This is a genomic window from Roseovarius amoyensis (assembly GCF_003260265.1).
Classification (GTDB): Bacteria; Pseudomonadota; Alphaproteobacteria; order Rhodobacterales; family Rhodobacteraceae; genus Roseovarius; species Roseovarius amoyensis.
This window is the reverse complement of record NZ_QITQ01000017.1, coordinates 1-55,540: the sequence shown is the minus strand read 5'-3', so window position 1 is coordinate 55,540 and position 55,540 is coordinate 1. Positions and strand designations below refer to the sequence as shown.

General features: G+C 65.1%; 58 protein-coding genes and 1 pseudogene (1 of these 59 cut by a window edge). 31 read left to right on the top strand and 28 right to left on the bottom strand.

What is annotated here, in order from left to right; all coding sequences use genetic code 11:
- Together DL899_RS13935 and preA are read left to right on the top strand one after the other, a co-directional pair.
- Positions 1–975 carry the 3' portion of an NAD(P)-dependent oxidoreductase gene (locus tag DL899_RS13935; protein WP_111734971.1) on the top strand. It extends 357 nt beyond the left edge of the window, so the window shows 975 of its 1,332 coding nt (coding positions 358–1,332); the start codon falls outside the window, past its left edge; its stop codon occupies positions 973–975.
- A 46-nt stretch (positions 976–1,021) separates the two neighbouring features.
- Positions 1,022–2,326, top strand: a complete 1,305-nt coding sequence (preA, locus tag DL899_RS13930; protein WP_111734970.1) for an NAD-dependent dihydropyrimidine dehydrogenase subunit PreA — start codon at positions 1,022–1,024, stop codon at positions 2,324–2,326.
- A gap of 150 nt (positions 2,327–2,476) precedes the next feature.
- Here the strand turns inward: preA and DL899_RS19900 are convergent.
- Together DL899_RS19900 and DL899_RS13920 are read right to left on the bottom strand one after the other, a co-directional pair.
- Positions 2,477–2,650 (bottom strand): annotated as a pseudogene (locus DL899_RS19900) (trimethylamine methyltransferase family protein); the annotation flags it as partial.
- A gap of 427 nt (positions 2,651–3,077) precedes the next feature.
- Positions 3,078–3,944, bottom strand: coding sequence for a carbon-nitrogen hydrolase family protein (locus tag DL899_RS13920; protein WP_111734969.1), 867 nt, complete (start codon positions 3,942–3,944; stop codon positions 3,078–3,080).
- Positions 3,945–4,064: 120 nt separating this feature from the next.
- On the opposite strand from DL899_RS13920, the gene DL899_RS13915 reads away from it, so the two are divergent.
- The 6 genes from DL899_RS13915 to DL899_RS13890 all read left to right on the top strand — a co-directional run bounded on the left by DL899_RS13915 (position 4,065) and on the right by DL899_RS13890 (position 10,419).
- Complete coding sequence (locus DL899_RS13915; protein ID WP_111734968.1) at positions 4,065–4,409, top strand: ArsR/SmtB family transcription factor; 345 nt, start codon at positions 4,065–4,067, stop codon at positions 4,407–4,409.
- Complete coding sequence (locus DL899_RS13910) at positions 4,402–5,427, top strand: permease (protein WP_111734987.1); 1,026 nt, start codon at positions 4,402–4,404, stop codon at positions 5,425–5,427. The genes DL899_RS13915 and DL899_RS13910 overlap by 8 nt, the downstream gene beginning before the upstream one ends.
- Positions 5,428–5,734: 307 nt before the next feature.
- A complete protein-coding gene (locus DL899_RS13905) occupies positions 5,735–6,394 on the top strand; it encodes an ABC transporter ATP-binding protein (RefSeq protein ID WP_111734967.1) in 660 nt (219 codons plus the stop codon).
- Entirely contained in the window at positions 6,372–8,069 is a 1,698-nt protein-coding gene (locus DL899_RS13900) for a KpsE/RkpR family capsule polysaccharide export protein (RefSeq protein ID WP_111734966.1), read from the top strand. The genes DL899_RS13905 and DL899_RS13900 overlap by 23 nt, the downstream gene beginning before the upstream one ends.
- Positions 8,070–8,072: 3 nt before the next feature.
- Positions 8,073–8,906, top strand: coding sequence for a 3-deoxy-8-phosphooctulonate synthase (kdsA, locus tag DL899_RS13895; protein WP_111734965.1), 834 nt, complete (start codon positions 8,073–8,075; stop codon positions 8,904–8,906).
- Positions 8,907–8,922: 16 nt separating this feature from the next.
- Positions 8,923–10,419 carry a phosphomannomutase/phosphoglucomutase gene (locus DL899_RS13890; protein WP_111734964.1) on the top strand — a complete coding sequence of 499 codons (1,497 nt, stop codon included), beginning with the start codon at positions 8,923–8,925 and terminating at the stop codon, positions 10,417–10,419.
- Between the two features lie 120 nt (positions 10,420–10,539).
- Here DL899_RS13890 and DL899_RS13885 read toward each other — a convergent pair whose 3' ends face one another.
- The 6 genes from DL899_RS13885 to DL899_RS13860 form a co-directional block, all read right to left on the bottom strand.
- On the bottom strand, positions 10,540–10,836 hold the full coding sequence (locus DL899_RS13885; RefSeq protein ID WP_111734963.1) for a 4a-hydroxytetrahydrobiopterin dehydratase: 297 nt from the start codon (positions 10,834–10,836) through the stop codon (positions 10,540–10,542).
- Complete coding sequence (locus DL899_RS13880; RefSeq protein ID WP_111734962.1) at positions 10,833–12,020, bottom strand: GNAT family N-acetyltransferase; 1,188 nt, start codon at positions 12,018–12,020, stop codon at positions 10,833–10,835. The genes DL899_RS13885 and DL899_RS13880 overlap by 4 nt, the downstream gene beginning before the upstream one ends.
- Positions 12,021–12,072: 52 nt before the next feature.
- The gene (locus DL899_RS13875) at positions 12,073–12,840 is read right to left on the bottom strand and encodes a glycerophosphodiester phosphodiesterase family protein (protein WP_111734961.1); all 768 of its coding nucleotides are present in this window, start codon (positions 12,838–12,840) and stop codon (positions 12,073–12,075) included.
- On the bottom strand, positions 12,837–13,298 hold the full coding sequence (locus DL899_RS13870; protein WP_111734960.1) for a RidA family protein: 462 nt from the start codon (positions 13,296–13,298) through the stop codon (positions 12,837–12,839). Before DL899_RS13870 ends, DL899_RS13875 begins: the two co-directional genes overlap by 4 nt.
- 88 nt (positions 13,299–13,386) lie before the next feature.
- Positions 13,387–14,691: an HlyD family type I secretion periplasmic adaptor subunit gene (locus DL899_RS13865; RefSeq protein ID WP_111734959.1), complete on the bottom strand. Its 1,305-nt coding sequence runs from the start codon at positions 14,689–14,691 to the stop codon at positions 13,387–13,389.
- Positions 14,688–16,427: a type I secretion system permease/ATPase gene (locus DL899_RS13860; protein ID WP_111734958.1), complete on the bottom strand. Its 1,740-nt coding sequence runs from the start codon at positions 16,425–16,427 to the stop codon at positions 14,688–14,690. The genes DL899_RS13865 and DL899_RS13860 overlap by 4 nt, the downstream gene beginning before the upstream one ends.
- A gap of 220 nt (positions 16,428–16,647) precedes the next feature.
- Here DL899_RS13860 and DL899_RS13855 point away from each other — a divergent pair, with 220 nt between their 5' ends.
- Positions 16,648–17,403 (top strand): MlaA family lipoprotein, encoded by a 756-nt coding sequence (locus DL899_RS13855; RefSeq protein ID WP_111734957.1) that lies wholly within the window; start codon positions 16,648–16,650, stop codon positions 17,401–17,403.
- Entirely contained in the window at positions 17,393–17,998 is a 606-nt protein-coding gene (locus DL899_RS13850) for an MlaC/ttg2D family ABC transporter substrate-binding protein (RefSeq protein ID WP_111734956.1), read from the top strand. The genes DL899_RS13855 and DL899_RS13850 overlap by 11 nt, the downstream gene beginning before the upstream one ends.
- Positions 17,999–18,003: 5 nt before the next feature.
- Here DL899_RS13850 and DL899_RS13845 read toward each other — a convergent pair whose 3' ends face one another.
- Complete coding sequence (locus DL899_RS13845) at positions 18,004–20,139, bottom strand: transglycosylase domain-containing protein (protein ID WP_111734955.1); 2,136 nt, start codon at positions 20,137–20,139, stop codon at positions 18,004–18,006.
- Between the two features lie 341 nt (positions 20,140–20,480).
- On the opposite strand from DL899_RS13845, the gene DL899_RS13840 reads away from it, so the two are divergent.
- Positions 20,481–21,809, top strand: coding sequence for an ammonium transporter (locus tag DL899_RS13840; protein ID WP_111734954.1), 1,329 nt, complete (start codon positions 20,481–20,483; stop codon positions 21,807–21,809).
- Positions 21,810–21,862: 53 nt separating this feature from the next.
- On the opposite strand, the gene DL899_RS13835 is transcribed toward DL899_RS13840, so the two are convergent.
- The gene (locus DL899_RS13835) at positions 21,863–22,240 is read right to left on the bottom strand and encodes a rhodanese-like domain-containing protein (RefSeq protein ID WP_111734953.1); all 378 of its coding nucleotides are present in this window, start codon (positions 22,238–22,240) and stop codon (positions 21,863–21,865) included.
- A 31-nt stretch (positions 22,241–22,271) separates the two neighbouring features.
- Entirely contained in the window at positions 22,272–23,171 is a 900-nt protein-coding gene (locus tag DL899_RS13830; RefSeq protein WP_111734952.1) for an MBL fold metallo-hydrolase, read from the bottom strand.
- A gap of 145 nt (positions 23,172–23,316) precedes the next feature.
- On the opposite strand from DL899_RS13830, the gene mutL reads away from it, so the two are divergent.
- The gene (mutL, locus tag DL899_RS13825) at positions 23,317–25,173 is read left to right on the top strand and encodes a DNA mismatch repair endonuclease MutL (RefSeq protein WP_111734951.1); all 1,857 of its coding nucleotides are present in this window, start codon (positions 23,317–23,319) and stop codon (positions 25,171–25,173) included.
- On the top strand, positions 25,170–26,342 hold the full coding sequence (locus DL899_RS13820; protein ID WP_111734950.1) for a DNA recombination protein RmuC: 1,173 nt from the start codon (positions 25,170–25,172) through the stop codon (positions 26,340–26,342). The genes mutL and DL899_RS13820 overlap by 4 nt, the downstream gene beginning before the upstream one ends.
- Positions 26,343–26,354: 12 nt before the next feature.
- Here DL899_RS13820 and DL899_RS13815 read toward each other — a convergent pair whose 3' ends face one another.
- From DL899_RS13815 to ilvD, 5 genes are all read right to left on the bottom strand, one after another.
- The gene (locus tag DL899_RS13815) at positions 26,355–26,843 is read right to left on the bottom strand and encodes a transglycosylase SLT domain-containing protein (RefSeq protein ID WP_420820985.1); all 489 of its coding nucleotides are present in this window, start codon (positions 26,841–26,843) and stop codon (positions 26,355–26,357) included.
- A 123-nt stretch (positions 26,844–26,966) separates the two neighbouring features.
- Complete coding sequence (locus DL899_RS13810; protein WP_111734949.1) at positions 26,967–27,344, bottom strand: hypothetical protein; 378 nt, start codon at positions 27,342–27,344, stop codon at positions 26,967–26,969.
- Positions 27,345–27,366: 22 nt separating this feature from the next.
- Positions 27,367–28,119, bottom strand: a complete 753-nt coding sequence (locus DL899_RS13805) for a DUF6478 family protein (protein WP_111734948.1) — start codon at positions 28,117–28,119, stop codon at positions 27,367–27,369.
- Positions 28,120–28,252: 133 nt separating this feature from the next.
- Positions 28,253–28,894 carry a hypothetical protein gene (locus tag DL899_RS13800; RefSeq protein WP_111734947.1) on the bottom strand — a complete coding sequence of 214 codons (642 nt, stop codon included), beginning with the start codon at positions 28,892–28,894 and terminating at the stop codon, positions 28,253–28,255.
- Position 28,895: 1 nt separating this feature from the next.
- On the bottom strand, positions 28,896–30,653 hold the full coding sequence (gene ilvD, locus DL899_RS13795; protein WP_111734946.1) for a dihydroxy-acid dehydratase: 1,758 nt from the start codon (positions 30,651–30,653) through the stop codon (positions 28,896–28,898).
- Between the two features lie 247 nt (positions 30,654–30,900).
- Between ilvD and DL899_RS13790 the strand changes: the two genes are divergently transcribed.
- The 3 genes from DL899_RS13790 to DL899_RS13780 are packed head-to-tail and all read left to right on the top strand — an operon-like array spanning position 30,901 to position 34,076.
- Complete coding sequence (locus DL899_RS13790; protein ID WP_111734945.1) at positions 30,901–31,773, top strand: CPBP family intramembrane glutamic endopeptidase; 873 nt, start codon at positions 30,901–30,903, stop codon at positions 31,771–31,773.
- A 60-nt stretch (positions 31,774–31,833) separates the two neighbouring features.
- Positions 31,834–32,805, top strand: a complete 972-nt coding sequence (accD, locus tag DL899_RS13785; RefSeq protein ID WP_111734944.1) for an acetyl-CoA carboxylase, carboxyltransferase subunit beta — start codon at positions 31,834–31,836, stop codon at positions 32,803–32,805.
- Positions 32,802–34,076, top strand: a complete 1,275-nt coding sequence (locus DL899_RS13780) for a bifunctional folylpolyglutamate synthase/dihydrofolate synthase (protein WP_111734943.1) — start codon at positions 32,802–32,804, stop codon at positions 34,074–34,076. Before accD ends, DL899_RS13780 begins: the two co-directional genes overlap by 4 nt.
- Here DL899_RS13780 and DL899_RS13775 read toward each other — a convergent pair.
- The 3 genes from DL899_RS13775 to DL899_RS13765 all read right to left on the bottom strand — a co-directional run bounded on the left by DL899_RS13775 (position 34,073) and on the right by DL899_RS13765 (position 36,095).
- The gene (locus DL899_RS13775) at positions 34,073–34,930 is read right to left on the bottom strand and encodes a DMT family transporter (RefSeq protein ID WP_111734942.1); all 858 of its coding nucleotides are present in this window, start codon (positions 34,928–34,930) and stop codon (positions 34,073–34,075) included. The genes DL899_RS13780 and DL899_RS13775 overlap by 4 nt on opposite strands.
- A gap of 111 nt (positions 34,931–35,041) precedes the next feature.
- Entirely contained in the window at positions 35,042–35,896 is an 855-nt protein-coding gene (locus DL899_RS13770; protein ID WP_111734941.1) for an SDR family oxidoreductase, read from the bottom strand.
- Between the two features lie 10 nt (positions 35,897–35,906).
- Entirely contained in the window at positions 35,907–36,095 is a 189-nt protein-coding gene (locus DL899_RS13765) for a hypothetical protein (RefSeq protein WP_111734940.1), read from the bottom strand.
- A 98-nt stretch (positions 36,096–36,193) separates the two neighbouring features.
- On the opposite strand from DL899_RS13765, the gene DL899_RS13760 reads away from it, so the two are divergent.
- The 3 genes from DL899_RS13760 (at position 36,194) to DL899_RS13745 (ending at position 40,227) form a co-directional block, all read left to right on the top strand.
- Positions 36,194–37,678, top strand: coding sequence for an AMP nucleosidase (locus tag DL899_RS13760; protein ID WP_111734985.1), 1,485 nt, complete (start codon positions 36,194–36,196; stop codon positions 37,676–37,678).
- A 1,292-nt stretch (positions 37,679–38,970) separates the two neighbouring features.
- Complete coding sequence (locus DL899_RS13750; protein ID WP_111734938.1) at positions 38,971–39,258, top strand: HU family DNA-binding protein; 288 nt, start codon at positions 38,971–38,973, stop codon at positions 39,256–39,258.
- Between the two features lie 81 nt (positions 39,259–39,339).
- Positions 39,340–40,227, top strand: a complete 888-nt coding sequence (locus DL899_RS13745) for a DMT family transporter (RefSeq protein ID WP_111734937.1) — start codon at positions 39,340–39,342, stop codon at positions 40,225–40,227.
- Between the two features lie 12 nt (positions 40,228–40,239).
- Here DL899_RS13745 and DL899_RS13740 read toward each other — a convergent pair whose 3' ends face one another.
- From DL899_RS13740 to DL899_RS13710, 7 genes are all read right to left on the bottom strand, one after another.
- Positions 40,240–41,223: a hypothetical protein gene (locus DL899_RS13740; protein ID WP_111734936.1), complete on the bottom strand. Its 984-nt coding sequence runs from the start codon at positions 41,221–41,223 to the stop codon at positions 40,240–40,242.
- An 82-nt stretch (positions 41,224–41,305) separates the two neighbouring features.
- The gene (gene aroC, locus DL899_RS13735) at positions 41,306–42,409 is read right to left on the bottom strand and encodes a chorismate synthase (protein WP_111734935.1); all 1,104 of its coding nucleotides are present in this window, start codon (positions 42,407–42,409) and stop codon (positions 41,306–41,308) included.
- A gap of 423 nt (positions 42,410–42,832) precedes the next feature.
- Positions 42,833–43,393 (bottom strand): F0F1 ATP synthase subunit B, encoded by a 561-nt coding sequence (locus DL899_RS13730; RefSeq protein WP_111734934.1) that lies wholly within the window; start codon positions 43,391–43,393, stop codon positions 42,833–42,835.
- Positions 43,394–43,397: 4 nt separating this feature from the next.
- The gene (locus DL899_RS13725) at positions 43,398–43,943 is read right to left on the bottom strand and encodes a F0F1 ATP synthase subunit B' (protein ID WP_111734933.1); all 546 of its coding nucleotides are present in this window, start codon (positions 43,941–43,943) and stop codon (positions 43,398–43,400) included.
- An 85-nt stretch (positions 43,944–44,028) separates the two neighbouring features.
- Positions 44,029–44,265: a F0F1 ATP synthase subunit C gene (locus DL899_RS13720; RefSeq protein WP_111734932.1), complete on the bottom strand. Its 237-nt coding sequence runs from the start codon at positions 44,263–44,265 to the stop codon at positions 44,029–44,031.
- Positions 44,266–44,311: 46 nt separating this feature from the next.
- Entirely contained in the window at positions 44,312–45,103 is a 792-nt protein-coding gene (locus tag DL899_RS13715) for a F0F1 ATP synthase subunit A (protein ID WP_111734931.1), read from the bottom strand.
- Positions 45,103–45,456: an AtpZ/AtpI family protein gene (locus tag DL899_RS13710; RefSeq protein WP_111734930.1), complete on the bottom strand. Its 354-nt coding sequence runs from the start codon at positions 45,454–45,456 to the stop codon at positions 45,103–45,105. Before DL899_RS13710 ends, DL899_RS13715 begins: the two co-directional genes overlap by 1 nt.
- Positions 45,457–45,716: 260 nt before the next feature.
- Between DL899_RS13710 and DL899_RS13705 the strand changes: the two genes are divergently transcribed.
- Complete coding sequence (locus DL899_RS13705; protein WP_111734984.1) at positions 45,717–46,046, top strand: ArsR/SmtB family transcription factor; 330 nt, start codon at positions 45,717–45,719, stop codon at positions 46,044–46,046.
- Entirely contained in the window at positions 46,036–47,034 is a 999-nt protein-coding gene (locus tag DL899_RS13700; RefSeq protein WP_162685582.1) for a glycosyltransferase family 61 protein, read from the top strand. The genes DL899_RS13705 and DL899_RS13700 overlap by 11 nt, the downstream gene beginning before the upstream one ends.
- 18 nt (positions 47,035–47,052) lie before the next feature.
- Here the strand turns inward: DL899_RS13700 and DL899_RS13695 are convergent, their stop codons facing one another.
- Positions 47,053–47,940 (bottom strand): DMT family transporter, encoded by an 888-nt coding sequence (locus DL899_RS13695; protein ID WP_111734928.1) that lies wholly within the window; start codon positions 47,938–47,940, stop codon positions 47,053–47,055.
- Complete coding sequence (locus tag DL899_RS13690) at positions 47,937–48,818, bottom strand: LysR family transcriptional regulator (RefSeq protein WP_111734927.1); 882 nt, start codon at positions 48,816–48,818, stop codon at positions 47,937–47,939. The genes DL899_RS13695 and DL899_RS13690 overlap by 4 nt, the downstream gene beginning before the upstream one ends.
- A 207-nt stretch (positions 48,819–49,025) precedes the next feature.
- Here DL899_RS13690 and DL899_RS13685 point away from each other — a divergent pair, with 207 nt between their 5' ends.
- The 10 genes from DL899_RS13685 to DL899_RS19680 all read left to right on the top strand — a co-directional run.
- Positions 49,026–49,382 carry a GFA family protein gene (locus DL899_RS13685; RefSeq protein ID WP_111734926.1) on the top strand — a complete coding sequence of 119 codons (357 nt, stop codon included), beginning with the start codon at positions 49,026–49,028 and terminating at the stop codon, positions 49,380–49,382.
- Positions 49,383–49,566: 184 nt separating this feature from the next.
- On the top strand, positions 49,567–51,057 hold the full coding sequence (ffh, locus tag DL899_RS13680) for a signal recognition particle protein (protein WP_111734983.1): 1,491 nt from the start codon (positions 49,567–49,569) through the stop codon (positions 51,055–51,057).
- 49 nt (positions 51,058–51,106) lie between these two features.
- Positions 51,107–51,679 (top strand): GNAT family N-acetyltransferase, encoded by a 573-nt coding sequence (locus DL899_RS13675; RefSeq protein WP_111734982.1) that lies wholly within the window; start codon positions 51,107–51,109, stop codon positions 51,677–51,679.
- Positions 51,676–52,230, top strand: coding sequence for a GNAT family N-acetyltransferase (locus tag DL899_RS13670; protein WP_111734925.1), 555 nt, complete (start codon positions 51,676–51,678; stop codon positions 52,228–52,230). The genes DL899_RS13675 and DL899_RS13670 overlap by 4 nt, the downstream gene beginning before the upstream one ends.
- A gap of 1 nt (position 52,231) precedes the next feature.
- Positions 52,232–52,843: a GNAT family N-acetyltransferase gene (locus tag DL899_RS13665; protein ID WP_111734924.1), complete on the top strand. Its 612-nt coding sequence runs from the start codon at positions 52,232–52,234 to the stop codon at positions 52,841–52,843.
- Positions 52,836–53,132: a chorismate mutase gene (locus DL899_RS13660; protein WP_111734923.1), complete on the top strand. Its 297-nt coding sequence runs from the start codon at positions 52,836–52,838 to the stop codon at positions 53,130–53,132. The genes DL899_RS13665 and DL899_RS13660 overlap by 8 nt, the downstream gene beginning before the upstream one ends.
- A gap of 49 nt (positions 53,133–53,181) precedes the next feature.
- Positions 53,182–53,595 carry a 30S ribosomal protein S16 gene (gene rpsP / locus DL899_RS13655; RefSeq protein WP_111734922.1) on the top strand — a complete coding sequence of 138 codons (414 nt, stop codon included), beginning with the start codon at positions 53,182–53,184 and terminating at the stop codon, positions 53,593–53,595.
- Positions 53,596–53,691: 96 nt separating this feature from the next.
- The gene (rimM, locus tag DL899_RS13650) at positions 53,692–54,195 is read left to right on the top strand and encodes a ribosome maturation factor RimM (protein ID WP_111734921.1); all 504 of its coding nucleotides are present in this window, start codon (positions 53,692–53,694) and stop codon (positions 54,193–54,195) included.
- Between the two features lie 49 nt (positions 54,196–54,244).
- Entirely contained in the window at positions 54,245–55,015 is a 771-nt protein-coding gene (trmD, locus tag DL899_RS13645; RefSeq protein WP_111734920.1) for a tRNA (guanosine(37)-N1)-methyltransferase TrmD, read from the top strand.
- 238 nt (positions 55,016–55,253) lie between these two features.
- The coding region (locus DL899_RS19680; RefSeq protein WP_204355316.1) for a hypothetical protein at positions 55,254–55,540 on the top strand (287 nt) is incomplete at its 3' end.

The following is a 55,540-nucleotide window of genomic DNA, read 5'->3' as shown; positions in this document are numbered from 1 at the left end:
CAACGCTATGCCACCGACACGGCGATGGCCGCCAATCATCACCCCTACAGCCGCGCCGAACCCACGGGCAAACGCGTGGCGGTGGTGGGTGCGGGGCCGGCGGGGCTGGCCTGCGCGCACCGGCTGGCCATGCATGGCCATGACGTGACGTTGTTCGACGCGCGCGACCGTATCGGCGGGCTCAACGAATACGGCATCGCCGCCTACAAGACCGTCGGCGGTTTCGCCCGGGCCGAGGTCGACTGGCTGCTGCAGATCGGCGGCATCGAGGTCAAGACCGGCCAGCGCCTTGGCGAACAAATCTCGCTCGAAGGGCTGCGGGGCGACTTCGACGCCGTGTTCCTGGGCGTGGGCCTTGGCGGCGTCAACGCGCTGGGGTTTGCGGGCGAGGATTCGAGCGGCATCGAAGACGCCGTCGATTTCATCGCCGACCTGCGCCAGGCCCACGACCTGGCGAAACTGCCCGTCGGCCGCGACGTGGTGGTGATCGGCGGCGGCATGACCGCGATTGACGCCGCCGTGCAGGCGCGGCTGCTGGGCGCGCTCAACGTCACGCTGGTCTATCGTCGAGGCCGCGAGCGGATGAACGCCAGCCCCTATGAACAGGATCTCGCGGCGTCGAAGGGCGTGCGCATCGTCACCAACGCCCGGCCGGTTGCGATCCACGGCAACGGCGCGGTGCGCGAGATCGAGTTGGAATACACCGACGACGAGCTGCGCCCGACCGGCCAGACCATCCGCCTTGCCGCCGATCAGGTGTTCAAGGCGATCGGCCAGACGCTGACAGGCGACGACCTGCCCGCGCGTGACGGCGGCAAGCTGGCCGTCACCGGCCCCGGCCGTACCAGCATCAAGGGCGTGTGGGCCGGGGGCGACTGTGCCGCCGGCGGAGACGACCTGACGGTGACGGCGGTAGCCCAGGGCCGCGACGTCGCCGAAGACATCCACGCCAGCCTGACGGGAAAGGCGGGCTGATCCAGGCCCCGCCATCCCCACGCCAACGTCAAAGGAGGTCACTTCGATGGCCAATCTCGCATCCAACTTCATCGGAATCAAATCCCCCAACCCGTTCTGGCTGGCCTCGGCGCCGCCGACGGACAAGGAATACAACGTCCGCCGCGCCTTTGAGGCCGGATGGGGCGGTGTCGTATGGAAAACGCTGGGCGAAGAGGGCCCGCCCGTCGTCAACGTCAACGGTCCGCGTTACGGCGCCATCTGGGGCGCCGACCGCCGGCTGCTGGGGCTCAACAACATCGAGCTGATCACCGACCGCCCGCTGCAGACCAACCTTGACGAGATGACCCGCGTCAAGAAGGACTGGCCCGACCGCGCGCTGGTTGCCTCGCTGATGGTGCCGGTGAACGAGGATGCCTGGAAGGCAATCCTCGACCGCGTGGCCGAAACCGGCTGCGACTGCGTCGAGCTGAATTTCGGCTGCCCCCACGGGATGAGCGAACGCGGCATGGGCTCCGCCGTGGGCCAGGTGCCCGAATACGTCCAGCAGGTCGCCGAATGGTGCAAGAAGCACACCGACCTGCCGGTGATCGTCAAGCTGACGCCCAATATCTCGGACATCCGCAAGCCTGCCCAGGCGGCCAAGGATGGCGGCGCCGACGCGGTCAGCCTGATCAACACCATCAACTCGATCACCTCGGTCGATCTCGACCTGTTTGCGCCCGAACCCACCATCGACGGCAAGGGCGCGCATGGTGGCTATTGCGGTCCGGCGGTCAAGCCCATCGCGCTGAACATGGTAGCCGAGATCGCGCGCACGCCATCGCTGGCGGGGCTGCCGATTTCCGGCATCGGCGGCGTCACCACCTGGCGCGACGCGGCCGAGTTCATGGCGCTGGGTGCCGGCAACGTGCAGGTCTGCACCGCGGCGATGACCTATGGCTTCAAGATCGTGCAAGAGATGATCTCGGGCCTGTCGCAGTTCATGGATGAAAAGGGCTTCACCAGCATCGACCAACTGGTCGGCCGGGCGGTGCCCAACCTCAGCGACTGGCAGCACCTCAACCTCAACTACGTCGCCAAGGCGCGGATCGACCAGGACGCCTGCATCAAGTGCGGGCGCTGCTATGCCGCCTGCGAGGATACCAGCCACCAGGCGATCACCATGTCCCCCGACCGGGTGTTCGAGGTCGACGACAGCGAATGCGTGGCCTGTAATCTGTGCGTCAATGTCTGCCCGGTAGAGGGCTGCATCACCATGGAACAGCTGGCCCCCGGCACGGTGGATCAGCGCACGGGCAAGGTGGTGCCGGCGGACTACGCCAACTGGACGACGCACCCCAACAACCCCGGCAGCTGCGCCGCGGAATAACGAACGTCCCTGCGCGCGTGGCCGTTTACTGCCAGGATGTCCTTGGGCGCGCTCACCGCCCCTTGGTATCTCGGCAGACCAGTTGCCATCGCGGGTCAGCTTCTCGACCGGCGAGTCCTCGAATATCCGGACGCCCTGCTCCGCCAGCGTCGGGTTGCACCGCCGGTCGTCGAGGTCCGGCAGATAGGGTGCGCCGGTCTTCGGCACGAATATCGCGTGTTCGCGTCCGAAGGGCAGGTTGCTGGCCGAGTTACGCGCGTGACAGGTGAATGTCTCGGCAATGGTGGCGATCAATTCGCGTACCAGCCAGCGGTCGACTTGCACGCGCTCGCTATCCGCGCGGTCGTGCGGGCGCCCCGGCCCCGGCGCGCCGCTCTTCTTCCGCCAGATCAGCCATGCTGCGTCCTTCCGTAGGGTGGGGTTTCACCCCACCGTTGCGCCGAGGTGGGGTGAAACCCCACCCTACACGACGTTGTCGCCATCCCCCGGATCACTGAGATCGACCCAGATCGTCTTGATCTCGGTGAACTGGTCGCGCGCCCCCGCCGGTCGGGCGTTTCCTTGTCCATTTTGACGCCCATGCGACCGGGGTAGATGTCGAGAAATCATCGTTGAACGGCGTGATGATCGGGGTCCAGACACCCTCAAAGCGCATGTTCGCGATCCTTCGGTGATGCGACGTCGAGGGGGAGCGGATCAGGGCTGACAAAGCACTCCAGCCGGTCGCGCAACAGCTCCCAGTGTTTAGAGGTCAGCCCGACAATTCGCCCAGGCTCTTGCTGCCGGTCGTGCCGTCATCAAGGACAAAGCATCGCTCGGCCCGCAGGCTGGGGATGCGCGCCTCCGCTTCTGCCACGGCGTCCAGGTCGATGCGGGCGCTCACCACGCCCGGCCCGGCGCCGCCATCGGCCAGCACCTCGCCCCACGGGCCAATGATCAGCGAATGACCATAGCATTCGCCGCCCCCCGGTACAGCGCCGGTTGCACCGGCCGAGACGACAAAGCGCGTGTTCTCGATCGCGCGGGCACGGTTGAGGACGTGCCAATGCGCCTCGCCGGTCTTGCGGGTGAACGCCGCCGGGCAGATCAGCACCTCGGCGCCGGCCTGCGCCAGCCGCCGGAACAGGCCCGGAAACCGCAGATCATAACAGATCGCGTGCCCGATCCGGGCATGGGCGGTGTCATGGATGACCAGCCGGTCGCCCGGACTGACCCGTGCGCTTTCGCGGTAGACCTCGGTCTCGGACAACTGGATGTCGAACATGTTGATCTTGTCATAGCGGCCGCAAATCGCGCCGCTGTCATCCAGCATGATGCCACGGTTCAGGATACGCCCGTCGGGCGCATCGACCGCGATCGAACCCAGGTTGACCCACACGCCGCGGGCACGGGCGAAGTCCCGCATCGCGGCCAAAAAGGGGTGCGTGTCCTCCGGTGCCGAAGGCGGGGCTACCGCCGCCCCCTCTGTCATCAGCCCGCCGCAGTATTCCGGCAGGAACAACATCTGCGCCCCGGCATCGACCGCCGCATTCGCCATCGGCAGCGCCTCGTCCAGCGCGGCGTCGAAATCCGGCCGGGGCCGGATCTGCAAACAGGCAATGTTCAGAGGTCGGGCCATGATGCCGTCAGGTTTTCACGCAAACGGACCGGGATGCAAGTGGCGTTCGGGTAGATGATATTTCGAAAACTGTCGAAATGACTCTTGCGCCCCGTTCTATATTTCGATATTTCTAGAATCATGAAACAAATACCGATCTCCGACCACGACCTGGCGCAGACCGCATCGACCTTTTCCGCGCTGGGCAGCGAACAGCGTCTGGCAGTGCTGCGCACCCTGGTGCGCGCCGGCCCCGAGGGGCTGAGCATTGGCGAGTTGGGCCAGCGTGCTGGCGTCACCGGCTCGACCCTGACCCATCACATGAAGATCCTCGCCCAGGCCGGCCTTGTCCGGCAGGAACGCCACGGGCGCAGCATCATCTGCGCCGCCGTCGCCTATGAAGAACTGCGCGCGCTGTCCGACTTCCTGCTGCGCGAATGCTGCGCCGACAGTATTCATCCTTATCCCGAGCATGGCCATGACTGACACCACCCTGCCCCGCACCCGCCGTCTCTGGCACAACATCGACAAGGCCTGGCTGACGCTGGCCGTCCTGCTGGCGCTGGTGGCAATCTTCGATCCGCCGCAACTGGCGCCCACTGTCACCTTTGCGGCCGGGGCCCTGTGGCACACCGCACCCTTCATCGCCTTCGCGGTAGTGGCGGTCGCCGGGATGAAGGCCACCGGGGCGGAAACCCTGATGGCCCGCGCATTCGAGGGGCGGCAGGCACGCATGATCGTGCTGGCGGCGCTGCTGGGCGGGCTGGCCCCCTTTTGCAGCTGCGAGGTGATCCCCTTCATCGCCGCGATGCTGGCGCTCGGGGCGCCGCTGGGGGCGGTGATGGCATTCTGGCTGGCTTCGCCACTGATGGATCCGGCGATGTTCCTGATCACCGCCGGCACGCTGGGCTGGGACTTTGCCATCGCCAAGACGGTTGCCGCCGTCGGGCTGGGGCTGTTCGGCGGCTTTGCGACCATGGCGGCGGCACGCACGCCTGTCTTTGCCGATCCGCTACGCGAGCGCCCGCAAACCGGCTGCTGCGGGGCGCGCAACAGCTTTGGCGGTGCGCCTGTCTGGCGCTTTTGGCAACATGCCGACCGGCGCGCGGCCTTTCGCGCCACCGCCCAGGACAACACCCTGTTCCTGCTGAAATGGCTGGCGCTGGCCTATGTCATCGAGGCACTGATGCTTCGCTACATTCCCGCCGACGCGGTGGCCAACCTGCTGGGCGGTGGCGGCATCGGCACCATCGTCCTGGGGGCGCTGGTCGGGGCACCGGCCTATCTGAACGGCTTTGCCGCCGTGCCGCTGATCGATGCACTGCTGGCGCAGGGCATGAGCCAGGGCGCCGCAATGAGCTTTGTCATCGCCGGCGGCGTCAGTTCCATCCCCGCCGCCATCGCCGTCTGGGCACTGGTTCGGCCGCGGGTCTTCGCCGCCTATCTGGGGCTTGCCGTCATAGGTTCGATCCTGGCGGGCCTCGCCTGGCAAGCAGTCGCCTGAGGGGCGCGGTATTCAGACACAACGCGTCGGAAGCCCTGTCTTTCAGCCGCACCACCGACGCGGGCGCCCGGGTGATCCCGGCGCCCGTTTCGGCTTGTTCATGCCAGCGTTCCACCCTGTTGGACACGATATATTGCGCTCACAACCCAACATGGCCCCAAGGCGGGAACAATTGGCTTAATATCGCCATGTTTGTTGAGTAATTTATCCAGAATAGGACATACTTCCTGCAAACTATGCACTATAAGGCTCAAACCACGCCCCACCGGTACAAGAAGGGCCGAAAGAGCAGCATCGGAGCGAGTGGATGCTCGAATTTGACAATGTGAGCAAATCGTTCTGGACCGGAACGCAGCGAAAGGTGATCCTCGACAGAGTGTCCTTTCGCGTCGAGCTGGGCCGGAGCCTCGGCATTCTTGCCCCGAACGGCACCGGCAAGACCACGCTGGTGCGGATGATGGCCGGGCTGGAAAAACCCGACGAGGGCGAAATCCGCCGCGGCTGCAGGATCAGCTTTCCGCTGGGCTTCATGGGCGGGGTGGTCACACGGCTGTCAGCGATGGAAAACGCGCGCTATATCGCGCGGCTCTACGGGCTTGACCCCGACTATGTCGAGGCATTCTGCCGCTGGCTGTGCGGGCTGGGGGAGTATTTCGACCAGCCGCTCGGCACCTATTCGTCGGGGATGCGCGCGCGCTTTACCTTCGCGCTGTTGCTGGCGCTCGATTTCGACATCTACCTGATCGACGAGGGCATGCCCAGTTCGACGGATGTGGAATTCAACCGAAAGGCCGGCGACATCCTCAGGGAGCGGCTGGCGAAGACCACGGTGATCATCGTTTCACACCAGCCCCAGACGCTGGAAAAATTCGCCAGTTCCGCGGCGGTACTGAGGGACGGCAAACTTCACATGTTCGACACCTTGGAAGAGGCCAGGCAGCTATATGACTACGAAAACCAAGGCTAGAAAATTCCGCATCCGCCGCACCTCGGGGGCGCATCCTCTCGATGCGCCCGTCGCGGGGGGCACGGGCGGCGGTACGGCCGGGGCACGGCCGTCGCAGGCCGCACCGGGCGCCGGTTCTGGTCATGATGGCGCCGCGCGTCCCAACGCCGCCCCGCGCTCGGCGCCGCAGGGCGGCGACAACAGCGACCACCAGCCCCCCCACAGCGGCGAGGTCGCCAGCGCCCGCGAGGTCAGCGTAGCCGACGACATCGACGCCATCCGCCAGGAGGGGCTGACCGGTCGCCAACTGCGCATGGCCCGGCGCATGGCCCAGAAACACGGGCTGGCACCGACATCCGATTTTGACGCCATTCGTCTGCTGCGAGCCAAGGGGATCGACCCGTTCCAGCGCACCCGAATGCTGGAACTGGTCAGTCCCAATGGCAATCGCTCTGGTGACGCGCAGGGCGGCGGCCAGCGCGTGCAACTGCCGCAAACAGTGCCGACGGCGCGCACGCAACTACCCTCGACCGAGGTCGGCTCTGCCGAGCGACGCGCCACCGAAATCATGGAGATTCAGCGCGACATCGGCCGCCGCCGCCGGCGCAAACTGGCGCTGCTGATGTCTCGGCTGGCGGTGTTCGTGTTCCTGCCGACTTTCGTGGCGGGGTATTATTTCTATGCCATCGCAACGCCGATGTACACGACCAAGACTGAATTCCTGATCCTGACCGCCGACGGGATGGGCACGGGCATGGGCGCCGGGCTGCTGCGCGGCACCTCGTTCGCCACCAGCCAGGATTCGATTGCCACCCAGTCATACCTGGAATCGAAAGACGCTATGTTGCGGCTCGATGCCGACATGGGTTTTCGCGCGCATTTCAGCCAGGACTGGATCGACCCGATCCAGCGGCTGGACAAGGACGCGTCGACCGAAAAGGCCTACAAGCTGTATTCCAAATACGTCAGTCTGGGCTACGACCCCACCGAGGGCGTCATCCGGATGGAACTGTCGACCGCCGATCCCGAACTGAGCCGCCGCTTTTCCGAAAAGCTGATCGAATACGCCGAGGAACGCGTTGACCAGCTCAGCCAGGAAAAGCGCCTCGACGCGGTCAAGACGGCCGAAAAGAGCCTGGAAGAAGCCAAGGCCGAACGACGCGCGGCACAGGAACGCATGGTGACGCTACAGGAAAGCTCGATCCTCGACCCCGAGGGCGAGATCGCCAATATCCGCGCGCTGATCCAGAACGTCGAACTGCAGCTCCAGGAAAAGGAACTGGCGCTGAACACGCAGCTGAACAACGCGCGCCCCAATAGCGCCAAGGTCGAGGCGTTGCAAAGCCAGATCGAGGTGCTGCGCGCCGAGCTGGCCAAGCAGCAGGCGCGCCTGACCCAGGCGACCGAAAAGACCAGTTCGCTGGCCTCGCAGACGGCCGCGATCCAGATGGCGCAGGCCGACCTGGCGACCGCCGACATGATCCTGCAATCGGCGCTTGAGGCCAAGCGGCAGTCGGAAATCGAGGCCAACAAGCAGGTGCGCTATCTGACGGTCAGCGTGCACCCCGTCGCATCCGAGGATCCGTCCTATCCCCGCTCATTCGAGAACACGGTGGTTGCGTTCCTGATTTTCGCCGGTATCTACCTGATGATATCGCTGACCGCGTCCATCCTCAGGGAACAGGTATCGTCGTAGACCATGAAACACGTCGCCCTCTCGGGGCTCTGCATTGGCAATGACCAGCCGCTGACGGTCATAGCCGGGCCGTGCCAGCTTGAATCAACCGATCACGCCCAGATGATCGCCGGCAAGATGGCCGAGGCCTGCGCCAGCGCCGGCGCGCAGTACGTCTTCAAGGCGTCCTATGACAAGGCCAACCGCAGCGCCATCGGCGGCAAGCGGGGGCCCGGCATGGCCGAGGGGCTGAAGATGCTGCAATCGGTGCGCGATGCACTGGGGCTGCCGGTGCTGACCGACGTGCATCTGCCCGACCAGTGCGCCGAAGTGGCCGAGGTGGCCGACATCCTGCAGATCCCCGCCTTTCTGTGCCGCCAGACCGACCTGCTGATCGCCGCCGGCGAAACCGGCGCCGCGATCAACGTCAAGAAGGGGCAGTTTCTGGCGCCCTGGGACATGGCCGGCGTCATCGAAAAGCTGGAAAGCACCGGCAACACCCGCCTGATCCTGACAGAACGCGGCACCAGTTTCGGCTATAACACACTGGTCGCCGACATGCGTGCATTGCCACAGATGGCGCGCACAGGCTATCCGGTGGTGATGGACGCCACCCATTCGGTGCAACAGCCCGGCGGCCTTGGCAAAAGTTCAGGCGGGCAGCGCGAATTCGCGCCCGTCATGGCCCGCGCGGCAGTGGCGATCGGGGTGGCCGGTGTTTTCATCGAGACCCACGAAAACCCCGACAACGCGCCCTCGGACGGGCCCAACATGGTGCCGCTTGGCGAGATGCCGGCGCTGATTGAAACGCTGATGCAGTTCGATGAACTGGCCAAGGAACGGCCGATCCGTCTTTGAACACCGGGAATTTTCCATGACCAAACCCTTGCCCGACGTCACCCCCAACAGCTGGGAATTCCTGCGCGACCCGATGATCCGGCCCACGGGTTTTCGCGAATACGACGCGCGCTGGAAATACCCCGAGGAAATCAACCTGCCCGGCGTCACCGCGCTGGGGCTGGGGCTGGGCACCCAGATGCACCGCCGCGGCATCGCGCCCGAAATCGCGGTCGGCAACGACTATCGCGACTATTCTCTGGCGATCAAGCAGGCGCTGATGCTGGGGCTGATGCAGGCCGGCATCCGGGTCCGGGACATCGGCCCGGCGCTGTCGCCGATGGCCTATTTCGCCCAGTTCCACCTGGACGTGCCGGCGGTTGCGATGGTCACCGCCAGCCATAACCCCAACGGCTGGACCGGGGTCAAGATGGGGTTCGAGCGCCCGCTTACCCACGGCCCCGACGAGATGGCGGAACTGCGCGATATCGTACTGAATGGCGAGGGGCAGCCGCGCCCCGGCGGCAGCTATGAATTCGCCGATGGCGTGCGCGAGGCCTATCTCGACGATCTTGTCGGCGATTTCCGCATCTCCCGCCCGCTCAAGGTGGTCTGCGCCACCGGCAACGGCACCGCGTCGCATTTCGCGTCCGACCTGCTGCGCCGGATCGGGGTTGAGGTGGTGGGGCTGCACGACCGGCTGGATTACACCTTTCCCCACTACAACCCCAACCCCGAAGCGATGGAAATGCTGCACGACATGTCCGCCGCGGTAAAGGCCAGCGGCGCCGACCTGGCGCTGGGCTTTGACGGCGACGGCGACCGCTGCGGCGTGGTCGATGACGAGGGCGAAGAGATATTCGCCGACAAGGTGGGCGTGATCCTTGCCCGCGACCTGTCCCGCCTCTATCCCGGCTCCACCTTCGTGGCTGATGTCAAATCGACCGGGCTGTTCGCCTCGGACCCGGTGTTGCGGGAAAACGGCGCCAAGGCCGACTATTGGAAGACCGGCCACAGCCACATGAAACGCCGGGTTAAGGCGCTGGGCGCACTGGCTGGGTTCGAGAAATCGGGCCACTACTTTCTGGCCGAACCCGTCGGGCGCGGCTATGACTGCGGGCTGCGCGTGGCGGTGGAAATCTGCAAGATGCTTGACCGCCACCCCGACCAATCCATGTCGGACCTGCGCCGCGCCCTGCCCCGGACATGGAACACGCCAACCATGTCCCCACACTGCCCGGACGAAGAGAAATACACCGTGCTCGACCGGCTGGTGAAAAAGCTGGTGGCCCGCGCCGAGGCGGGAGAGCCCCTGGCCGGGCGACCCATCAAGGAGGTGGTCACCGTCAACGGCGCCCGCGTCATCCTGGACAACGGCAGCTGGGGGCTGGTGCGGGCGAGTTCCAACACCCCCAACCTGGTGGTGGTCTGCGAAAGCGGCGAGAGCGAAGAAGAGATGCGCGCCATCTTTGCCGATATTGACGCCGTCATCCGGACAGAGCCGTCAGTGGGCTCCTACGACCAGACGATCTGAGGCGGGCAGCCCGCCCGCCCCGGGCCTGCCCCGGGGCCTCGACGGCCAACAAGCAGGCCCCGGCCCGGGGGCCGGGGCGTGACAGAGCCACCCTGATCCGACACACACCGTAGCCCGCAACTACCCCGCCAGCCCGTCCAGCTTGCGCGCCAGCTTGACGTCCAGCGGGCTGAGCCCGCCCACGTCATGGGTCGTCAGCGTCACCTCGACGGTCTTGTAGACATTCGTCCACTCGGGGTGGTGGTTCCATTTTTCGGCCCAGATCGCGGCACGGGTCATGAAACCGAACGCCTCGACAAAGTTCTCGAAGTCATAGGTCCTGGCGATGGCGTCGCGGGTCTCGTCCATCCGCCAACCGGCCTCCAGCAGCGGTTCCAGCGTTGTCTTGCGGGCTGTATCGCTTAGCTTTTCGGTCATTCTCTTTCCTCTCTTCGGTCCTTGCGGAACGGGCCATAGCTGGTGAGCACCTCGATATCCTCGTCCACCGCCGCGCGCTCGGCCTCGAGATAGCGGCCCACCGCATCGGCGAAACCGGCATCCGCGATCCAGTGCAGCGAATGGGTCTGGCGGGGCAGGTAGCCGCGCAGCAGCTTGTGTTCGCCCTGCGCGCCAGCCTCGACCCGGGCCAGCCCCTGTTCGATGGCGAAATCTATCGCCCTGTAATAGCACAGTTCAAAATGTAGGCAGGGGTGATGCTCGTTGCAGCCCCAGTAACGGCCAAAAAGCGCCTCGCGCCCGATCAGGTTCAGCGCGCCCGCCACGGGCCGGCCATCCCGTTCGGCCATCACCATCAGGATGTCCTCCCGCAGCCGTTCGGCAGCGATGTCGAAGAATTCGCGAGTCAGGTAGGGGGTGCCCCATTTGCGCGCGCCGGTGTCTTGGTAGAAATCCCACATCGCCTGCCAGTGGCGTAGCTCTATCCCGTCACCTCTCAGCACCCGGATCTCACCGCCAAAATCATTCGCCTGCCGGCGTTCCTTGCGGATCGCCTTGCGCTTGCGCGATGAAAGCTGCGCCAGGAAGGCGTCGAAATCGGCATAGCCGTCGTTCTGCCAGTGAAATTGCTGGCTGACGCGCGTCATCAGGCCCATCCCGGCGCCCGCCTGCGCCTCGTCCCCGGTGCAAAAGGTGATATGCAGCGATGACAACTTGTTGCGCGCGGCCAGTTCGACCGCACCGCTTATCAACGCCGTGCGCCCCTCGGCCTCAAACCCCGGACGGGTCAGCAGGCGCCGCCCGGTAACCGGGGTGAACGGCACCGCGATCTGCAGCTTGGGGTAATAGCGCCCCCCTGCCCCCTCATATGCATGTGCCCAGTTGAAATCGAAGATATATTCGCCCTGGCTGTCGGTCTTCAGATAGAGCGGCGCGCAACCCACCACCTGGCCGCCACTCTCGGCCGTCAGGTAATGCGGCCGCCAGCCGGTGCCGGGGCCGACCGATCCGCTATCCTCCAGCGCCTCGAGGAACCGATAGGTGGTAAAGGGGTCGTTCGGACGCCCGCCATCCGCAGCCTCTGGGCAGGCGCAGGCATCCCAGACCGCCGCCCCGATGGCGCCGATCGTGTCGTGCACGGTGATGGTGATCCCGGTGCCGTCCATCGCATTCCGTCCCGGTTGTGCTGGATTCAATCTGTGCCCCCGCGCGCCGGGGTCAAGCCGGGATCGCGGGGTTGTAACCCTCGAAGGTGATGTTGTCGGCCACCTCGCGGGCGCGCGCCTCGGCCTCGGGCGAGCGCACGGTCCAGCACAGAACCGCCGCTCCGCGCGCCTTCAGCTCGGCCACGCGGGGCCTGTCCAGGTCATCGGCCTGGTGACTGATAAAGCTGCACCCGGCAGCATCAAAATCGGGGATGTCGCGCAGGCCGGCGCGGGTTGCCTCGTTCAGTTCCGGCCAGTCCGCCGGGGCATAGGCGCAACTGACGATCCCGCGCGGCACATCCGGGGCCAGCCGCGCCAGCCGCGCCACCATGTGCGGGTTGAACGACATCAGCGCCAGCGGCCCGTCATACCCGGCGATATCACGCGCCACTGCACGTTCCAGCGCGCCGCCCACATCGCCAAGACCACCGTGCTGGTCCTTCAGCTCTACGACCAGCGGCACGCGACCGGCCACCAGCGCCAGCACCTGCGCCAGGTCGGGGATGCCCTCATTCCCGCCGGTCAGCGCTATGCCGCGCATTTCATCCGCGTCACGCTGGCACACGAGGCCCGTTTCGCCAGTCAGCCGGTCAAGGTCGTCATCATGGAACACCATCGCACAGCCATCGCGGCTGAGTTGGAGGTCGATCTCGACCCCATAGCCGGCCGCCACCGCCGCGCGCACCGCCGCGCGCGAATTCTCGGGCCTGCCTTTTGCCACGTCATGCAGCGCCCGATGCGCCAATGGCTGGCGCAGAAAGGCAGCCGGCAGCGGTGTCATCCGATCTGAAAGATGCCGTCCACCTCGACGGCAACCCCAAGGGGCAGCGACGGCGACGAAACCGCCGCGCGTGCATGTTGCCCCGCCTCGCCCAGCGCATCACCGATGAGGTCGGAGGCACCGTTGATCACCAGCGGCTGGTCACGGAAATCGGGGGTCGAGTTGACGAAGCCGGTCAGCTTGACCACGCGTTTGAGCCGGTCCAGATCGCCGCCACAGGCCGCCTTGACCTGAGCCAAAAGCGCAGTGGCGCAGGTTTTCGCCGCCGCTGCCCCCTCATCAACAGACATGTCCTCACCCAGCTTGCCGGTGATCAGCCCGTCTGCATCCCTGGAAATCTGGCCGGACACATAGAGCATGTCGCCCACCAGAACATAAGGCACGTAATTGGCCGCCGGGGCGGGGGCGTCGGGCAGTGTCACGCCCATTTCGGCCAGCTTCGTTTCGAACTTACCCATAGCGTTCTCTCCCAGACTCGGATGCGCACAGGCTAGCCAGTCGTGTGGCGGATGGAAACCGGATTTGCGCCTTGGCGCGGCTGAAGGGCTATTCGCGGAACGCCTTGGTGAAATAGTCGGTCAGCGGCTTTGTCAGATAGGCCAGCGGCGTGTGCTCGCCGGTGCGCAAATACGCATCGGACGGCATTCCCGGGATCAGCGTCACCCCCTCGGGCAGGCGGGCCTGCTCACCCTCGCTGAGCGAGATTTCGGCGCGGTAATAGCTTTGCCGCGTGCCCTCGTCGACAAAGGCGTCGGCCGAAACCTGCAAGACCTTGCCTTTCAGTTCCGGCGTGTGGCGCTGGTCGAGCGCGGGAAACCGCAACAGGACCTCCTGCCCGACATGGACCTTGTCGATGTGAATGGGTTCGATCTGGGCGTTGATGATCAGCGGGCGGTCCTGTGGCACAACGTACAACAGCGGATCAGCGGGGCGCACGACAGCGCGCAGCGCAAAGACCGCCATGTCATAGACCACGCCCGCCACCGGCGAGCGGATGTCCAGCCGGTCCATCTGTTCGATCAGCGCGCGGCGCTCTTCCATCAGTTCCAGTTCACGGTACTGCAGGTCGCGCAGGGTGGTTATGGCCTCTTCGCGCCGCCGCGACCCCAGCTTGACGATCTCGATATCTATCTCGGTGATGCGGCTGTGCGCCTGCGCCTCGGACGCTGCCAGTTCGCCCACCTGCCCGCTCAGCCGCGCGCCCTCGCGTTCCAGCGCCAGCACCCGCGTCGCCTGCGCCAGCCCCTTTTCCAACAGCGACCGCTGGTCGGTCAGTTCCTGTTCGATCAGGTCCAGCTGACGTTCCAAGGCCACCTGCTGGGCGCGGATGCCGTCGATCTGGTTGGCGATCTGGTCGCGTTGCTTTTCCAGCTGCTCAATCTCGCGCGCGATGGATTCGGCGCGCGCCGCGAACAGCCGCACCTGCCCCTGCATCAGCCGGGTGACTTCGGGGCGTTTCGCGGCGGCCTCGTCCAGCAGCGGGTCAAAGACGACCTCGTCCAGGCCGTCGCGCTCTGCCTCCAGCCGGCCGCGGCGTGCCATGATCTCGAACAACTCGCCCTCGGTGATCGCCAGGCGCGAGGCAAGGGTCGTGCCATCGAGCCGGATCAAGACCTGCCCCTCGGTCACGGTGTCGCCCTCGCCCACCTCGATCGCCGCCACCACGCCGCCATCGGGGTGCTGGACGATCTGCCGGTTCTGATCGACCTCGATCCGCCCAGGCGCGATGATCGCGCCCGAAATCGTGGTCACCGACGCCCAGACGCCAAAACCCCCGACCAGCAGCAGCAGCCCGACAAGACCAACCGTCAGTGGGCCACGCGCCGACCATACATGCCCTTGCCCGCTCATTGCACGCCCCCCGCCCCGCGGGCGCGTTTGATCTGTTCGTGGTTCTGCACCACCTTGCGCAGCACCTCGTCCTTGGGACCGAAGGCGCGCACCAGCCCGCCATCCAGCATCAGGATCAGGTCGCATTCATGGATCGCCGCCGGCCGGTGCGCCATCACCAGAACCGAACGTTCCTGCGCCTTGAACCGGCGGATCGCGGCGTTGACGGCGGCGTTGCCCTCGTTGTCGAGGTTCGAGTTGGGCTCGTCCAGAACCAGGATCACCGGATCGCCGTAAAGCGCCCGCGCCAGCCCGATCCGCTGCATCTGCCCGCCCGACAGGCGTGCGCTGGTGGCGCTGACCCGCGTGTCATAGCCATCGGGCAGTTGCAGGATCATCTCGTGCGCGTCGGCCATCTGCGCCGCGGCAACGACCTTTTCATCGTCGGGATTTTCGGCAAGGCGGGCGATGTTTTCGGCGATGGTGCCGTCAAAGATCTGCACCCGCTGGGGCAGATAGCCGATATAGCGGCCCAGCGCGGCGGGTTCGTACTGGTCCAGCGCCGCGCTGTCCAGACGGATCGTGCCCGCGGCCGGCCGCCACAGCCCGGTGATGGCACGCGCCAGCGTCGACTTGCCCGCCCCTGACGGGCCGATCACGCCGACGGCCTGGCCGGGTTCGACAGTAAAGCTGACCCCGCGCAGGGACGGCTCGGAACTGCCCGGCGGCGCCAGGGTCAGGCGCTGCATCTCCAGCCGGGCGCGGGGGCGCGGCAGGGCGGTGCGCGGTGCCTCGGGCGGCACCATCGACAGCAGTTCGGCCAGGCTGTCCCAGCCCTGGCGCGCACGCTGCACCATTGGCCATTGCGCGATGGCCTGCTCGACCGGCGCCAGCGCCCGGCCCAGCAGGATCGACCCGGCGATCATGGCGCCCGCCGTCAATTCGCCCCTCAGCACCAGGAACGCCCCCAGCCCCAGCATCGCGGATTGCAGGAACAGCCGGAACGCCCGGGTCGAGGTGGTCAGCGTGCCGCCCAGATCGGAGGCGGCGATCTGGCTGCGCAGGGCATGCCCGCGCGCCTGCTGCCAGCGGTTGAACGCAGCCTCGCGCATGCCCATGGCCTGCACCATCTCGGCCTCGCCGCTGATCTGCGCGGCCATCTGGTCGGCGACAACTGTCGCGGTGTTGGCCGCGCGTGCCGGTTCCCGGGTCATGATTTGGTTGAATACGGTCACCGCGATCAGGATGGCGCCGCCGGCAAGGGCCAGCGCACCCAGCCAGGGATGAAAGATCCAGATGCCGGCCAGAAAAACCGGCGTCCACGGCATGTCGAACACCGCCATCAGCACAGGCGAGGCCATCAGCCGCTGCACCGCCTCAAGGTCGCGCAGGCCGGTGGTGCTGTGAATGTCGGGAACGAGGGCGGATTTGCGAATGACGGCGTCAAACACCCGCCGGTCGAGCCGCGACTGAAACCGTGCCGCAACCCGCCCCATGATCCGGCCGCGGGCGTAATCCAGCAGCGCCATCATGGCAAAGAGGTAGAGCACCAACAGCGACAGCGCGACCAGCGTCGCCACTGACCGGCTGCCCAGCACCCGGTCATAGACCTGCAGCATGTAAAGCGGCCCGGTCAGCATCAGCAGGTTGACGAAGGCGCTGAAAATGCCGACGAACCAGTAAAGCGCGCGGCTTTCCCGGCGGGCGGCGCGCAGTTCCGCACGGCCTTTTCTCAGATCATGAGGCGTGGGCTTCATAGAGGGCGATCCTTTCAAAACCCGGGCGACACTTGTAATTCAACCGGTATACGGCGTAGGCCGGTTGTCGCACCCGCGCCACAGTTTTTTTGCGCGACAGACGACTTCTTGGCATGATCGCCCTATAGTCTATGAACGATCTGATTAATTTTGCGGTATCGGCGCTTTGACTATCTCATTCTCTGCCAACCTCCGGAGATGCCTGCACGCCGCCTTTGCGATGGCTTTGGCGGCGATAATCGCAGCCTGTTCGACGCCCGGCCCCGACCACGTGCCCGGCACCCCCTTTGATCCGTATGAAAAACACAATCGCAGGATCCACGAATTCAGCAAGAGCCTGGACCGTGCCGTTCTGCGCCCGGTCGGCCGCGGCTACAGCGCCGCCATGCCCGACGACATCGAAACCGCCATCGGACGATTCGCCACCAACCTGTCGCTGCCGCAGGGGATCGTGAACAGCATCCTTCAGGGCAACATGAAGGGCGCGACCGAGGACACCTATCGATTCGTGGTCAACACCACGCTGGGGCTTGGCGGGTTCTTCGACCCCGCGACCGAGCTGGGCATGCCCGAGGCGACAGACGCCGATTTCGGCCAGACCCTGCATGTCTGGGGCGTGCGCCAAGGCGCCTATATCAATTCACTCGTCTTCGGCCCCTCGACCGAGCGCGACTCGGCCGGAAAGATCGTCGACCTCTTCACCAATCCGCTGAGCTATGTCATCGACACACCCGAACGCCACTGGGGTACCGCCGCCAAGGTTTCGGCCGGGCTGTCGCAGCGCGGCCGATTCTCGGATACGATCGATTCGGTTCTGTATGACAGCGCCGACAGCTATGCGCAGGCCCGTTCACTTTATCTGCAGAACCGCCGTTTCAAGCTGGGCCAGGGTGGCGAAGACACCTATCTTGACCCCTATGACGACCCCTATGGCGCGATAGACGAGGACCCGTATGACGATCCCTATGCCGAGTGATCCCACCCGCCGGCGCCTGCTGGGCACGGCACTGGCCTCCGCTGCCGTGGCCGCCCTGCCTCTGCCCGCGCTGGCGCTGACCGAGGCCAAGGCGCGCGCCCTCATCGACAAGGTCGTGGCCGATATCAACAAGGTCATCGCCTCGGGCCGGTCCCTGAATGCCATGATCGCCGATTTCGAGCGCATCTTTACCCGCTACGCCGATGTCAACATCATCGCGCGCTCGACTCTGGGCCCCGATTCACGCCGCGCCAGCGCCGCCCAGATGCGCGCCTTTACCGAGGTGTTCCGCAGCTATATCGCCCGCAAATACGGCAAGCGTTTCAACGAATTCATCGGCGGCCGGATAGAGGTGAAAGGCGTCAGGGCGGTCAAGTCCTGGCAAGAGGTGATCAGCACCGTCCACCTGCAGGGCCGTGCACCGTTTGAGGTGCGGTTCCTGGTTTCCGACCGTTCGGGGCGCGACCTGTTCTTTGATATGGTGATCGAGGGCGTCAGCCTGCGGCTGAGCGAACGCACCGAGATCGGCGCCATGCTGGACGTGCGCCGCGGCGATATCGACGCGCTGATCCAGGACTTGCGGCGCGCCGGCTAGGACCCTCAGCGGTCGGCCCCCACCCCCAGCAGATCGCGCAGGATGCGTTCGACGGCGTTGCCGCGCGGGCGGCGCTCTCTGCCGGTTCCGCCGGTGCCGTCCAGGTCTGTGGGCTGTTGGCGTGCCACCGGTCGCATCATCGGCAGCGGTCGCGGGGTTTGCCCCTCGTAGACGCGCTTCATGGTCTCGTGCCAGATCTCGGCCGGCAGGCCGCTGCCGGTGACGCCGCTCAGGGGCGAGTTGTCGTCATACCCCATCCAGACCCCGGCAACATAATCGGCGGTAAAGCCCAGGAACCAGGCATCGCGCGCGGCCTGGGTTGTGCCGGTCTTGCCGGCCACCTCGATCCCCGGCAGGCGCGCGCGCCCGCCTGTGCCGTCCTCGACCACTTGGTACATCATCCATGTCAACTGGCGCGCCGCTTCTTCGCGGATCACCCGCTCGCCGATGCCACCGCCGGCGCCCATCAGCGGCTCGCTCTCCCCCAGCAGCCGGAGTTCGACCAGGCCATAGGGCGTCACCGACGACCCGCCATTCAGTATGCCGGCATAGGCGCCGGTCATTTCCAGCAGCGTGCTTTCCGATGCGCCCAGCGCCAGCGCGGGCCCGGCGGCCAGATCGCTTTCGATCCCGAAATCCGACGCCACCTTGCGCACCAGGTCCAGCCCGACGGCGTCGGCCACCTTGACAGCAGGCACGTTGAGCGAACGCTTCAGCGCCTCGGTCAGAGTCACCCGGCCATAATGCCGACGCGAATAATTTTCGGGGCACCAGCGGCCCGAGCCGGGAATGTTCATGCAAAAGGGCTCGTCCATCACCGTGGCTTGCGGGCCATAACCCATCTCCAGCGCGGTGGCATAAACGAAGGGCTTGAAGGCCGACCCGGTCTGACGCCGCGCCATCGTGGCCCGGTTGAAGGCGCCCACGACATTGGTATCGCGCCCGCCCACCATCGCCCGCACCGCCCCGTCGGCCGACATCACCACGATCGCCGCCTGCGCCTTGGACCCTTCCTTGACCTTGTCGTCAAAGACCGCCTGCAGCGCCTCTTCGGCGGCGCGCTGAATACGCTGGTCCAGCGTGGTGCGGATGATCACGTCCTCGGTGGTGTCGCGGGTAAAGAAATCCGGCCCCGATTCCATCACCCAATCAGCATAATAACCGCCGGTCTGGGCCTGGGCCGCCTTTGACAGGGTGGCGGGGTTGGCCTGCGCCGCGGTGGCCTCGGACTGGGTCAGATATCCCTGTTCGGCCATCAGGCGCAGCACCGTCGCCGCACGCGCCTGCGCGCGGGCCAGGTTGGTGGTCGGCGCATAGCGCGACGGCGCGGTCAGCAGGCCGGCCAGCATCGCGCCTTCCTGCGCGCTCAGCGCCGCGGCGGGTTTGCCGAAATAGCGTTGCGCCGCAGCCTCGGCCCCGAAGGCGCCGCCGCCCATATAGGCCCGGTTGAGATAGATCGAGAGGATCTCGTTCTTGGAATACTTGACCTCCATCGCCATCGCATAGATGGCCTCCTTGGCCTTGCGCCACAGCGTGGTGCGCCGGCAGTCGCGCACATAGTCCTGTTCGCTCTCCCACTGGGCGGGGTCGTATTCTACGCCGAGGCACAGCAGTTTCGCGGTCTGCTGGGTAATGGTCGACCCGCCATGCCCGGAGAACGGCCCGCGCCCTTCGCGCAGGTTGATCACGATCGCACCGACCACACCCTTGGGGCTGATGCCGAAATGGCGGTAAAAGCGACGGTCCTCGGTGGCGATCACCGCGTCGCGCAGATAGGGGCTGACGCTGTCGGCGGTGACCGCCCCGCCGAACTGGTCGCCACGCCAGGCAAAGACCTCTCCATCCTGGTCGCGCAGGGTGACCGAGCCGCGCGAACGCCCGTCAAGCACCTCGCGCACGTCCGGCAGGGTGGTGTAGGTGTAGAACACCGTCAGGCCGAGGATGATCGCCACCACCGCCGTCACCCGCCACGTCACCGCCCAGATCAGGCGGCCCACCCAGCGAAACAGCCGGTTCAGCAGCCCACGGCGTTTGCGCGGCGACGGCTTGCGCCGCGTGCTGCGACGCGTGGTTTTCTTTCTGGTTCCGGCGCCCCGCTTTTCAGCCACGAGGCGCGGCCGGCTCCGCCCGGATTTGCTCATGCTTGCCCTGTCTCGCCCGTGTTCACACTGCCTGTTGCGGCGATACTAAACCGCGCCAACGGCAAAGTTGACCCCGGACGCTCTTTTTGATTCGCACATTGTTTAGGCGCGCATGCAATTTTGCACAAATATTAGGCATTAGCCCCCTTTGATCTGCGTTGTATCCGGCGCCCTGCCTTTCCCGGCGCCGCCAGCCGGTCTTTTCTGCACCTGCAAAGAAACGCCGGCCCAACATATCCGGTCGGGGCAGAGTGCGAAACCCGTTGCGTCGGCAGACAAGCCGCCGGGCCGGGGATTCACATCCGCCCTCGGATCGACACGGGCGCTAAAGGAGCACAGACATGAAACGACCAATAATTCTCGCGCTGCCGGCCGCCATGCTGCTGGCCACGGCCAGCCCCGGCCTGGCGCAAGAGGCCGACCTGACCCCACCGATGCAGGACATCGGATTCATCTTCACCACCTTCATGTTCCTCGTCAGCGGATTCCTGGTGTTCTTCATGGCCGCGGGTTTCACCATGCTGGAGGCCGGCCTCGTGCGCGGCAAGAACGTGACGATGCAGCTGACCAAGAACGTGGCGCTCTTTTCGCTCGCCTCGCTGTTCTATTACCTGCTCGGCTATAACCTGATGTATCCCGGCGACGGCTGGACGATCACCAACATCCTTGGCGCGTTCTCGGTCACCGGGCTTGAACCCGTCGGGCTGGAAGGGGCCGAACCGGACCTGACCTATGCGTCTGTCGGCTCTGACTTCTTCTTTCAGCTGATGTTCTGCGCCGCCACCGCCTCGATCGTGTCGGGGGCACTGGCCGAACGCATCCGCCTGTGGCCGTTCCTGGCCTTCGTCGTGGTGCTGACCGCGGTCATCTATCCCGTGCAGGCCAGCTGGAAATGGGGCGGCGGGTTCCTTGACGCCGCAGGCTTTCAGGATTTCGCCGGTTCCACCGTCGTGCATTCGGTCGGCGGCTGGGCAGCATTGACCGGGGCCATCATCCTGGGGCCGCGCTTGGGCAAATACGGGCCTGACGGCCGTGTCTCGCCCATCCCCGGCTCGAACCTCGCACTGGCCACGCTGGGCACGTTCATCCTGTGGCTGGGCTGGTTCGGCTTCAACGGCGGCTCGCAGCTTTACATGGATACCGCTGGTAACGTCGCCGACATCAGCCGCATCTTTTCGAACACCAATACCGCAGCGGCGGCGGGCGCAGTGGCGGCACTGCTGCTGACGCAGGTGATGTACCGCAAGCCCGACCTGACGATGATCCTCAACGGCGCGTTGGCTGGTCTGGTGTCGATCACCGCCGAGCCGCTGACGCCGTCGCTGATCGAAGCCACGCTGATCGGCGCTGTCGGGGGTGTGATCGTGGTCTTTGCCGTGCCCATGCTCGACAAGTTCAAGATCGACGATGTGGTGGGCGCGATCCCGGTGCACCTGTTCGCCGGCATCTGGGGCACCCTGGCGGTTGCCCTGACCAACGATGCCGCAAACCTGTTCACGCAGCTCTACGCCATCGTCGTCGTCGGTGTCTTCGTTGTCGTGACCACAGCGATCCTGTGGTACCTGCTCAAGGTCGTCGTCGGCCTGCGGGTAAGCGAAGAAACCGAGATCAATGGCCTGGACGTGGCCGAGCTGGGGATGGAGGCCTATCCCGAGTTCGCCAAGACCTGAACCGGCCATCCATCGACCGAACCAAGAACCCCGGGCCCAGCGCCCGGGGTTTTTTACATGTTGACCGGCTGCGGCGCGCCCGTGGCCATGTTGGTTCCGACATAGGGCAGCCTGGCCGCCTTCCAGGCGGCGAAACCGCCCTCCATGTGGGCGATGCGCTCGAACCCAGCCTTGATGCAGGCGCGCGCCACCTTCTCGGACCGCACCCCCGACCCGCACATGAACACGATGCGCTTGTCACTCTGCCCCGGCAGGGCGCTCGCCTCGAAGAACGGCAGCGGCAACAACAACGCACCACCGATATGTTCAAAGCCATATTCGTGGATGGTGCGAACGTCGATCAGGACGATTTCCTGGCGGTCATAGGCGGCGACGACCTCTTCAACGGTCCAGGTTTCCAGCATAGCGCCGTCGACGGTTTCGTTTTTCATGGCGTGGCTTTCCTTGTATCGGGTTCTCGTTTCAGAACCGGTTGGCAGGGATCTTGAAATAGCTGTGTCCGTCCGCCTCGGGCTCGGGCAGGTGACCGCCGCGCAGGTTAACCTGCAGGGCATAGAGCATCCTATCGGGCAGGCCCAGCGTCGCATCACGTTCGTCACGCAGGCTCATGTATTCCTCGCGGGTCGTGCCGCCGCCCAGATGCGGATTGCGGCGGCGATGCTCGGCCACGCTCGCCTCCCATGCCGGTTCTTCGCGATCCCCTACCGGCGGATAATCGTGGCCGATGAAGAGCCGTGTTGCATCGGGCAAGGCGAGGATGCGTTGCAGGCTGTCGTAGAGCTCGCTTGACGACCCACCCGGGAAATCGGCGCGCGAGGTTCCGACATCCACATGCATCAGGGTGTCGTGGACAAAGGCCGCGTCATCCCCCACAAGATAAGTGACGGAACCCAGCGTATGCCCGGGCGACAGCATCACCTGCACCTCCAGCTCACCTATCCTGAAACTGTCGCCGTCGGCGAACAGCCGGCTGAAATCGCGGTCGGGATCGAATGCGTCGGGCAGGTTGTAGAGCCGCGTCCAGAGCTCGGCGATCTCTCGCACCTTTTCACCGATGGCGTTGGGTGCTCCGGTCTGCTCAGCCAGCCAGTGCGAGGCCATGAGGTGATCGGCATGGGGGTGCGTGTCCAGCACCCATTCGACCTCGAGCCCCTCATTACGCACGTAATCCAGCACCTCCTGCGCGCTTTCGGTGCTGGTGCGGGCATGGGCCGGGTCAAAATCGAGCACAACGTCGATCAGCGCGGCCTTTTTGGTGGCCGGGTCGGTCACGACATACTGAACGCTACCGGTAGCAGAGTCATGAAACCCCGTTACCTGCGGCGAGTTTGGTCCTTTCGAGAGACTGCTACGTCGGTACATGTCTGGAGCTCCTTTCGGGTTTGTATTCAGATAATCAGATATTTCCCGCTGCCAAGTCCTGCGGGCGAAATCCCGCGTGTGTCCGTTCATGAACTGCCCTTTGCTCTCTGGCAGAATCGGTCAAGGACATGCTAGGTATGGTAGAATGAACAGTCCGAACCCCAATATAAGCGCCGATCGCCCCCGCATCCGCCAACTGGATGAGGGCGCAATCAACCGCATCGCCGCCGGCGAGGTGGTCGAACGTCCCGCCGCCGCGGTCAAGGAACTGGTGGAAAACGCGCTCGATGCCGGGGCAAAGCGGATCGAGGTCGCCCAGGCCGACGGCGGCAAGACCCTGATCCGGGTCAGCGATGATGGCTGCGGCATGACCCCCGATGACCTGCCGCTGGCGCTGGCGCGGCACGCAACGTCCAAGATTGACGGCTCAGACCTGCTCGACATCCACAGCTTCGGCTTTCGCGGAGAGGCCCTGCCCAGCCTCGGCGCGGTGGGGCGGCTGACGATCACGTCGCGCGCGGGCGGTTTCGACGCCGCCGAAATAACGGTTAATGGCGGGCGGATCAGCGGCCCGCGCCCGGCGGCGTTAAGCGCGGGTACCGTCGTCACCCTGCGCGACATCTTTCACGCCACGCCCGCGCGGCTGAAATTCCTGCGCACCGACCGGGCCGAGGCACAGGCCATCGCCGACACGGTCAAACGGCTGGCAATGGCGGCGCCGAGTGTCAGCTTTGTCCTGCGCGACCTGTCTGGCGGGGGCGAGGGACGCATTGTACTGCGCGCCGATGCCGAAACCGGCGACCTGTTCACTGCGCTCGGCGGGCGACTGGCCCAGATCATGGGCCGCGATTTCGCCGACAACGCCCTGCCTGTCGACGCCACGCGCGAGGGGCTGCGCATGACCGGCTTTGCCGCGCTGCCGACCTATTCGCGCGGTGCCGCGGTGGCGCAATACCTGTTCGTCAATGGCCGCCCGGTGCGCGACCGGATGCTGACGGGCGCGCTGCGCGCCGCCTATCACGACCTGCTGTCGCGCGACCGCCACCCGGCGGCGGCGATCTTTATCGACTGCGACCCGCGGCTGGTGGATGTCAACGTGCACCCGGCCAAGACCGAGGTGCGATTCCGCGACCCCGGCCTGGCGCGCGGGCTGATCGTCTCTGGCCTGCGGCATGCGCTGGCCGAGGCCGGGCATCGCGCCTCCTCAACCGTCGGGGGCGCGACGCTGGGCGCCTTTCGCCCCGAACCGGCCGGCGCGCGCGTCTACCAGATGGACCGCCCCAGCCCCCGCGCCCTACGCGCGGCATATTCGGCCCAGGCCCCCGGTTTTGCCGAACTCCAGTCGGCCTATAGCGGCCGGGTCGAAACGGGCGAGGTCAGCGCACCGGCACCGGATATGCCTGACGCACCGCCCCAGCAGGATCATCCGCTGGGTGCAGCCCGCGCGCAGCTGCACGAAAACTACATCGTCGCCCAGACAACCGACGGCATGGTCATCGTCGATCAGCACGCCGCTCATGAACGGTTGGTCTATGAGCGGCTCAAGCGGCAACTGGATGAAACCGGGGTCAAGGCGCAGGCGTTGCTCATCCCCGAGATTGTCGAGCTGTCCGCCAACGACGCCGCCCGCCTGCTGGACGTGGCCGACGACCTGGCGCGCCTCGGGCTGACGATCGAACCCTTCGGCCCCGGCGCAGTTGCGGTGCGGGAAACACCTGCGGTGCTGGGCCCCTGCGACGCCACCGCACTGGTGCGCGACATCTTGGACGAGCTCAGCGATACCGGCGACAGCCTGGCCCTGCGGGCGCGCATCGACGCGGTGCTGTCGCGCATGGCCTGTCACGGATCGGTCCGCTCGGGCCGCCGGATGAGCGCCGAAGAGATGAACGCCCTTCTGCGCGAAATCGAGGCGACACCCCATTCCGGCCAGTGCAACCACGGCCGACCGACCTATGTCGAGCTGAAGCTTTCCGACATCGAAAGGCTGTTCGGGCGGACATGATCACCATCGGCGACAATACCTATGCCCTGAATGACCCCATCGTCATCGCGGCGCTTGTGGGTGGCGCAGCGTTGCTGCTGGTGCTGGTGCTGCTGATGTCGATGGTGCGGGCCGCCAACCGCTCGGCCCGGCTGACCGAACCGCTGATCCGCCAGATCGGTGACCTTGGCCAGCGGGTACAGGCCCTGGGTGACGGTCAGCACCAGTTGGCCGGCGGGCTGACCCATGTGTCGGACGCCCAGGCCAAGGCGCAGACCGGCATGCTGCGGCTGATGGAGGAGCGGCTGGCGCAGATGCAGGAACAGATGAACCAGAACCTGTCCGGCTCTTCCCGGCGCACAGCCCAATCGCTGGGCGAGTTGCAGGAACGGCTGAAGGTCATCGACAAGGCGCAGGAAAACATCACCCGGCTGTCGGGCGACGTTCTCAGCCTGCAAGACATCCTGTCGAACAAGCAGACGCGCGGTGCCTTTGGCGAGATACAGCTCAACGATATCGTGTCCAAGGCACTGCCATCGGACAGCTATTCGCTACAACATACGCTATCGAATGGAAAACGCGCCGACTGCCTGATCCACCTGCCCAACCCGCCGGGGCCTATCTGCATCGACAGCAAGTTCCCGCTGGAGCCTTACGAAGCGCTGAGAAACGCCACCGACGACCGCCAGGTGCAAGAGGCCGCCCGCCTGCTGCGTCAATCGGTCAAGAAGCATATCCGCGACATAGCAGAGCGCTATATCATCGAGGGTGAAACCGCCGATGGCGCGCTGATGTTCCTGCCGTCAGAGGCGGTCTATGCTGAACTGCACGCCAATTTCCCCGACCTCGTGCGCGAGGGTTTTGCCGCCCGCGTCTGGATCGTCTCGCCCACCACCTGCATGGCGACGCTGAATACCATGCGTGCGATTCTGAAAGATGCCAGGATGCGCGAACAGGCCGGCGCGATACGGCGCGAACTTGGCCTCTTGTTCGCGGATGTCGACCGGCTGGGCAACCGGGTCGAAAACCTCGACCGGCATTTTCACCAGGCGGCCAAGGACATATCCGAGATCAAGATTTCCGCCGACAAGGCCGGGCGTCGGGCGCGCCGGCTGGACAATTTCGATTTCGAGGAACTGGCGCCCGAAACCGAGCCGGCCATCGTCAAGCTGACCGATCCCGAGGGCTGACGGGCGCAGGCGCTATGCCCGGCAGTGGCGCGCGATTTCCCGATCCAACAGGCCGGTTTCCACCAGCTGGCAGCGGTTGCGCGCCTCGTAGTAATAGCCGCGCGCATACCACATCACTGCCTCGTCCATGTCGCCATCCGACACCAGCCAAGCCCCGCGCAGGTATTTCACCCCCCAGTTCAGGTTGGTCTCGGCGTCCAGCAGGTCCTCTGCCGGGCCCTGAAAGCCGATACCGCGGGCGGTGGCGGGCAGGATCTGCATCATTCCGTAATAGGGGCCATTGCGCGCCTTGGGGCGGTAATCGCTTTCGCGCTGCACCACCTTGTGCACCAGGGCGCGCGGCACCTCGTAGCGGTCTGCCGTTTCGTTGATCAACTGGCGTATCTCGGGGGTCTCGCCGGGGTAAAGCGTCATCGCGCGGGTCGAAATCTCGGCTTCGCGGGGGGCCGTGCCACAGGCGGCCAGGGTGCCAAGCCCCACGACCAGTGCAATTTGTCTGATGATCACCGATCACGGTCTCCGTTCAATGTGGACCGCGCAATTGGAAACGAAAACCGACTCGCGGACAAGGTCACATCCGATCCGCGCCGGTTTCCGGCGGCTTTCCGCACGCGCCGCTATGATCTACATCGTCTCCAGGCAGTGCCGGCGGAACGCGCGTTTGAGCAGGTCGAGTTCTTCGCGCAGCAACGTTACCTCGGCACGGATGTCATAGGCCAGCGCATCGCCCGACATCAGCGCAAAATCCCCGATCCTGTCGCCGGTGGCTTTGTCGGTTATGACAAAGGTCTGCACCCCGTCGGCAATCACATGCGTCGGGATCGGCACCCGCAGCACCCACAGCTTTTCCTGCGACCGGGCGATCACTTCGACATCCTCCAGCGGTTCCTGCAGGTGGGTGACTTCGATTTCGGGCGTCCCGGTGCCGCCGCTTTCACGCGTCAGCACCCCTTCCCACACGCCTTCGAACAGCCGTGTCTTGGTCAGTGTCAGGTCGCTCATCGCTTCCTCCGTCAAAACTCGGTCAGAACTCGGCGCGCGGCCGGCGGCTCAGCGTCAGGTCGCGCACGGTCACCTGGCTCATCTGCGGGTTCTCAAAGATCAGGTCAATCCAGGCCCGCTCAACCCGCTTTTCGTTCAGCCGCGAATAGGCCAGGTCGAATTCGACCATAACCGCATCCTCGCCCAGCGGCAGTTCGCGCACGATCTGCTCCGTATTGGGGCCGTGGCGGATATTGAGCCGCACGAAAATCTCCAGCGGTTTTTCCAGCTCGACTATGGTGTCGACCCGGATCAGGTGCGACCGCTTCAGCCCCTCGACCGCCGCGTCTGGCAGATCCAGCGCCAGCGACAGGAACGAGCCGTCGAAATTGAACACGTCCATGCGCAGCCCGAACGGCGCCAGGTCGGATTCGCGCAGGTTGCGCACCTGCCTGAGCGTCAGCTCTGAATGTCTGCAATCGTGAAACAATACGATTTCATCGCCCAGGCGCGTATTGCTTACCGCCGACGACATGCCCGGCGCCGGCAACGGGTTGCGCCAAAGGCTGGGCCGCCAGGCCCAATCCGTGCCGTGCGGTTTAGAAAACACCGCCGACCCGATCACCGGCAGGGCCAGCCGATAGTCGGCATAGGCGATCAGTTCGTTCAGCTCGTGCCTGAGCTTGCGCGCCTGCGCACGTTCACGCCGCAGCCGTTGCAGCGAAAACGACGGTGCCTGCCGCGCCGCCCGCCGCCAACGCCTGAGCGCGCGACGCTGCACAGCCCAATCAAGCATCGAGCCTTTCATTGCCGCCGTCCCGGTTTCACTGTTCTGGCCCCGCTCCCGCCTGCCTGGGTTAAGCCCTTCATATCATTATTCTGATTCGGGAAACAATCCACCCAAATCCGCGCATGGCCGGCCCGTCCATCTATCCACCCGCCGGACGGTCAGGGCTGGCGCGGCGGATACTGCGCGCCAGTTCGGTCAGCAGCCGCCGGCCATCGCCGCCAGCCATCGCCCCGCCCTTTTGCGCATAAAGCGCCAGCCCGACAAGATTGCCGTTTACAACCATACCCCCGCGCCAGTGACGTGCATCGCCCCCCGGCAGCACCCCGTCGCCGCCGCTGGCGAAATGCACCAGCGACAGGTCGGCATCCTCATGCGCGGCCAATACCTGGGCCGGGGCCATCAGGGCGGCGATCTCGGTGGCGCCGGGGCGCTGCACCTCTGGCCCACCGGACACGACCGAAACCGTCATCAGCACAGGTTCGACCTGCTGCCCGCGCACGCCGCTCAGCGACTCGCAACTGGCCAGCAGGGCAAAGCCGCTTGTATCTCTGTGCCGCAGGCTGCGGCGATCGACACAATAGCCTTCGGGGCCGCGCACGACGACATCGCCCCCCAACAGGCTGGCCTTGCGCAACACGTCGCGGGCGACCTGTGTCTTTTCGTTGCCGGAGGCAAGAAAGCTGAGCGCACCGGTATCGGGCCCGAAACAGCCCATCAGCGGCAACGGCAGCCCCCCCAGCAGCAAGAGCCGGGCGGCGCGCGCCGCCCGGACAATGGACATCTCAGATATCCATGTAAACATGCCGTTCGGCCTTGGCGCCGGGATGGGTCACCGCGCCCTTGTAGGTCTCGCCGACCAGTTGGGCGTATTTCCACACCGCACCGCTGCCATAGGTGGTTTCACGCGGGCCGGGCCACGCGGCGCGGCGGCGTTCCAGTTCCTCGTCGCTCAGATCGACCGAGAGTTCACCCTTGATGGCGTCGATGGTGATCTTGTCGCCGTTCTGCAACAGCGCAATGGGGCCACCACGCGCGGCCTCGGGGCCGACATGGCCGACGCAGAATCCCCGTGTCGCGCCCGAAAACCGGCCATCGGTGATCAGCGCGACCTTCTTGCCCATGCCCTGACCGGACAGGGCGGCGGTGGTCGCCAGCATCTCGCGCATGCCGGGGCCGCCGGCCGGGCCCTCGTTGCGGATGACGATCACCTCGCCTTCCTTGTACTCGCGCTTCTTGACGGCGTCGAAGGCATCCTCTTCGCATTCGAACACCCGCGCCGGGCCGGTGAACACCTGGTTTTCCGCGTCGATGCCGGCGACCTTCACGATCGCCCCTTCCGGCGCCACGTTACCCTTGAGCCCGACGACGCCGCCGGTCTTGGTCAGCGGCTTGTCGATGGGGTGAATCACCCGGCCGTCGGCCTTGCGCTTGATCATGTCCAGCTCTTCGCCGATGGAAAGGCCGCTGGCGGTCATGCAATCCTCGTGGATCAGTCCGGCCTTGCGCAGTTCCTTCATCACCACCGGAATACCGCCCGCCTCGTAGAGGTCCAGTGCGACGAACTGCCCGCCTGGCTTGAGATCGACGAAATAGGGGGTGTCGCGGAATATCTCGCAGACATCCTCGAGAAAGAACTCGATCCCCGCTTCGTGGGCAATCGCCGGCAGGTGCAGCCCGGCATTGGTCGACCCGCCGGTGCAGGCCACGACGCGCGCGGCGTTCTCAAGGCTTTTGCGGGTGACGATATCGCGGGCGCGGATGTTCTTTTCCAACAGGTTCATCACCGCCTTGCCGCTTTCCTCGCCATAATGGTCGCGCGACTCGTAAGGCGCCGGCGCGCCCGAGCTGTTCATCAGCGCCAGCCCGATCGCCTCGGACACGCAGGCCATGGTGTTGGCGGTGAACTGGCCGCCACACGCCCCGGCCGAGGGGCAGGCCGCCCGTTCCAGCACGTCAAGCGCGGCCTCGCTCAGGCTGCCATTCTGGTGCCGGCCGACCGCCTCGAACATGTCCTGCACGGTCAGGTCGCGCCCGACGAAATCTTCGGGAACGCCCTCGACCGCCGGCGCCCGGCCGGGCAGGATCGACCCGCCATAGATGAACACCGACGGGACATTAAGCCGCACCATCGCCATCATCATGCCCGGCAGCGATTTGTCGCAGCCCGCCAGCCCGACCAGCGCGTCATAGCAGTGCCCGCGCATCGTCAGCTCGACGGTATCGGTAATCGCCTCGCGCGAGGGCAGCGACGAACGCATCCCCTCGTGCCCCATGGCGATGCCGTCGGTCACGGTGATGGTGGTGAATTCGCGCGGGGTGCCGCTGGCCTCGCTCACCCCCTTCTTGACCGACTGCGCCTGCCGCGACAGCGCGATATTGCAGGGCGCGGCCTCGTTCCAGCAGGTGGCGACACCGACCAGCGGCTGGTGGATCTCCTGCTCGGTCATGCCCATGGCGTAGTAATATGACCGGTGCGGCGCCCGCGCGGGGCCTTCGGTCACATAACGGCTTGGCAGATTCTTCTTGTCGAACTCGGTCATCGGGGCCTCTCGAATTTTGTCGCATCCGGTCTAGGCCACCACCGGCGGCTGGGCAAGACGGTTATGGTGCGCCCCGCACCGCCGCCGGCCATGAACACCACCGGCTTCACGCCTTCGGCGGGGGTATTTGACCAGAAAGAAGCAGGCGGTCCCTGGTTTCTTCCTGGTGCAATACACACCAGCGGGGGCAGCGCCCCCTGGCGCGACAGGCATTGCCCGGGGCCACGACAGGCCATAGGTTGCGCGGATGCGTTACACTGCCTTCGACACCCTGGTTGCCCCGGCGCGCCCCTCGTCACACCCGCTGCGCCTGCTGGCGGGGCTGGGCCTGATGGTGGCGATCTTCTTTTCGATGGCCTTTCTCTATGTCTGGCTGGCGGTGCCGTTCGCCGGCATCGGCGGCACCGGATTGGCCCCGGGCCAGACACCGGCCGGCGTTCTGGTCATGCTGTTCCAGTTCGCGCTGCTAATCGTCGCACTTTGGGCGGCGCTGCGGCTGGTGCACAAGCGCGGGCTTGTCAGCCTGCTGGGTCCGCCTGCCCGCGCCGCGCGGCATTTCCTGCGCTGCGCCGCCTTTCTGCTGCCGCTCTACCTGCTGGTCTTCATCCTGCCCATGCCCGAGGATTATACCCCGCAACCGAACCTGGACCCCGGTGTCTGGCTGCGGTGGCTGCCGCTGGCCGTGATGGCGGTGATGGTTCAGATCGCGGCCGAGGAACTGACCTTTCGCGGCTACCTGCAAAGCCAGCTGGCCGCGCGCTTTGCCCATCCCGCGGTCTGGATCGGCCTGCCGTCATTGCTGTTCGGGTTGATGCACTACGCCCCGGGGATGGCCGGAGACAATACCTGGGTGATCGTGCTCTGGGCTGCGCTGTTCGGTACCGCGGCGGCCGATCTGACGGCGCGCGCGGGCACACTTGGCCCGGCGATCGCGCTGCATTTCCTCAACAACGTCTTTGCCATCCTGATCACCGCGCCCACGGGCAACATGGACGGGCTGGCGCTTTATACCGTGCCGCTCGACCTGTCGGCGCCGGGCATCGTCTGGTATGTCCTGCCGGTCGAGGCGGGGTTTGTCCTGTGCGCCTGGCTTGCCGCGCGATTGGCCTTGCGCGCCTGATTGCATTTCCCGCGCCCAGCGCCTATTTCGGGGCGGCAAAGGGAAACGGAAACGGTCGGCATGAACTGGATCACCAACTACGTGCGCCCGCGGATCAACTCGATCTTCTCGCGCAGGGAAATCCCCGAAAACCTCTGGTCCAAATGCGACGGCTGCGGCACGATGCTGTTTCACCGTGAGCTCACGGACAACCTGAACGTCTGCACCAATTGCGGCCACCACATGCCGATCAGCCCGAGGGCGCGTTTCACCGCGCTGTTCGATGGCGGCATCTTTGCCGAGGTCGAGGTGCCCCAGCCCACCGCCGACCCGCTGCATTTCCGCGACCAGAAAAAATACCCCGACCGCATGCGCGCCGCGCTAAAAGCCACCGGCGAGCGCGAGGCGATGCTGGTCGCCACCGGCGAGATCGGGCGCACGCCGATCGTCGCGGCGGCGCAGGATTTCTCGTTCATGGGCGGATCGATGGGGATGTATGTCGGCAACGCCATCATCGCCGCCGCCGAAACGGCGGTTACGCTCAAGCGCCCGCTGATCCTGTTTTCCGCCGCCGGCGGCGCCCGCATGCAGGAGGGCATTCTCAGCCTGATGCAGATGCCGCGCACCACCGTCGCCGTGCAGATGCTGCGCGAGGCGGGCCTGCCCTATATCGTGGTGCTGACCCATCCCACCACCGGGGGCGTCACGGCCTCTTACGCGATGCTGGGCGACATACACATCGCCGAGCCGGGCGCGCTGATCTGTTTCGCCGGGCCGCGGGTGATCGAACAGACCATCCGCGAAAAGCTGCCCGAGGGCTTTCAGCGGGCCGAGTATCTGCTCGATCATGGCATGCTTGACCGGGTCACGCGGCGCACCGACCAGCGCGAGGAGTTGATCACCATCACCCGCATGCTGCTGGGCCAGCCGCCGGCCATTCGCGGCGATCTGCCCGCGCCCGAGGCCGAGACCGCCGAAAAGGGCAAGGAGACCGCCAAACCCAAGCCGGACAACCCCGAAAAGCCGACCGCCAAAAAATCCGCCGGGAAATGACCGCCCCCACATCGGATGTCATCCTGCAACGGATGATGTCGCTGCACCCCAAGATCATCGACCTCACGCTCGACCGGGTCTGGCGCCTGCTGGACCGCCTGGGAAACCCGCAAGAGGCGCTGCCGCCAGTGATCCACATCGCGGGCACCAACGGCAAAGGATCGACCCTGGCGATGATCCGCGCCGGGCTGGAGGGCGCGGGCCAGCGTGTGCATGCCTATACCTCGCCCCATCTCGCGCGGTTTCACGAACGCATCTACCTGGCCGGCGCGCTGATTTCCGAACCCGACCTGACGGAGGTGCTGGATGAATGCGAGGCCGCCAATGATGGCGAGCCGATCACCTATTTCGAGATCACCACCTGCGCCGCGCTGCTGGCGATGTCGCGGGTGCCGGCCGATTACACCCTGCTCGAGGTCGGTCTGGGCGGGCGGCTGGACGCCACCAACGTGATCGCACGGCCCGCGCTGACCATCCTCACCCCGATATCGCTGGATCACGAATCCTATCTTGGCGACACGCTGGCAAAGATCGCCGCGGAAAAGGCCGGCATCCTGAAACGCGGCGTTCCCTGCGTTGTCGGCCCGCAGCAGGACGAGGCGCTGGAGGTGATCGAGGCGACCGCGCGGCGCATCGGCAGCCCGCTGCTAAAACACGGCCAGCACTGGCACGCATTCGAGGAACGCGGGCGGCTGGTCTGCCAGGACGAGGCCGGGTTATGCGACCTGCCACTGCCCAACCTGCCCGGCGCGCACCAGTACGAAAACGCCGGCGCCGCCATCGCCGCGCTGCGTCACCTGGGCCAGGGCGAGGTGGCTTGGGAGGCCGCTGTCACACAGGCGCGCTGGCCCGCGCGGATGCAGCGGCTGCGCACCGGCCCGCTGGTCGAGGCCGCACCGGGGGCCGAGCTGTGGCTGGACGGCGGCCACAACCCCGCCGCCGGGGCCGCGGTGGCGCGCCATCTGGCCAGCCTGCCGGAACGGCCCACACACCTGGTCTGCGGGATGATGAACACCAAGGACGTGGGCGGATACATGCGCCCGCTGGCAGGCCACGCCGCCAGCCTGACGGCGGTATCGATCCCCGATGAGCCCAACACGCTGGAGGCCGAAGCAACCGCCGCCGCCGCCCGCGCCGCCGGCATGCGCGCACAGACCGCCGACAGCGCGCTGGTGGCCGTGCGTGCCATCGCGGCGGCAGAGCCGACGGCGCGCATCCTGATCTGCGGCTCGCTCTACCTGGCGGGCACGATCCTGCGCGAGAACGGCTAGGCCGAGACCAGCAGCGCCATCCCCGCCAGAATCACGACGGCCCAGACCAGCCGCTGCCTGAGCCGCCCCTCGTTGAGCAGCAGGCTTCCGGCAAGAACGCCCAGAAGAACGCTGCTCTCGCGCAGGGGGGCGACATAGGCGACCGGTGTGAAGGTGAGCGCATAAAGCACCAGGATATAGGCCAGCGGGCTCAGCACCGCGATGGCCAGCACGCCGCCCTTGTGGTTGCGCCAGTGACTGCCCATGGCCGTGCGGGCGCGATAGGCGGCCGGCGCCAGGATCACCAGCCGTCCGACATTCGACGCATAATCAAGCAGCAGCGGCGGAACCAGAAGAACCGAGACGGCATAAGCGTCCCACACGGTATAGCTGCCGATCAGCGTGCCGGCCCCCAGCCCGAAGGCAAGCGACACGCCAAGCTGACGCACCCCCGACCGCGGCCCGCCGGTCAGCATCAGCACGCCGAGGACGATGACCAGCGCGCCGCCGGCCATCTGCAAACTCAGGCGTTCGCCCAGAACCATCACCGCGAACGATGTCGACAGGAGCGGACCGGTGGCGCGCGCGACAGGATAGACAAGCGAGAGATCGCCGCCCCGATAGCCCGCCTGCAGCAGCAGGAAATAGCCCAGATGCAGCGCCGTGCTGCCGGCAAGAAAGAGATATGACCACGGGCCGAATTCAGGCTGCTGCACCACCACGACCCAGACTGCCAGCGGCAGATAGATCAGCACCGTGAAAAGCGAAAAGAGCCAGATCAGCTCGGCCCCGCCATTGATCCGCTTGACGAAGAAATTCCATGTGGCGTGACAGAACGCAGCAGCAAGGACGAGGGCGAAGCCGGCTAACGACATTTCGGTCTCCGAGGCGGGTACGGGGGCCGGATGCAAAGCAGGCCCGACCAATGCTTAGGGGCTTTCACCGGGGGCCGCAATCTGCGCATGCCGGGCGCGGGGCTGCGCGCCCTACCCGGCCTCGTCCAGCAACGCCCTCAGCCCGGTGCGGTAGTCGGGGTAAAGCAGTTTCACCCCCAGTTCCTCGCACATGCGGCGGTTCGAGACCTTCTTGGATTCGGCGTAAAAGCTGCGCGCCATCGGGCTCATCACCGCGTCGTCAAAGGGCTCTTCGGGGGGGATCGGTACGCCCAGCAGTTCAGCCGCGTAGGCGATCACGTCCTGCGGCGGGGCGGGATCGTTGTCGCAGACATTATAGGCTGCGCCCGGATCAGGCCGGTCGATCGAGGCGGCGAGCACCTGCGCGATGTCCGCCACGTGGATGCGGCTGAACACCTGGCCCGGCTTGACGATGCGCCGCGCCGTGCCCTGGCGCACTTTTTCGAACGGGCCGCGCCCGGGGCCATAGATGCCAGCCAGCCGAAAGATGTGCAGCGGCAGACCCTCGATCGCGCGCCATTGGTCCTCGGCCATAACCCGCAGGCGTCCGCGCCGCGTGGCCGGCGTCAGCGGCGTCGTTTCGTCGACCCAAGCGCCGGAGTGATCGCCATAAACCCCGGTCGTCGACAGGTACCCGGCCCAGTCAAGCCGTGGCGCCAGTTCCCGGATCTGCGCACCGAGTCGCGCCAGGACCGGGTCGCCGCCCTCGTCCGGGCCGGCGGAGATCAGGATATGGGTGGCGGTCTCGAACGCCTCGGTCATGTCGCCATCGGGCCAGAGCACGGGGGTCACCCCTTCGGCCTCGAACGCGGCGGCCTTTTCAGGCTTGCGGGTGGTTCCCCAGACCGTCCAGCCACGCGCGACAAGGTGCGGTGCCAGCGCCCGCGCACAATAGCCGTGCCCAAAGGAAATCAGTACCTTGCCCATGCGCGCGGTCTTAATCCAGCGCTGCGCGTTCGTCCATGCTCAGCGGGCGCGAAGGCACCCAAGCATAGCCGTCTTCGCACAGGATATATGCCTTTCGCAGGCCATGTGGCCTGTTCCTGGCGGCCTGCACCAGCATGTTCAGCCCGAGCCCGCGCAGCGAGGCACCAAAATCCACCGGCGTGACCGTCTCGAAATCCATTCCGGCGCCCTCTGTTTTCCGCCAGCTGCAGGCACAGGTTGATCCCGCTATCGCCTCATGTCAACGTGACCCAAGTCAATCGAGGAATGAGCCACATCATGGTGTCCGCCGACCCGTATGGCGGGGTGAAAACCCCCGACCTGCCAGCCGCGCAAGACTTTACCGACGCGCAGCGCGCGGTCGACCGGCTGATCGCGCTCTATGATGGCGCGGCGGGGTTTTTGCGCGCCGAGTTCGCCAATGCCCTGACCCGGGGCGCGCCGCCCTGCCGGGTGCGCGCCTTCTATCCCGAAATCCGCCTGACCACGACCAGCTATGGCAAGATCGACAGCCGGCTCAGCTTTGGTCATGTGGCCGGGCCCGGCACCTATGCCACTACCGTCACCCGGCCGCAGCTCTTTCGTCACTACCTGCGCCAGCAGATCGAGCTGGTGATGGCTAATCACGGTGTTCCGGTCACCATCGGGCCGTCCGATACGCCGATCCCGGTGCATTTCGCGGTCACGGACGACCCCGGCCTGAATGTTCCGCACGAAGGCGCTGCCGGGTTCACCCTGCGCGACGTCTTTGACGTGCCGGACCTGACCACGACCAATGACGACATCGTCAACGGCACGTTTCAGCCCGGCCCCGACGGCACCATGCCGCTGGCCCCCTTTACGGCGCAGCGGGTGGATTACTCGCTGGCGCGGCTGGCGCATTACACCGCCACCGCACCCGGGCATTTTCAGAACCACGTCCTGTTCACCAACTACCAGTTCTATGTCTCCGAGTTCGAAGCCTTCGCCCGTCGGATGCTGGCCTCGCCCGAAACGGGGTATGAGAGCTTTGTCGGCCCTGGCGACGTCACCATCACCGACCCCGATGTGCCGATGGACATCCCCGCCAAGCTGCCGCAGATGCCCAGCTTTCATCTCACCCGTGCAGGCGGCAGCGGCATCAGCCTGGTCAATATCGGCATCGGCCCCTCGAACGCCAAGACCGCGACCGACCACATTGCCGTGCTGCGCCCGCATGCCTGGATCATGCTGGGCCACTGTGCCGGGCTGCGCAGTTCGCAGTCGCTGGGCGATTTCGTGCTGGCGCATGCCTATCTGCGCGAGGATCGCGTGCTTGACGCCGACCTGCCGGCCTGGGTGCCCATCCCGGCGCTGGCGGAAATCCAGATCGCCCTGCAAGAGGCGGTCGCGGCCGAAACCCAGCTGGAGGGGTACGATCTGAAACGGATCATGCGCACCGGCACGGTGGCCAGTTTCGACAACCGCAACTGGGAGCTGCGCGACCATTCCGGCCCCGTTCACCGCCTCAGCCTGTCACGCGCCATCGCGCTGGACATGGAAAGCGCGACTGTCGCCGCCAACGGCTTTCGCTTTCGCGTTCCCTATGGCACACTTTTGTGCGTGTCCGACAAGCCCCTGCACGGCGAATTGAAGTTGCCCGGCATGGCCAGCGAGTTCTACAAGACTCAGGTCTCACGCCACCTGATGATCGGGCTGCGCGCGATGGAAAGCCTGCGTGAGATGCCGCTGGAGCGCATTCACAGCCGCAAATTGCGCAGTTTCGAGGAAACCGCCTTTCTGTGAGGCTCCCGGATTGCTGGTCGGTTGTGGGAAAGTCGAGTCTTTAGAATCACTTAGAAAGTGTTGCATAACCCTATGATTCTGCTATATTTTCCCTATGGATACAGCATACAACCTCAACGGCGGGTACAAGCCAACTCTTAAACGGTTCGCGGACTTGGACGGGCCAGATTTTTATCCAACACCAAAATGGGCGACCTATGCGCTTATCGACAACGAAACCTTTGATGGCGACATTTGGGAATGCGCCTGCGGGAACGGCGCAATGTCAGAAGTGCTTAGGAACGGTTCGAAGAGTGTATTTAGTTCTGATCTATATGATCGGGGGTATGGGGAGACCGGTATCGACTTCTTGACCTCTGACCGGACGGCTACAAACATTGTCACGAACCCTCCGTATAACTCTGCAGAGGGGTTTGTCCGGTCAGGACTCGAGAAAGCAGATAAGAAATTTGCTCTACTTCTCAGGCTGGCATTTCTTGAGGGAGCCAAACGCCAGCGGACAATTTTCTCAACTTCCCCCCCGTCACGGGTGTGGGTTTTCAGCGAACGGATAACTTTCTATCCGGCAAATGCGCATCGTAAGGGGTCCGGCACGACAGCATACGCATGGTTTGTGTGGGACAAGGAAGCACCTAGTTCAACGGAGCTTCGCTGGTTTGAACCAGGATACAAGGCTTTATATACTTAGTCTGCGATTCCTATCCGTTTGCGTCCTTGATTAGTGATACGGTATCCGACACGTGGGATGTGTTCCAGCCACCCTTCGTATATAGCATTACCCTCAGCCTCATGGTGAGATTTGATATTTCGGACAATCTGATGCCACATCGGTTCGCCGTTCCGAGTAGTTGAAGGGATGAAGTCATCATCAGTCAATCCCACACAATTCGGAATTTCAGCGTACAGCCGTCGAAAACTTGCTACGCCGTTGCTTTGTTGGGCTGCAATCCTCATCACCCCAATTGCGATATCTCTTTCACTTGTAGTGGCCACTTGTTGCTCCTCCATAAGATGTATGTGCAGAATGTCTCTGTCACGAGTTCCACGCAAGCCTATTTAGCCAGCGCCTGCCAACATCAGGAGCGATCACGTACCTATCAAAGATCATGATTCTGCATTTCCCTGCCGGCTGGCATGGAATCGTGCCGGTTTTCCTGTTTCAGTTACACGAAAACACCACAAAATCAGTGAAAATCCCTTCGTTTCCTACACTATTCGTTGTGTTCACAAGCAAGATACAGTTAAATCCCGCCATGAGGCCCCAAGGAACGGGCAGTTGAAGGAGACCAGAAATGGCAAAACCGATGACGAAAACCCAGCTTGTCGCGGCCCTGGCCGACGAAATGGGTAGCGACAAGAAATCTGCCAGCGCGGCGCTCGACGCAGTGGTCAACGTGATCACCCGCGAAGTTTCGGGCGGCGGCGCGGTCACCCTGCCCGGCGTGGGCAAGATCTATTGCCGCGAACGTCCCGAGCGGATGGTGCGCAACCCCGCCACCGGCGATCAGATCCACAAGCCGGCCGACAAGGTGGTCAAGATGACCATCGCCAAAGCGCTGAAAGACAGCGTCAACGGCTGATCTTGCAATCCAGTAGCAATTCCGAAAGGGTCGCCCCGAATGGGGCGGCCCTTTCCCTTTTTTCGGAGGCATCGGACAGGCATGGATATTCGCGCGATCCTGATGGGGCTGGCATTCGCGGTCATGTGGTCGTCGGCCTTTACCTCGGCGCGGATGATCGTCGCCGCGGCGCCGCCGATCTCGGCGCTGGCGCTGAGATTCCTGATTTCAGGGCTTCTGGGGGTGCTGATCGCCTGGATGCTGGGGCAGAGCTGGCGACTGACCCGTGCCCAGTGGCGCGCCACCATCCTGTTCGGCATCTGCCAGAACGCGCTTTATCTCGGGCTCAATTTCGTGGCGATGCAGACGGTCGAGGCGTCATTGGCGGCCATCATCGCATCGACCATGCCGCTGCTGGTGGGGCTTGCCAGCTGGGCCATGCTTGGCGAACGTATCGGGGCGCTGGGTCTTGGCGGGCTGATCGCGGGGGTGATCGGGGTCGCCATCATCATGGGCACCCGGCTGCAGGGCGGGGCCGACATGTTCGGCGTCACGCTTTGCGTGATCGGGGTCGTCGCGCTGACCTTTGCCACGCTGGCGGTGCGCGGCGCCACATCCGGCGGGAACTTCCTGATGGTGGTGGGGCTGCAGATGCTGATCGGCAGCGCCATCCTGAGCGTGATCGGCGCCACCACCGAAACGCTTGAAATAGCCTGGTCATGGCAACTGGTGGCGGCATTCGCCTATACCACGCTGATACCCGGGCTGGCAGCGACGCTGGTCTGGTTCCGTCTGGTCAACCGCATCGGGGCGATCAAGGCCGCCACATTCCACTTTCTCAACCCGTTCCTGGGGGTCGCCATCGCCGCGATGATCCTTGGTGAGCCGCTGGGCGCGTGGGACATCGTCGGCGTGCTGGTGATCACCGTCGGCATCCTGGCCGTTCAGCTGTCGCGGCAGGGGGCAGTGCGGCGGGCAATCTCCAACTGACCGCGCCCGCCCCTATCCCTTGCTTTCCGGCTGCGCCACGCCTGCGGGCAATCCGACCCATTCGCCGGCACGCTGGCCCAGCTTCTTGAACTTGGCGGAAACACCTTCGAGCCGGGCAACCCATTCGGGGTTCGGCGCCTGCCCCTCGGTCAGCTTGAAATAGGCCTGCAGCAGGCAGGCCAGTGCAAACGGTTCCAGCACCGCGGCCTTGACCGCCCAGGCGAACAGGATCGCAAAGACGAAACCACCCGCCGACCACGCCCCAGGGATGAGATAGACAACCGCCGCCGCAGGCGCCAGCATCACCAGGAACACGATGAAGGCCAACACATAGGTCACCAGCGTGATCACCGCCGCGTTCACCAGCAGCGGGCGCGCGTTCTGGCCATACAGCACCAGCGCATCGCGCGAATCCGACCACGGGTTTTCCGACTTTGTGCGGATCAGGTAGGCAAGGATCACCTCGTCGATCAGCCCCACCGCCACGCGCAGGAACGCCCGTACGACCCGCATCAACCCACCCATCGCCGGTATCGGCAACAGCGACGCCAGCCCCCCGATCAGCCCCGTGATCGCCCGGATCACCCCGCGAACAAGCTGGTCAATGCCGAACAGAACATTGGCCTGGCCAAAGCGCGCCCTGACGATTTCCTGCGCATAGGCGATCTGCGACCGCCCGCCCGGCAGTTCACGCCCGTCGAGATATTCGACCATGACCGCGATATGCCCGGCCTTGACCATGTAAAGGATATATTCGCGCAGGAAATACAGCACCGCCGCCGTCAGGCCGAACCCCGCCGCGCCACCCCAAAAAGTCGTGCCGGTGCGAAAATCCACATCCCCGAAGGCGCCTACGCCCCAGCCGATACCCGCCCCCGTGCCGGTGGCGACGACATAGGCCACGGCGATGCCGAAATAGACCAGCATGCGAAACACCAGGAACGGCGCGGTCCGGCGCATGATCGTGAAAGATGTTCCGAGCGAGTAATCGGTCATGGCTGTGTCCCTCATTGATATTTGGGTTCAACTCTGCACATCGGCGTGCAGAAATCAAAACCAATCAGGGATACTGTCCCGCTCAGCCGATCCGGCCGCGCGGCCCGTCACCCACCTGGCCGCGATGCAGCAGGAAATGATCCAGCAGGACACAGGCCACCATCGCCTCGCCTACCGGCACCGCACGGATGCCGACACAGGGGTCATGGCGGCCCTTCGTCACCACCTCTGTCGGGGTGCCGTCGATCCGGATCGACCGGCGCGGCGTCAGGATCGACGAGGTCGGCTTGACCGCAAAGCGCAGCACGATCTCCTGCCCCGTCGAAATACCGCCCAGGATGCCGCCGGCATGGTTCGATGAAAACTCCGGCCCGTCCTCACCCATGAATATCTCGTCGGCATTCGCCGTCCCGGTCAGCCGCGCCGCCGCCATGCCCTCGCCGATCTCGACGCCCTTGACGGCGTTGATCGACATCGCTGCGGCGGCCAGGTCGGTGTCGAGCTTGCCGTATACCGGCGCGCCCAGTCCCGGCGGCACCCCACGTGCGACCACCTCGACCTCGGCCCCGACCGAGTTCTTTTCCTTGCGGATGCGTTGCAGATACGTCTCCCACTGCGGCACGGCATCGGCGTCGGGCACCCAGAAATCGTTGCGCTCAACCTCGTCCCAGTCGAAACGCGCGCGGTCGATCTCCATCTCGCCCATGCGGGTCATGTATCCGCGAATTTCGAGCCCCGGCACCAGTTCGCGCAAGGCCGCGCGGGCCACCCCACCGGCGGCCACCCGCGCCGCCGTTTCGCGCGCCGAAGACCGCCCGCCGCCGCGCGGATCGCGCAGCCCGTATTTCAGGTGATAGGTGATGTCCGCATGCCCCGGACGAAAGGTCTGCGCAATGTCGCCATAGTCCTTTGACCGTTGGTCGGTGTTCTCGATCATCAGCTGTATGGGCGTGCCGGTGGTCAGCCCCTCGTAGACGCCTGACAGAATGCGCACGGCGTCAGCTTCCTGCCGCTGGGTGGTGTGGCGGCTTTGCCCCGGGCGGCGCTTGTCCAGCCATTGCTGCAGAAATTTCTCATCGACCGGTATGCCCGGCGGGCAGCCATCAACCGTTGCACCCAGCGCCGGCCCGTGGCTTTCGCCCCAAGTGGTAACGCGAAACAGATGACCGAAGGAATTGAGGCTCATGCACGCGTTCCCTTGCCTGGCCGTCCCCTGGGCCTGTTGATCCGGATCGAGAGTGCCGCTCTGCCCGCGACGGGCTTGCGGCCGCCCGGCTGGGCGCGAATGCGCCAGCCATGGGGCGGGCGGGCGCTTGGATTTCTTTAACCTGCGCCGATTTCTAGCCGGGGCAGAGGCAGGCCTCAAGCCTCCTGACCCTGATGCCGGTACGCCAAGCTGGCGCGGACGGCTTGAAACCCGCGAAAAACATGAGCCCGCGAATCACTTCCTGTTGACCGGTGTACCCTTCCCTGCCTATGATTCGCTTGAGAGTTTTACGCCTGAGAGGCCCAGAAAGCAGGCCCAAGGCGACATCGGTCAACGTGGCAGGAACGAATGAGGGGCCGAATCAACGGCCCCCTTTCTTTTGTCACGGCTGGTGTTCCGCGCTCAGTGCAGCTTGGCCTCGACTTGCGAAATCGCCTCGTCGATCAGCTTGTTGCCCTGCGTGGCGGTGATTTTCTTGGCGACCACTTCCTTGGCGGCGGCGACAGCCACGGCGATGGCGCGATCGCGGACCTCTTTCACCGCGCCGGCCTCGGCCGATGCGATCTGATCCTCGGCCGCCTTCAGGCGACGCTCGATCGAAACCTGCAGCTCTTCATTGGCCTTTTCAGCCGCCTCGGCGGCCTCCTGGCGGGCATGGGCGACGATACGGTCGGCCTGGCCCTGCACCTCTTTCTGCTTGCGCTCATAGCTCGCCAGCAGGCTCTGGGCCTCTTCCCGGATGGCGCGGGCCTCGTCCAGCTCGGACTTGATGCCCTCGGCCCGCTTGTCGAGCTGCGCCGCGACAAGGCTGGGCACCTTGAGATAGACCAGCACGCCGATGAACAGCAGGAACGAGATCAGCACCACGAAGTTGGTGTTGGCCAGCGAAAAGAACGGCCCCGAAGCGGCCAGCGCGGGGCTGGCGGCGGTCATCAGGGCGCCTGTCGCGATGAGTTTCTTCATGACGCTACCCTTTCAGCCCTGCTTCGACCGCCGAACCAACAGTCTTGGCGTCGGCGTCGATGCCCATGACGGCGACAAGTTCCAGCGCCGTGGCCTCGGCCACTTCCTTGACGCTTTCCGTCGCCGAGGCGCGGATCTCGGCAATCTTCTTTTCGCCTTCGGCGGCCCTGGCGGCAATCTCTGCGTCGGCCTTGGCGGATGCCTCGTCCAGCTCGGCCTTTATCTCGGCCTTGGTGGCGGCAATGATGTTCTGCGCCTCGGCGCGGGCGTCGGCCAGCGCCTTGTTATAGGCTTCCTCGGCCTCGGCGGCCTTGGCTTTTAGGTCTTCGGCCCGGGCCAGATCGCCGGTGATCGTGCCCTGACGGTCAGCCAAAATGGCAGCGATGCGCGGCAGAGCGATGCGCGACAGGATGAAAAAGATCACCGCCAGCGTGACGACCAGCCAGAAGATCTGGTTGCCCATCCATTCGGGGCAGAGCTGCGGCATGCCGACTGCGCCGCCCTCGGGCGTCAGGCAGGCACTTGCCGTTTGATGCGTTTCGGTCGCCATTCCGTCCTCCTTGGGGAACCTTGCGTGGATACCGGGCGGCTGCGGTTACGCCGCCACCCGGCCGTAAGGATCGTTTACCCTGGGATCAGACGGCGAACATCAGCAGAAGCGCGACGAGGAACGAGAAGATCCCCAGCGCTTCCGAGAACGCGATACCGATGAACATGGTGGCAACCTGGCCGCCGGCGGCCGAGGGGTTGCGCAGCGCGCCCGACAGGTAGTTGCCGACCACGTGGCCCACACCAACGGCGGCCCCGCCCATGCCAGTACAGGCCAGACCGGCACCGATGTATGCGCCCATTTGTACGACGTCGCCTTCCATATCGATTCTCCTTACGTTGGAATTGGCAAATAGAGTGATGTGACCCTCAGTGATGCGGATGCAGCGCGTCCTTCAGATAGACGCAGGTGAGGATCGTGAAAACATATGCCTGGATGAAGGCGACCAGCACCTCCAGCGCGTAGATCGCCGAGATCGCCACGATGCTCAGCGGGGTGACCAGGATACCCACGCCCACCGAGATGGTGATCAGCGGGGTGAAGGCCGCGAAAACCTTGATCACGGCGTGCCCGGCCATCATGTTGCCGGCAAGACGGATGGAGTGGCTGACCGGCCGCACGAAGTACGAGATCACCTCGATCAGGGCCAGGATCGGCCGCAGCGGCAGCGGTGCGGCGGAAATCCAGAACAGCCCCAGGAACCCGGCGCCGTGCTTGACAAAACCGATCACCGTGACCGCCACAAAGACCGCAACCGCCATGACCGCAGTAACCGCGATGTGGCTGGTGGTGGTAAAGGCCAGCGGCAGCAGGCCAAGGAAGTTCGACACCACGATGAACATGAACAGCGTCATGATGTAGGGGAAATAGGGCAGCGCGTCCTTGCCGGCGACATCCTCGACCATCTTGCGGATAAAGCCATAGGCCAGCTCGGCGATTGACTGCATGCGCCCCGGCACCGTCGCCCGGCCCGAACTGCTGAGCACCAGCAACCCGATGACGCACAACACGGTCAGCGCCATCCACAGGGTGACGTTGGTCACGGTAAAGGTACCGACCGGTCCGTCACCGAAAAGCGGCTTGACGATGAACTGGTCCATCGGGTGGAAAACCAGGCCACCCTCGCCGTGTTCGGCACCATGCGCTGCTTCAGTCGCCATTATCGACCCTCTTTGTCTTTCGCCCCTTTGGGCGTGTCTTCCTGCGCGGCCTCGCCGGCCTGCTGCTGGATCTCTTGCGCGCTGCGCATCATCGTCTTGATGCCCGCGGCCAGCCCCAGCAATGTAAAGAGCACCAGGAACACGGGCAGCGTGCCCATCAGGCTGTCCAGCCCGAACCCGATGCCAAAGCCGATCAGCAGACCGACTACAAGCTCTATCACCATCCGCCAGGCCAGATGTGCCTGACTGTAGTGTTCTTCCTGGTGGGGCTTGGCGGGCACGTCTTTGCCCTTAAGCCTTGCGATCCGTTCCTCCAGCTGCGTCATGCGCTCGCGATGGTCGGGATCACTCACCTCTGCCCCTCCGCAAAGTTCGCGCCTTTGCTACGGCGCGCGGGGGCCCGAGTCAAGCGCGGGGGTCGGGCGAAAAACGCCGTTCTAACCAATTGTTATAGAAACATATTTTTACACAACGAATCCGACCCGAAAGGATGCTGTGCCGGTTTTACGACCCAAGGCGGGCGCGAGCCATATTCAACCATCCGGTTGAGCGTCATCACCCCGTCATGTATCTGCCCGTTGACGCGGCGGCGCCAAGCGGGCTTAACAGGGCCATGAGCGACCCGCTGGACACTGTCTTTGCAGCCATTGCCGACCCGACCCGCCGCGCGATCCTGTCGATGCTGCTCGAAGACGACATGGCGGTCACCGACGTGGCCGAACCGTTCGAGATGTCGCTTGCGGCAATTTCCAAGCACCTTGCCATCCTCACCCGCGCCGGGCTGATCAGCCAGGAACGGCGCGGGCGCGTCAAATGGTGCAAGCTGGAGCCGGACGCACTGCGCGACGCCAGCATCTGGATGCAGAGTTTCGGTCAGTTCGAGGCGGTGAACCTGGATGCCTTCGAACGCTTCCTGGCGGCGGAACTCGGCCATGATGGCTGATCCGGTGCCGGTCATGCCCGAGCGTTTGCCGCCGCCGGTGGTCGAGCGGTTGCAGATGGCCCTCGTCATGCCGATGGAACCGGGCCCCGACTGTACCTGCGGCGTCTTTCGCGCCGATGGCGCATTCAGGCCGCTGTCGCGCACGCTGCTTTCGGGCGCGCGCCTGTCGGGCGTGCCGGAAATGGCCGAAACCCCGGTGGCCGAGGCCGTGCCCGGCCGCTGGCTGTTCGCCGGTATCGGGCGGCACCATTTCGGGCACCTGCTGGTGGAAACGCTGATCCGGCTCTGGGCCGTCGGCCCCTATCGGGACGAGCTTGACGGCATCGTCATCATCCCCAAGCACGAGATGGATTTCTCGGTCGCGCTGGCGCGGCGCTACGGGCCGTTCCTCAAGCTGCTCAGCGACGACCTGCCCATCCACATCGCCGAATACCCGACGCGGTTCGAAACCCTGCTGCTGCCCTCACCCGGTTTCGGCCCACTGGGCTGGATCGCGGGCACCGAAATCTTTCGCAGTGAAATCCGCGACCGCATCGCCCGGCACATCCGCCCCGATGGCCCGGAAAAGCTGTATATTTCGCGCTCGGCCCTGCGGCAGCACGAAAAGCGGGTCCATGACGAGGAACGGATAGAGGCGCTGCTGGCGCGCGCGGGCTATGAAATCTTTCACCCGCAGGACCACAGTATCGAGGAACAGCTTTCCCGCTACATGGCGGCCAACACCATTATCGGCGGCGACGGCTCGGCCTTTCACCTTGCCGCCTTTGCCCTGCCGCAAGGCGCGCGGGTCGGGCTGATCCAGCGCCGCCACCGACCCAAGGTCTTTGACGCCTTCACCGAGCAGCTCGAGGCCTTTGCCGACGCGCAGGTGCACACGGTCCGGCCGGTATTGCCCAAGACCGACGCCACCCCTCATCCCAGCGAGGCCGCAACGCCGATCGATTTCGAGGTCGTCGCCGCCGAACTGGCCGATGCGGGGCTGGTCTGACCGCCCCACCCTGCCCGTTCAGGCCCGGTCTTCGTTCTTCAGCAGCATCAGCAAGGCCAGGACCGTCAGCACGACACCGATCATGACCAGCCCTTGCGGCAGCCCGTGGCCCAGCGCTGCCTGCCACAGGATCACCCAGGTCGGCGTGAGATAGGTATAGGCCATGACCTTGGAACTGGGCAGGCGGAGGCTGGCGAATTGCAACAGCACGAATGTGGCCGCCGTCGCCGCCACCGCCGTATAGGCGATGGTGATCCAGACAATCGCCGGCAGCGCCCCCCAGTCAGTGGCGCGCAGGTCGTTCCAGCCCGCAGCGATCACCAGAACGGCAGAGGCCAGCAACACACCAAAGGAAAACACCACCGGCCGTTCGCCCCGGTTCAGCCAGCGAACCATGGGGGTGTAAAGCGCATGCGCCGCGCAGCCCCACAGATAGATCGTCTCGCCGCGGCCCAGTTCAAACGCTGTCATCGCGTCCCAGTCGGCGTCAAAGATCACCCACAGCGCGCCAGCCGCCCCGTCCGCCAGCGCCAGCGCCATGCGTGCGGTCATCACCTGCCGCAGCAGCACGAACCCAAACGCGCCCGACATCACCGGCGTCAGGGTAAAGACAGCCGCCGCCGAAACCGGTGCGGCGGTCTTGAGTCCCTCGAACATCAACACGAAATACAGCCCCATAGAGCCGCCCAGCAGCAGATACCGCCAGGGCGCGGCAAAGGCAGAGCGTGGGATGCCCGCCACGAAATGCGCGACGATCCCCAAGATGACCGCCGCCGCCACGAACCGCACCGCGTTCAGCACCGTCGGCGCGACATGCGGCGCCGCCATCGACCCCAGCGCGAAAAACCCCGCTATCAGGGCAGAAAACGCCAGCATCGCCAGGTGCCCCCTGGCTGCCTGGCTCATATTTCCTCCCAGCGGCTGGCGCTCTTTTTCAGGAAAGACAGGAACGCCTGCACCTTGGTGGTGCGGTGCAGGTCCATATGGGAGACCAGCCACAGCGGCGTCGACCACTCTTCTCTCGGGGGGGCGACCTCGATCAGCCCGCCGATTTCGGCCGCCTGCAGCCGCGACATGAAGCCAATGCCGGCGCCCGCACGGATCGCGCGCCGTTGGGCGTGTACGTCGCCGCTGCGGAATGTGATGCAGTCCGCCGGCACCGCCTCGCGCAGCCAACGGGCGAAGGGCGCACGCGACTTGGGGTCGTCGGCGCTGACGAAACGATGGCGGGGATAGTCGGCCTCGCTTTGCGGCAGGCCATGGCGGGCGGCATAGCTTTCTGACGCAAAGAGCGTGATTTTCTGCCGGTAAAACGGCTGCACCACGTTGTCGGGCTGTTCGGGCGGGCTACCGGCGCGGATCGCCACATGCGCCTCGCCATATTCCAGCCGAAAGATGCGGTCGCCGGTCAGGAACCGCACCACGATATCGGGATGTTCGATCTGGAAATCGGCCAGCACGGGCACCAGCAGGTGGCTCAGCCCGCCCAGCGACGTCACCACCAGTTCGCCCGAAACGTCGTTGCCGCGCCCCCTGATCCGGCCGGTCAACTGGCTGAACTGGTCGTCGGTGGCGCGGGCCACGCGCAACAGGTCCTCGCCCGCCTCGGTGGGGGTATAGCCGCGCGCGTGACGCTGGAACAGCTTGACGCCCAGCTTTTCCTCCAGCGCGTCGATATGGCGGATGACGGTGGCGTGGTGCACCCCCAGCACATCCGCCGCGCCGCTGACCGTGCCAACGCGGGCGACGTGATAGGCGGTGCGGATTTCATCCCAACTGTCCATGTTCTGTCCCCGTTGCGCCATGTGCGCAATTCAACACTTTTATGGCAAATCCTACCGTTCGGTTCGCAACGGCACAAGACGGTCTTTCTCCCGATCAACACGGAACCGCGATCGAAGGAAGCGCCAATAGCTGGGGCTGAAGCGCATCCAGGTTCCCGGCCCGTAACCCGTCTGAGGGAGGCAGACGCGGACGCGGATGGCAAGGTGATGCACGCCAAGCTGGTCGTCGGCGGCGTCACCCTGATAGGCGCCGATGCCCTGCGCGACGGCACGATGTTCCCCTACCGCCCGCCGCGAGGCGACGACGCCCTGACCAAGTACCGGTTCAACGACCGCAGGATCCGGCACCTGTTCTGCGCCGCCTGCGGGGTTCAGTCCTTTGCCCGCGGCACCATGCCGGACAGCGCCGAGATGGTGGCGATAACGTCCGTTGCTTCGATGATATCGACCTCGACGCGCTCAAGGTGCAAAGGATCGACGGCCGGAACTTCTAGCCTGCACACCACCGCGCCGGGCTCTTTTCCGCCCGCCGCTTCGCCTGGCCGGGAAAGCCCCTGCACTTGACATGGGGCCTGCGCCCTCATAAACGCCCCCAATCAACCCGGAAGCCCCAAGTCTTCCGGTCCCTTGGGCATCGGGCCCGGGATCGACCCCCACCAGCGAGTTTCGCCCGTGGGGGCGTTTACGATATGAGATGCTCTTCCTATCTGGAATGGGCAAGGCGCAACCGGGCAAGGAGGCCGCGGACATGTTCGAAAACCTATCCGAACGCCTTTCCGGCGTCCTCGACCGGCTGACGCGCCAGGGCGCGCTGTCAGAGGACGACGTCAAGACCGCGCTGCGCGAGGTGCGCGTCGCGCTGCTTGAGGCCGACGTTTCGCTGCCCGTGGCGCGTGAGTTCATCAAGAAGGTGCAGGACCAGGCCACCGGCCAGTCGGTGCTGAAATCGGTCAAGCCGGGCCAGCAGGTGGTCAAGATCGTCCATGACGCTCTGGTCGACACTCTGACCGGCGACGACGACCCCGGCGCACTGAAGATCGACAATCCGCCAGCGCCGATCCTGATGGTCGGCCTGCAGGGGTCGGGCAAGACGACGACCACGGCCAAGCTTGCCAAGCGGCTGAACGAACGCGACGGCAAGCGGGTGTTGATGGCCTCGCTCGACGTCAACCGCCCGGCGGCTATGGAACAGCTCCAAATCCTCGGCCGCCAGATCGGGGTGGACACGCTGCCCATCGTCAAGGGCGAAGATCCGGTCGCCATCGCCAAACGCGCCAAGACGCAGGCCAGTCTGGGCGGCTATGACGTCTACATGCTCGACACCGCCGGGCGGCTGCACATCGACGCCGAACTGATCGCCCAGGCGGCGGCGGTGCGCGACGCGGTCAACCCGCGCGAAACGCTGCTGGTGGTCGACGGGCTGACCGGGCAGGACGCGGTGAACGTCGCCACCGAATTCGACGACAAGATCGGCGTCACCGGCGTGGTGCTGACGCGAATGGACGGCGACGGGCGCGGCGGTGCGGCGCTTTCCATGCGGGCGATCACCGGCAAGCCGATCCGCTTTGTCGGCCTGGGCGAAAAGATGGACGCGCTCGAAACCTTCGAGCCGGAACGCATCGCCGGGCGCATCCTGGGCATGGGCGACATCGTCGCGCTGGTGGAAAAGGCCCAGGAAACCATCGAGGCCGAACAGGCCGAACGCATGATGCGCCGCCTGCAAAAGGGTCAGTTCAACATGAACGACCTGCGCGCGCAGCTTGAGCAGATGCAAAAGATGGGCGGCATGGAAGGGCTGATGGGCATGTTGCCCGGCATGGGCAAGATGGCCAAGCAGATGGAAGGCGCCGGCATCGACGACCGCATGCTGGCCCGCCAGATCGCGCTGATCCAGTCGATGACGAAAAAGGAACGCGCGAACCCCAAGATCCTGCAGGCCAGCCGCAAGAAACGCATCGCGAAAGGCGCCGGGCTGGAGGTCAGTGAACTCAACAAGCTGCTCAAGATGCAGCGGCAGATGGCTGACGTGATGAAGAAGATGGGCAAGGGCGGGATGCTTAAGCAGGCCATGAAGGGCATGTTCGGCAAGGGCGGCCCCAACCCCGAGGAAATGGCCGCCGGCATGGACCCCAAGGCGCTGGAACGCGCTGCCCGCCAGATGGGTGGCGGCGGTCTGCCTGGGCTGGGCGGCGGTGGTGGCCTGCCCCCGGGCCTGTCGGGCTTTGGAAAAAAGAAATGATGCGCTCATCCCTCATCGACACCCCGGATGCGGCGTGCGGGGCGCGCGGGTGACGCTTGCCCTCGACATACCCCGGCTGGAAACCGCCCGGCTGATCTTGCGCGCGCCCGAGCCTGCGGATTTCGATCCGCTATGCGCGTTTCTGACCGATCCGGAACGGTCCTGGGGCTTTGGCACCGAAAAGGACCGCCCGACCGCCTGGCGCTGGTTCGCATTGAATATCGGGCATTGGGCGCTCAGGGGGTACGGCTATTTCACGATGGCGTTGCGCGAGACCGGCCAGCCCTGCGGCCTGACCGGCATCTGGGCACCCGAAGGCTGGCCCGAGCCGGAACTTGGCTGGGCGCTGTTCGACGGGTTCGAGGGCAAGGGCCTGGCGGCCGAGGGCGCGCAAAGGGCGCGCGCCTGGGCCTATCAGGATCTCGGCTTTGAAACACTGACCTCCAACATCGTGCCGGGCAACGACCGCTCGGTCGCGCTGGCCGAACGGCTGGGCGCGCGGTTCGAGCGCAGCTATCAAAACGTGCACATGGGCGAGGATATGCTCTATCGCCACCCCGGGCCGGACGAGCTTGGCCTTGGCCTCGACGACGCCGACGGCAACCCCGAGGCCTATGCATGACCACCCTGCCCGCCTCCTCTGCCGCGCCCTCGGGTGTGCCCTCGGGTGTGCCGGTGCTCGAAACCGCCGAGCTGGTCCTGCGCGGCTATCGGGAAACGGATTTCGAACCCTTCGCCGCCTTCAGCGCCTCGCCGCGCGCCTCTTTCGTCGGCGGCCCGCAAAGCCGGTGGGATGCGTGGCGGGCCTTTCTGGCGGCAATCGGGCATTGGAGCCTGCGCGGCTATGGCATGTGGATCGCGGAACACCGCGCCACCGGCCAGGTTGCCGGGCGCATCGGCGTCATGTTCAACGATGGCTGGCACGAACCCGAACTGGCGTGGCACATCTATGACGGGTTCGAGGGGCGCGGCCTGGCCTATCAGGCGGCGCTGGCGGCTCGCGACCATGCCGCCCAACACTGGGGAATGGTCAGGCCTATGTCCTATATTTCGCCCGACAACGTGCGCTCTGTGCGGCTGGCCAAGCGGCTGGGCTGCGCGCTGGAACGCGAGGTCGCGGTGCTTGGCCGGCCTTGCCAGCTTTGGCGTCACCCCACAGGCGGAGAGGACTGAGATGTCGATATCTGCCGCCTCGATCCCCGTCATCGAAACCCGCCGGCTGGTGCTGCGCGGCCCCGAGCCGCAGGACTATCCCGATTTCAAGGCGACCTTCGCCTCCTACCGGTCGCGATTCATGGGTGGGCCGCTGAATGCCTATGAGACATGGATGCTCTACGCGGCCGAGATCGGCCACTGGGCCATTCGCGGCTATGGAATGTGGATGATCCACGAACGCGACACACAGGAAACCTGCGGCATGGCCGGTGGCTGGTTCCCGGCGAAATGGCCCGAACGCGAGATCGCCTGGATCATCTGGCCGGAAAAGACCGGCAAGGGCTATGCGCTCGAGGCGACCCACGCAGTGCGCAAGTATCTCTACGAAAAACTCGGCTGGGACGGCGCAGTCAGCTATATCGACCCCAAGAACCTTGACTCGATCCGCCTGGCCGAACGGCTGGGTGCGGCCAAGGACCCGAACGCCGCCAACATCGATGGCAATGACGCGGTCTATCGCCACCCCAGCCCCGAGCGCCTGAAATCCGGCCAGATCCGCGACGGCATCGAGCTGGAAATCAGCCACTACTGCGATCCGCTGTTCAAGCCGAAAGGGTTTCCCGTTGACTGATGCGACCACCCGCGAAGCAGAGCTGCTGAAGGAACACCGCGAGAGCATCGACAGGCTCGACGCGATTCTCGTCTACACCCTGGGCGAGCGGTTCAAGCACACCCAGTCCGTCGGTCATCTCAAGGCCGAACACGATCTTCCGCCGTCCGATCCCGCGCGCGAAGCGCAACAGATCGAGCGGCTCGAAGCGCTGGCGAAAGAGGCCGACCTCGACCCCGAATTCGCCAGGAAGTTCCTGAATTTCATCATCGCCGAGGTGATCCGACATCACCAGAAGCACCAGTCATAGGGCTGGCCCATCCCGCCAACCCGCACGCCATTCAAAAGGAGACACCCAAATGGCCATGAAAATCCGCCTTGCCCGTGCCGGCAGCAAGAAACGCCCCTTCTACCGCATCGTCGCGGCTGACAGCCGCATGCCGCGCGACGGCCGCTTCATCGAGAAACTGGGCACCTACAACCCGCTTCTGCCCAAGGACAGCGAAGACCGCGTCAAGATGAACCTCGAGCGCGTGCAATACTGGCTCGGCCAGGGCGCCCAGCCCACCGACCGCATCTCGCGCTTCCTCGAAGCCGCCGGCGTGGTCGAAAAACAGGAACGCTCCAACCCCAAGAAGGCCGTCCCCGGCAAGAAGGCCCAGGACCGCGCCGAGGAAAAAGCTGAAAAAGCCCGCGCCGCCACCGAGGCAGACGCTGCTCCGGCCGAAGAGGCCCCTGCCGAAGCACCCGCCGAAGAAGCCGGCGAGGCGTAAGCGGGCGGATCGGCTCGATGCGGGCTGTTTCCCATATCCCGACCGGCACGGCGCGGCACCTGATCGCTGCGCCGTCGCCCAAAGGGGTGCGCTGAGATGAGCGCGCAGGTCTGTGTCGGCGCCATCGCCGGCGCCTTTGGCGTGCGCGGCGAGGTGCGGCTGAAAAGCTTTACCGCCGAGCCCGAGGCCATCGCCACCTATGGCCCGCTGGCAACAGAGGACGGCAAGCGCAGCTTTGACGTCACGCTGACCGGGCAGACCGGCAACGCGCTGGTCGCCCGCCTGTCCGGCATACCTGACAAGGAAACGGCGGATGCCCTGCGCGGCACCCGCCTTTATGTCGATCGCGCGCGCCTGCCCGAACCGGACGAGGACGAATTTTACCATGCTGACCTGATCGGCATGGATGTGTTCGATGCCGGGGGGGCGCCGCTGGGCAAGGTGACGGCGGTGCACAATCACGGCGCCTCGGACCTGCTTGAAATCGCCGTGCCGCAGGGCGGCGAAACGGTGCTGCTGCCCTTTACCCACGAGGCGGTGCCGACGGTCGACATGGCCCTGCGCCGCATCGTCGCCGACCCGCCAGAGGGGCTGTTCTGAACGGTGGCGCGCTTGCGCGGCTGCCCTGCCCCGGCTATCTGCATTGTCCATGACCGACAGGCCCTCTCCCTCCGGCCGCCAGCCATCCCCCGCAGGGGTATGGTCGGCGCATGTGATCACGCTTTTCCCCAAGGCGTTTCCAGGCCTGCTGAGCGAGAGCCTGACAGGCCGCGCCCTGGCCGAGGGGCTGTGGCAATTGCAGACCACCGATCTGCGCGCCCATGGCGAGGGCCGGCACCGCAATGTCGATGACACCCCCGCCGGGGGCGGCGCGGGCATGGTGTTGCGCGCCGATGTGATGGGCCGCGCGATCGAGGCGGCGCAGACAGGTGCCCCCGCCGGCAGGCCGCTGATCTATGCCAGTCCTCGCGGCCGCCCCTTTGACCAGGCCATGGCGCAGGAACTGGCCGCCGGCCCCGGCGTGACGCTGATCTGCGGGCGTTTCGAGGGGCTCGACGAACGGGTGATAGACCATTTCGGCGTGCGCGAGGTCAGCCTTGGCGATTTCATCCTGACAGGTGGCGAGATCGCGGCGATGGCGATGATCGACGCGACGGTGCGGCTGTTGCCCGGGGTACTGGGCAATGCCGCCTCGACCGAAGATGAAAGCTTTTCCGCTGGGTTGCTGGAACATCCGCAATATACCCGCCCGGCCGAATGGCGCGGCCATGCCATACCCGAGGTGCTGCTGTCGGGCAATCACGCGCGCATCAATGAATGGCGGCAGGCGCAGGCCGAGGCGCTGACCCGCGAACGCCGCCCTGACCTGTGGCGCGCCTGGCTCGCGGGCAGGGACGGCGGTGAGGAGGGCGGGGGCTGATCCGACAACAACCGGCTTGCCACTCCCGTCGCCTGCCGCCAAGCCTCTGCGCAATGGAACGCTTTAATCAACCAATGGCAGAGCTGCAGATCTGCGTTGCTATTTTGGATACCTATACCGCGCCGAACGGACGTGTTACTGAGCCCCTGTCAGAGGCCACTCGTGGAAAGCGGAACTCTTACTCTCAGTATTTTTTGCAACAGAGTTCTTTTCACGTTAAGAGAAAGTAGTTGAAAAGATGCTGAGTTTTTCACAAAGAGCATCCCTCGATGTTATTCGGTCAATGGCGGCATTTTATGTGTTATTACATCATATTACACCAAGACTGATAGACCCCCCATTCTTATATATTTTTAAGTTTGGGCAAGAGGCGGTGATTGTATTTTTTGTGCTTAGCGCCCAACTTCGACAGTTCGCGGCTGATTTTTCCGGATTTCGTTTGGCGCAGGTCAACAAAACAAGGCGTTTTGTATCGCGAAGCGGTAGATTTCGTGGGATCGTTGTTGTGGCACGTGGTGTGATTTT

Bases quoted from the DNA above. Each gene is read 5' to 3' on its own strand.
- DL899_RS13905 (WP_111734967.1), top strand. From the start codon at position 5,735: ATGCTCGAATTTGACAATGTGAGCAAATCGTTCTGGACCGGAACGCAG.
- DL899_RS13885 (WP_111734963.1), bottom strand. From the start codon at position 10,836: ATGACCGAAAAGCTAAGCGATACAGCCCGCAAGACAACGCTGGAACCG.
- DL899_RS13875 (WP_111734961.1), bottom strand. From the start codon at position 12,840: ATGACACCGCTGCCGGCTGCCTTTCTGCGCCAGCCATTGGCGCATCGG.
- DL899_RS13750 (WP_111734938.1), top strand. From the start codon at position 38,971: ATGGCAAAACCGATGACGAAAACCCAGCTTGTCGCGGCCCTGGCCGAC.
- DL899_RS13855 (WP_111734957.1), top strand. From the start codon at position 16,648: ATGGCTTTGGCGGCGATAATCGCAGCCTGTTCGACGCCCGGCCCCGAC.
- ffh (WP_111734983.1), top strand. From the start codon at position 49,567: ATGTTCGAAAACCTATCCGAACGCCTTTCCGGCGTCCTCGACCGGCTG.
- DL899_RS13920 (WP_111734969.1), bottom strand. From the start codon at position 3,944: ATGGCCCGACCTCTGAACATTGCCTGTTTGCAGATCCGGCCCCGGCCG.
- DL899_RS13830 (WP_111734952.1), bottom strand. From the start codon at position 23,171: ATGTACCGACGTAGCAGTCTCTCGAAAGGACCAAACTCGCCGCAGGTA.
- DL899_RS13725 (WP_111734933.1), bottom strand. From the start codon at position 43,943: ATGGCGACCGAAACGCATCAAACGGCAAGTGCCTGCCTGACGCCCGAG.
- DL899_RS13845 (WP_111734955.1), bottom strand. From the start codon at position 20,139: ATGAGCAAATCCGGGCGGAGCCGGCCGCGCCTCGTGGCTGAAAAGCGG.
- DL899_RS13860 (WP_111734958.1), bottom strand. From the start codon at position 16,427: ATGAAGCCCACGCCTCATGATCTGAGAAAAGGCCGTGCGGAACTGCGC.
- DL899_RS13770 (WP_111734941.1), bottom strand. From the start codon at position 35,896: ATGGGCAAGGTACTGATTTCCTTTGGGCACGGCTATTGTGCGCGGGCG.
- DL899_RS13670 (WP_111734925.1), top strand. From the start codon at position 51,676: ATGACCACCCTGCCCGCCTCCTCTGCCGCGCCCTCGGGTGTGCCCTCG.
- trmD (WP_111734920.1), top strand. From the start codon at position 54,245: ATGACCGACAGGCCCTCTCCCTCCGGCCGCCAGCCATCCCCCGCAGGG.
- DL899_RS13715 (WP_111734931.1), bottom strand. From the start codon at position 45,103: ATGGCGACTGAAGCAGCGCATGGTGCCGAACACGGCGAGGGTGGCCTG.
- DL899_RS13810 (WP_111734949.1), bottom strand. From the start codon at position 27,344: ATGAGCGACCTGACACTGACCAAGACACGGCTGTTCGAAGGCGTGTGG.
- DL899_RS13865 (WP_111734959.1), bottom strand. From the start codon at position 14,691: ATGAGCGGGCAAGGGCATGTATGGTCGGCGCGTGGCCCACTGACGGTT.
- DL899_RS13665 (WP_111734924.1), top strand. From the start codon at position 52,232: ATGTCGATATCTGCCGCCTCGATCCCCGTCATCGAAACCCGCCGGCTG.
- DL899_RS13900 (WP_111734966.1), top strand. From the start codon at position 6,372: ATGACTACGAAAACCAAGGCTAGAAAATTCCGCATCCGCCGCACCTCG.
- DL899_RS13820 (WP_111734950.1), top strand. From the start codon at position 25,170: ATGATCACCATCGGCGACAATACCTATGCCCTGAATGACCCCATCGTC.
- DL899_RS13700 (WP_162685582.1), top strand. From the start codon at position 46,036: ATGATGGCTGATCCGGTGCCGGTCATGCCCGAGCGTTTGCCGCCGCCG.
- DL899_RS13915 (WP_111734968.1), top strand. From the start codon at position 4,065: ATGAAACAAATACCGATCTCCGACCACGACCTGGCGCAGACCGCATCG.
- DL899_RS13695 (WP_111734928.1), bottom strand. From the start codon at position 47,940: ATGAGCCAGGCAGCCAGGGGGCACCTGGCGATGCTGGCGTTTTCTGCC.
- rimM (WP_111734921.1), top strand. From the start codon at position 53,692: ATGAGCGCGCAGGTCTGTGTCGGCGCCATCGCCGGCGCCTTTGGCGTG.
- DL899_RS13685 (WP_111734926.1), top strand. From the start codon at position 49,026: ATGCACGCCAAGCTGGTCGTCGGCGGCGTCACCCTGATAGGCGCCGAT.
- DL899_RS13880 (WP_111734962.1), bottom strand. From the start codon at position 12,020: ATGGACGGCACCGGGATCACCATCACCGTGCACGACACGATCGGCGCC.
- DL899_RS13840 (WP_111734954.1), top strand. From the start codon at position 20,481: ATGAAACGACCAATAATTCTCGCGCTGCCGGCCGCCATGCTGCTGGCC.
- preA (WP_111734970.1), top strand. From the start codon at position 1,022: ATGGCCAATCTCGCATCCAACTTCATCGGAATCAAATCCCCCAACCCG.
- DL899_RS13870 (WP_111734960.1), bottom strand. From the start codon at position 13,298: ATGGGTAAGTTCGAAACGAAGCTGGCCGAAATGGGCGTGACACTGCCC.
- DL899_RS13805 (WP_111734948.1), bottom strand. From the start codon at position 28,119: ATGCTTGATTGGGCTGTGCAGCGTCGCGCGCTCAGGCGTTGGCGGCGG.
- DL899_RS13740 (WP_111734936.1), bottom strand. From the start codon at position 41,223: ATGACCGATTACTCGCTCGGAACATCTTTCACGATCATGCGCCGGACC.
- DL899_RS13745 (WP_111734937.1), top strand. From the start codon at position 39,340: ATGGATATTCGCGCGATCCTGATGGGGCTGGCATTCGCGGTCATGTGG.
- DL899_RS13835 (WP_111734953.1), bottom strand. From the start codon at position 22,240: ATGAAAAACGAAACCGTCGACGGCGCTATGCTGGAAACCTGGACCGTT.
- accD (WP_111734944.1), top strand. From the start codon at position 31,834: ATGAACTGGATCACCAACTACGTGCGCCCGCGGATCAACTCGATCTTC.
- DL899_RS13780 (WP_111734943.1), top strand. From the start codon at position 32,802: ATGACCGCCCCCACATCGGATGTCATCCTGCAACGGATGATGTCGCTG.
- rpsP (WP_111734922.1), top strand. From the start codon at position 53,182: ATGGCCATGAAAATCCGCCTTGCCCGTGCCGGCAGCAAGAAACGCCCC.
- kdsA (WP_111734965.1), top strand. From the start codon at position 8,073: ATGAAACACGTCGCCCTCTCGGGGCTCTGCATTGGCAATGACCAGCCG.
- DL899_RS13765 (WP_111734940.1), bottom strand. From the start codon at position 36,095: ATGGATTTCGAGACGGTCACGCCGGTGGATTTTGGTGCCTCGCTGCGC.
- aroC (WP_111734935.1), bottom strand. From the start codon at position 42,409: ATGAGCCTCAATTCCTTCGGTCATCTGTTTCGCGTTACCACTTGGGGC.
- DL899_RS13800 (WP_111734947.1), bottom strand. From the start codon at position 28,894: ATGTCCATTGTCCGGGCGGCGCGCGCCGCCCGGCTCTTGCTGCTGGGG.
- mutL (WP_111734951.1), top strand. From the start codon at position 23,317: ATGAACAGTCCGAACCCCAATATAAGCGCCGATCGCCCCCGCATCCGC.
- DL899_RS13890 (WP_111734964.1), top strand. From the start codon at position 8,923: ATGACCAAACCCTTGCCCGACGTCACCCCCAACAGCTGGGAATTCCTG.
- DL899_RS13850 (WP_111734956.1), top strand. From the start codon at position 17,393: ATGCCGAGTGATCCCACCCGCCGGCGCCTGCTGGGCACGGCACTGGCC.
- DL899_RS13720 (WP_111734932.1), bottom strand. From the start codon at position 44,265: ATGGAAGGCGACGTCGTACAAATGGGCGCATACATCGGTGCCGGTCTG.
- ilvD (WP_111734946.1), bottom strand. From the start codon at position 30,653: ATGACCGAGTTCGACAAGAAGAATCTGCCAAGCCGTTATGTGACCGAA.
- DL899_RS13775 (WP_111734942.1), bottom strand. From the start codon at position 34,930: ATGTCGTTAGCCGGCTTCGCCCTCGTCCTTGCTGCTGCGTTCTGTCAC.
- DL899_RS13705 (WP_111734984.1), top strand. From the start codon at position 45,717: ATGAGCGACCCGCTGGACACTGTCTTTGCAGCCATTGCCGACCCGACC.
- DL899_RS13730 (WP_111734934.1), bottom strand. From the start codon at position 43,393: ATGAAGAAACTCATCGCGACAGGCGCCCTGATGACCGCCGCCAGCCCC.
- DL899_RS13760 (WP_111734985.1), top strand. From the start codon at position 36,194: ATGGTGTCCGCCGACCCGTATGGCGGGGTGAAAACCCCCGACCTGCCA.
- DL899_RS13790 (WP_111734945.1), top strand. From the start codon at position 30,901: ATGCGTTACACTGCCTTCGACACCCTGGTTGCCCCGGCGCGCCCCTCG.
- DL899_RS13910 (WP_111734987.1), top strand. From the start codon at position 4,402: ATGACTGACACCACCCTGCCCCGCACCCGCCGTCTCTGGCACAACATC.
- DL899_RS13690 (WP_111734927.1), bottom strand. From the start codon at position 48,818: ATGGACAGTTGGGATGAAATCCGCACCGCCTATCACGTCGCCCGCGTT.